Annotated in this window: 55 protein-coding genes (1 of these 55 running past the window's edge); 18 read left to right on the top strand and 37 right to left on the bottom strand. The window is 73.0% G+C overall.

Annotation, left to right across the window (positions count from 1 at the left end):
- From ABGB14_RS18180 to ABGB14_RS18165, 4 genes are all read right to left on the bottom strand, one after another.
- Positions 1-550: the 5' portion of an MFS transporter gene (locus tag ABGB14_RS18180; protein ID WP_347644850.1), read on the bottom strand. It extends 1,091 nt beyond the left edge of the window; only the first 550 of its 1,641 coding nucleotides appear in the window; its start codon is at positions 548-550; its stop codon lies off the left edge, out of view.
- 89 nt (positions 551-639) lie between these two features.
- The gene (locus ABGB14_RS18175; protein ID WP_347644849.1) at positions 640-2,040 is read right to left on the bottom strand and encodes an FAD-binding oxidoreductase; all 1,401 of its coding nucleotides are present in this window, start codon (positions 2,038-2,040) and stop codon (positions 640-642) included.
- Between the two features lie 42 nt (positions 2,041-2,082).
- Positions 2,083-2,346, bottom strand: a complete 264-nt coding sequence (locus tag ABGB14_RS18170; protein WP_347644848.1) for a hypothetical protein — start codon at positions 2,344-2,346, stop codon at positions 2,083-2,085.
- Between the two features lie 69 nt (positions 2,347-2,415).
- A complete protein-coding gene (locus tag ABGB14_RS18165; RefSeq protein WP_347619218.1) occupies positions 2,416-3,315 on the bottom strand; it encodes a hypothetical protein in 900 nt (299 codons plus the stop codon).
- 230 nt (positions 3,316-3,545) lie between these two features.
- On the opposite strand from ABGB14_RS18165, the gene ABGB14_RS18160 reads away from it, so the two are divergent.
- Positions 3,546-5,303 carry an exo-alpha-sialidase gene (locus ABGB14_RS18160; protein WP_347644847.1) on the top strand — a complete coding sequence of 586 codons (1,758 nt, stop codon included), beginning with the start codon at positions 3,546-3,548 and terminating at the stop codon, positions 5,301-5,303.
- A 146-nt stretch (positions 5,304-5,449) separates the two neighbouring features.
- Here the strand turns inward: ABGB14_RS18160 and ABGB14_RS18155 are convergent, their stop codons facing one another.
- On the bottom strand, positions 5,450-6,436 hold the full coding sequence (locus ABGB14_RS18155) for a PRC and DUF2382 domain-containing protein (RefSeq protein ID WP_347644846.1): 987 nt from the start codon (positions 6,434-6,436) through the stop codon (positions 5,450-5,452).
- 247 nt (positions 6,437-6,683) lie between these two features.
- Here ABGB14_RS18155 and ABGB14_RS18150 point away from each other — a divergent pair, with 247 nt between their 5' ends.
- Entirely contained in the window at positions 6,684-6,971 is a 288-nt protein-coding gene (locus tag ABGB14_RS18150; protein ID WP_132337477.1) for an iron-sulfur cluster biosynthesis family protein, read from the top strand.
- 54 nt (positions 6,972-7,025) lie between these two features.
- Here the strand turns inward: ABGB14_RS18150 and ABGB14_RS18145 are convergent, their stop codons facing one another.
- Positions 7,026-8,006, bottom strand: coding sequence for an acetylxylan esterase (locus ABGB14_RS18145; protein WP_347644845.1), 981 nt, complete (start codon positions 8,004-8,006; stop codon positions 7,026-7,028).
- Positions 8,007-8,125: 119 nt separating this feature from the next.
- Between ABGB14_RS18145 and ABGB14_RS18140 the strand changes: the two genes are divergently transcribed.
- On the top strand, positions 8,126-8,401 hold the full coding sequence (locus ABGB14_RS18140; protein WP_347644844.1) for a hypothetical protein: 276 nt from the start codon (positions 8,126-8,128) through the stop codon (positions 8,399-8,401).
- 84 nt (positions 8,402-8,485) lie between these two features.
- Here the strand turns inward: ABGB14_RS18140 and ABGB14_RS18135 are convergent, their stop codons facing one another.
- The 8 genes from ABGB14_RS18135 to ABGB14_RS18100 form a co-directional block, all read right to left on the bottom strand.
- On the bottom strand, positions 8,486-12,535 hold the full coding sequence (locus tag ABGB14_RS18135; protein ID WP_347644843.1) for a hypothetical protein: 4,050 nt from the start codon (positions 12,533-12,535) through the stop codon (positions 8,486-8,488).
- A 227-nt stretch (positions 12,536-12,762) separates the two neighbouring features.
- Positions 12,763-13,803, bottom strand: a complete 1,041-nt coding sequence (locus ABGB14_RS18130; protein ID WP_347644842.1) for an ABC transporter ATP-binding protein — start codon at positions 13,801-13,803, stop codon at positions 12,763-12,765.
- Positions 13,804-13,816: 13 nt separating this feature from the next.
- Positions 13,817-15,511, bottom strand: a complete 1,695-nt coding sequence (locus tag ABGB14_RS18125; protein ID WP_347644841.1) for an iron ABC transporter permease — start codon at positions 15,509-15,511, stop codon at positions 13,817-13,819.
- Entirely contained in the window at positions 15,511-16,521 is a 1,011-nt protein-coding gene (locus ABGB14_RS18120) for an extracellular solute-binding protein (RefSeq protein ID WP_347644840.1), read from the bottom strand. The genes ABGB14_RS18125 and ABGB14_RS18120 overlap by 1 nt, the downstream gene beginning before the upstream one ends.
- Before the next feature lie 27 nt (positions 16,522-16,548).
- On the bottom strand, positions 16,549-18,117 hold the full coding sequence (locus tag ABGB14_RS18115) for a CehA/McbA family metallohydrolase (RefSeq protein WP_347644839.1): 1,569 nt from the start codon (positions 18,115-18,117) through the stop codon (positions 16,549-16,551).
- A 98-nt stretch (positions 18,118-18,215) separates the two neighbouring features.
- Positions 18,216-19,178, bottom strand: coding sequence for an alpha/beta hydrolase (locus ABGB14_RS18110; RefSeq protein ID WP_347644838.1), 963 nt, complete (start codon positions 19,176-19,178; stop codon positions 18,216-18,218).
- 76 nt (positions 19,179-19,254) lie between these two features.
- Entirely contained in the window at positions 19,255-20,157 is a 903-nt protein-coding gene (locus ABGB14_RS18105; protein ID WP_347644837.1) for an alpha/beta hydrolase, read from the bottom strand.
- A 222-nt stretch (positions 20,158-20,379) separates the two neighbouring features.
- Positions 20,380-21,042 (bottom strand): TetR/AcrR family transcriptional regulator, encoded by a 663-nt coding sequence (locus tag ABGB14_RS18100; RefSeq protein ID WP_347644836.1) that lies wholly within the window; start codon positions 21,040-21,042, stop codon positions 20,380-20,382.
- Between the two features lie 62 nt (positions 21,043-21,104).
- Between ABGB14_RS18100 and ABGB14_RS18095 the strand changes: the two genes are divergently transcribed.
- Both ABGB14_RS18095 and ABGB14_RS18090 read left to right on the top strand, forming a co-directional pair.
- Positions 21,105-21,971, top strand: coding sequence for an NAD(P)-binding domain-containing protein (locus ABGB14_RS18095; RefSeq protein ID WP_347644835.1), 867 nt, complete (start codon positions 21,105-21,107; stop codon positions 21,969-21,971).
- A gap of 91 nt (positions 21,972-22,062) precedes the next feature.
- Entirely contained in the window at positions 22,063-22,245 is a 183-nt protein-coding gene (locus tag ABGB14_RS18090) for a DUF1918 domain-containing protein (RefSeq protein ID WP_347644834.1), read from the top strand.
- Here the strand turns inward: ABGB14_RS18090 and ABGB14_RS18085 are convergent, their stop codons facing one another.
- On the bottom strand, positions 22,246-22,773 hold the full coding sequence (locus tag ABGB14_RS18085; RefSeq protein ID WP_347644833.1) for a type II toxin-antitoxin system prevent-host-death family antitoxin: 528 nt from the start codon (positions 22,771-22,773) through the stop codon (positions 22,246-22,248).
- Between the two features lie 112 nt (positions 22,774-22,885).
- Entirely contained in the window at positions 22,886-23,734 is an 849-nt protein-coding gene (locus tag ABGB14_RS18080; protein WP_347644832.1) for an aldo/keto reductase, read from the bottom strand.
- Positions 23,735-23,949: 215 nt separating this feature from the next.
- On the opposite strand from ABGB14_RS18080, the gene ABGB14_RS18075 reads away from it, so the two are divergent.
- From ABGB14_RS18075 to ABGB14_RS18065, 3 genes are all read left to right on the top strand, one after another.
- Positions 23,950-24,483: a GNAT family N-acetyltransferase gene (locus ABGB14_RS18075; RefSeq protein ID WP_347644831.1), complete on the top strand. Its 534-nt coding sequence runs from the start codon at positions 23,950-23,952 to the stop codon at positions 24,481-24,483.
- 63 nt (positions 24,484-24,546) lie between these two features.
- Positions 24,547-25,308 (top strand): SDR family NAD(P)-dependent oxidoreductase, encoded by a 762-nt coding sequence (locus ABGB14_RS18070; protein ID WP_347644830.1) that lies wholly within the window; start codon positions 24,547-24,549, stop codon positions 25,306-25,308.
- Between the two features lie 394 nt (positions 25,309-25,702).
- On the top strand, positions 25,703-26,116 hold the full coding sequence (locus tag ABGB14_RS18065; protein ID WP_347644829.1) for an aminotransferase class I/II-fold pyridoxal phosphate-dependent enzyme: 414 nt from the start codon (positions 25,703-25,705) through the stop codon (positions 26,114-26,116).
- Between the two features lie 354 nt (positions 26,117-26,470).
- Here ABGB14_RS18065 and ABGB14_RS18060 read toward each other — a convergent pair whose 3' ends face one another.
- Both ABGB14_RS18060 and ABGB14_RS18055 read right to left on the bottom strand, forming a co-directional pair.
- Positions 26,471-27,094 (bottom strand): response regulator transcription factor, encoded by a 624-nt coding sequence (locus ABGB14_RS18060; RefSeq protein ID WP_347644828.1) that lies wholly within the window; start codon positions 27,092-27,094, stop codon positions 26,471-26,473.
- Positions 27,091-28,368 carry a sensor histidine kinase gene (locus tag ABGB14_RS18055; protein WP_347644827.1) on the bottom strand — a complete coding sequence of 426 codons (1,278 nt, stop codon included), beginning with the start codon at positions 28,366-28,368 and terminating at the stop codon, positions 27,091-27,093. Before ABGB14_RS18055 ends, ABGB14_RS18060 begins: the two co-directional genes overlap by 4 nt.
- Before the next feature lie 137 nt (positions 28,369-28,505).
- Between ABGB14_RS18055 and ABGB14_RS18050 the strand changes: the two genes are divergently transcribed.
- On the top strand, positions 28,506-29,462 hold the full coding sequence (locus ABGB14_RS18050) for a CPBP family intramembrane glutamic endopeptidase (protein ID WP_347644826.1): 957 nt from the start codon (positions 28,506-28,508) through the stop codon (positions 29,460-29,462).
- Here the strand turns inward: ABGB14_RS18050 and ABGB14_RS18045 are convergent.
- The 8 genes from ABGB14_RS18045 to ABGB14_RS18010 are packed head-to-tail and all read right to left on the bottom strand — an operon-like array spanning position 29,443 to position 38,130.
- Positions 29,443-30,876 carry an aldehyde dehydrogenase family protein gene (locus tag ABGB14_RS18045; protein WP_347644825.1) on the bottom strand — a complete coding sequence of 478 codons (1,434 nt, stop codon included), beginning with the start codon at positions 30,874-30,876 and terminating at the stop codon, positions 29,443-29,445. The genes ABGB14_RS18050 and ABGB14_RS18045 overlap by 20 nt on opposite strands.
- The gene (locus ABGB14_RS18040) at positions 30,873-32,003 is read right to left on the bottom strand and encodes a P1 family peptidase (RefSeq protein ID WP_347644824.1); all 1,131 of its coding nucleotides are present in this window, start codon (positions 32,001-32,003) and stop codon (positions 30,873-30,875) included. Before ABGB14_RS18040 ends, ABGB14_RS18045 begins: the two co-directional genes overlap by 4 nt.
- Positions 32,003-33,181, bottom strand: coding sequence for a M20 family metallopeptidase (locus tag ABGB14_RS18035; RefSeq protein WP_347644823.1), 1,179 nt, complete (start codon positions 33,179-33,181; stop codon positions 32,003-32,005). Before ABGB14_RS18035 ends, ABGB14_RS18040 begins: the two co-directional genes overlap by 1 nt.
- Positions 33,178-33,978: an ATP-binding cassette domain-containing protein gene (locus ABGB14_RS18030; RefSeq protein WP_347644822.1), complete on the bottom strand. Its 801-nt coding sequence runs from the start codon at positions 33,976-33,978 to the stop codon at positions 33,178-33,180. Before ABGB14_RS18030 ends, ABGB14_RS18035 begins: the two co-directional genes overlap by 4 nt.
- Positions 33,947-34,867: an ABC transporter ATP-binding protein gene (locus ABGB14_RS18025; protein WP_347644821.1), complete on the bottom strand. Its 921-nt coding sequence runs from the start codon at positions 34,865-34,867 to the stop codon at positions 33,947-33,949. The genes ABGB14_RS18030 and ABGB14_RS18025 overlap by 32 nt, the downstream gene beginning before the upstream one ends.
- Complete coding sequence (locus ABGB14_RS18020; protein WP_347644820.1) at positions 34,864-35,688, bottom strand: ABC transporter permease; 825 nt, start codon at positions 35,686-35,688, stop codon at positions 34,864-34,866. Before ABGB14_RS18020 ends, ABGB14_RS18025 begins: the two co-directional genes overlap by 4 nt.
- A gap of 13 nt (positions 35,689-35,701) precedes the next feature.
- Entirely contained in the window at positions 35,702-36,640 is a 939-nt protein-coding gene (locus ABGB14_RS18015; protein WP_347644819.1) for an ABC transporter permease, read from the bottom strand.
- A complete protein-coding gene (locus ABGB14_RS18010) occupies positions 36,637-38,130 on the bottom strand; it encodes an ABC transporter substrate-binding protein (RefSeq protein WP_347644818.1) in 1,494 nt (497 codons plus the stop codon). Before ABGB14_RS18010 ends, ABGB14_RS18015 begins: the two co-directional genes overlap by 4 nt.
- A gap of 85 nt (positions 38,131-38,215) precedes the next feature.
- On the opposite strand from ABGB14_RS18010, the gene ABGB14_RS18005 reads away from it, so the two are divergent.
- From ABGB14_RS18005 to ABGB14_RS17990, 4 genes are all read left to right on the top strand, one after another.
- Positions 38,216-38,962, top strand: a complete 747-nt coding sequence (locus ABGB14_RS18005) for a FadR/GntR family transcriptional regulator (protein WP_347644817.1) — start codon at positions 38,216-38,218, stop codon at positions 38,960-38,962.
- Between the two features lie 57 nt (positions 38,963-39,019).
- Complete coding sequence (locus ABGB14_RS18000) at positions 39,020-39,985, top strand: adenylate/guanylate cyclase domain-containing protein (RefSeq protein WP_347644816.1); 966 nt, start codon at positions 39,020-39,022, stop codon at positions 39,983-39,985.
- Between the two features lie 61 nt (positions 39,986-40,046).
- Positions 40,047-40,571 carry a SigE family RNA polymerase sigma factor gene (locus ABGB14_RS17995; RefSeq protein WP_347644815.1) on the top strand — a complete coding sequence of 175 codons (525 nt, stop codon included), beginning with the start codon at positions 40,047-40,049 and terminating at the stop codon, positions 40,569-40,571.
- Complete coding sequence (locus ABGB14_RS17990; RefSeq protein ID WP_347644814.1) at positions 40,568-41,575, top strand: hypothetical protein; 1,008 nt, start codon at positions 40,568-40,570, stop codon at positions 41,573-41,575. The genes ABGB14_RS17995 and ABGB14_RS17990 overlap by 4 nt, the downstream gene beginning before the upstream one ends.
- A 30-nt stretch (positions 41,576-41,605) precedes the next feature.
- Here ABGB14_RS17990 and ABGB14_RS17985 read toward each other — a convergent pair whose 3' ends face one another.
- Entirely contained in the window at positions 41,606-43,123 is a 1,518-nt protein-coding gene (locus tag ABGB14_RS17985; RefSeq protein ID WP_347644813.1) for an acyl-CoA synthetase, read from the bottom strand.
- A gap of 197 nt (positions 43,124-43,320) precedes the next feature.
- Between ABGB14_RS17985 and ABGB14_RS17980 the strand changes: the two genes are divergently transcribed.
- The gene (locus ABGB14_RS17980; protein ID WP_347644812.1) at positions 43,321-43,977 is read left to right on the top strand and encodes a class I SAM-dependent methyltransferase; all 657 of its coding nucleotides are present in this window, start codon (positions 43,321-43,323) and stop codon (positions 43,975-43,977) included.
- Between the two features lie 63 nt (positions 43,978-44,040).
- Here the strand turns inward: ABGB14_RS17980 and ABGB14_RS17975 are convergent, their stop codons facing one another.
- Positions 44,041-44,433, bottom strand: a complete 393-nt coding sequence (locus tag ABGB14_RS17975; RefSeq protein WP_347644811.1) for a hypothetical protein — start codon at positions 44,431-44,433, stop codon at positions 44,041-44,043.
- 39 nt (positions 44,434-44,472) lie between these two features.
- The gene (locus ABGB14_RS17970) at positions 44,473-45,423 is read right to left on the bottom strand and encodes a LysR substrate-binding domain-containing protein (RefSeq protein ID WP_347645168.1); all 951 of its coding nucleotides are present in this window, start codon (positions 45,421-45,423) and stop codon (positions 44,473-44,475) included.
- 66 nt (positions 45,424-45,489) lie between these two features.
- On the opposite strand from ABGB14_RS17970, the gene ABGB14_RS17965 reads away from it, so the two are divergent.
- Complete coding sequence (locus ABGB14_RS17965) at positions 45,490-46,743, top strand: MFS transporter (RefSeq protein ID WP_347644810.1); 1,254 nt, start codon at positions 45,490-45,492, stop codon at positions 46,741-46,743.
- 34 nt (positions 46,744-46,777) lie between these two features.
- Here the strand turns inward: ABGB14_RS17965 and ABGB14_RS17960 are convergent, their stop codons facing one another.
- Positions 46,778-47,692 carry a MerR family transcriptional regulator gene (locus ABGB14_RS17960; RefSeq protein ID WP_347644809.1) on the bottom strand — a complete coding sequence of 305 codons (915 nt, stop codon included), beginning with the start codon at positions 47,690-47,692 and terminating at the stop codon, positions 46,778-46,780.
- Between the two features lie 64 nt (positions 47,693-47,756).
- On the opposite strand from ABGB14_RS17960, the gene ABGB14_RS17955 reads away from it, so the two are divergent.
- On the top strand, positions 47,757-48,503 hold the full coding sequence (locus tag ABGB14_RS17955; RefSeq protein WP_347644808.1) for a maleylpyruvate isomerase family mycothiol-dependent enzyme: 747 nt from the start codon (positions 47,757-47,759) through the stop codon (positions 48,501-48,503).
- Here ABGB14_RS17955 and ABGB14_RS17950 read toward each other — a convergent pair.
- The 6 genes from ABGB14_RS17950 to ABGB14_RS17925 form a co-directional block, all read right to left on the bottom strand.
- Complete coding sequence (locus ABGB14_RS17950; protein WP_347644807.1) at positions 48,500-49,699, bottom strand: sigma-70 family RNA polymerase sigma factor; 1,200 nt, start codon at positions 49,697-49,699, stop codon at positions 48,500-48,502. The two genes, ABGB14_RS17955 and ABGB14_RS17950, sit on opposite strands and share 4 nt — an antisense overlap.
- A gap of 95 nt (positions 49,700-49,794) precedes the next feature.
- Positions 49,795-50,616 carry an aldo/keto reductase gene (locus tag ABGB14_RS17945; protein ID WP_347644806.1) on the bottom strand — a complete coding sequence of 274 codons (822 nt, stop codon included), beginning with the start codon at positions 50,614-50,616 and terminating at the stop codon, positions 49,795-49,797.
- A 74-nt stretch (positions 50,617-50,690) separates the two neighbouring features.
- Positions 50,691-51,335, bottom strand: coding sequence for a response regulator transcription factor (locus ABGB14_RS17940; RefSeq protein WP_347644805.1), 645 nt, complete (start codon positions 51,333-51,335; stop codon positions 50,691-50,693).
- Positions 51,326-52,474, bottom strand: coding sequence for a histidine kinase (locus tag ABGB14_RS17935; protein ID WP_347644804.1), 1,149 nt, complete (start codon positions 52,472-52,474; stop codon positions 51,326-51,328). The genes ABGB14_RS17940 and ABGB14_RS17935 overlap by 10 nt, the downstream gene beginning before the upstream one ends.
- Positions 52,475-52,484: 10 nt before the next feature.
- Complete coding sequence (locus tag ABGB14_RS17930; protein ID WP_347644803.1) at positions 52,485-53,276, bottom strand: ABC transporter permease; 792 nt, start codon at positions 53,274-53,276, stop codon at positions 52,485-52,487.
- The gene (locus tag ABGB14_RS17925; RefSeq protein WP_347644802.1) at positions 53,273-54,187 is read right to left on the bottom strand and encodes an ATP-binding cassette domain-containing protein; all 915 of its coding nucleotides are present in this window, start codon (positions 54,185-54,187) and stop codon (positions 53,273-53,275) included. Before ABGB14_RS17925 ends, ABGB14_RS17930 begins: the two co-directional genes overlap by 4 nt.
- Before the next feature lie 205 nt (positions 54,188-54,392).
- On the opposite strand from ABGB14_RS17925, the gene ABGB14_RS17920 reads away from it, so the two are divergent.
- Positions 54,393-55,445: a DUF5685 family protein gene (locus ABGB14_RS17920; protein WP_347644801.1), complete on the top strand. Its 1,053-nt coding sequence runs from the start codon at positions 54,393-54,395 to the stop codon at positions 55,443-55,445.
- A 9-nt stretch (positions 55,446-55,454) separates the two neighbouring features.
- Here the strand turns inward: ABGB14_RS17920 and ABGB14_RS17915 are convergent, their stop codons facing one another.
- Positions 55,455-55,766, bottom strand: coding sequence for a YbaB/EbfC family nucleoid-associated protein (locus ABGB14_RS17915; RefSeq protein WP_347644800.1), 312 nt, complete (start codon positions 55,764-55,766; stop codon positions 55,455-55,457).
- Between the two features lie 116 nt (positions 55,767-55,882).
- On the opposite strand from ABGB14_RS17915, the gene ABGB14_RS17910 reads away from it, so the two are divergent.
- A partial coding sequence (locus ABGB14_RS17910) for a transposase (RefSeq protein ID WP_347644799.1) occupies positions 55,883-56,189 on the top strand: 307 nt, incomplete at its 3' end.

Here is a 56,189-nt window from a genome sequence, read left to right as displayed (position 1 = left end):
TGAACAGCGCCCGCCATCCGACGGAGGCGGCCAGCCAGCCGCCGCCCGCCTGCATGAGCAGGCAGCCGAGGCCGGACGCGGAGCTCCACAAGGCGATCGCGCCGCGCCGTTCCGACTCCGGCAGCTCTCCCAGCAGCAGGCCGAGGCTGGCCGGGATCATCGCGGCCGCTCCCGCGCCCTGGACCGCCCGCGCCGCCAGCACGTACGACCAGGGCTCCACGGCGACGGCGGCGATCCCGCCGAGCACGAACACCACGAGGCCGACGGCCAGCACCCGCCGGCGGCCGAACAGGTCGGCCCACCGGCCCGCGGTGGCCAGCAGCGCCGCGATCGGGATGAACGCCGCGCTGGTCAGCCAGACGAGGTCACCGAGCGGCATGCCCGCGCCGGCGGGCGTGTACCGCAGCACTCCGACTGCCAGGGTGGTGGCCGTGGTGTCGGCCATCACCGTCAACATGACACCCGCACCGACCAGCCGCAGCATCACGCCGTGTCGGCGGTCTGCGCCGGCCGTGCTCGTTCCCCGGACGGCCGCTGGTGACGAACGCACGTGGTCCCTCCATCTTCGCTGTCGATCTCAGGTCGCCCCGCCGCCTGGCACACTCCGGCTGTGCGGACGGCGGAGCCGGACGGGTGGGGTCAGGCGCCGTACCGGCCGGGCGAGAGCAGGCCGTCCGGGTCGAGCGCCGTCTTGAGCCGGTGCAGCATGCCGAGGCTGGCGGTGCTGGTCTCGGACCAGACGTCGGCGGCCGCGTGGTCGATGTCGGAGCGGTAGATGGCGCAGCCGTTGGCGCGCAGGACGCAGCTGCCGTCGTTGCGGAGCTGGTGCGCCCGGTGGGCGGCGTCGGGCGCCCCGCGGTCGAAGAAGATCTGCATGACGCCGTTGGCCATGTGCCTGCTGACCAGGTTCCACTCGACCATGAGGGCGGTGGTGTGCGCGTCGACGGCCGTCTGCAGGGCGGCCAGGACGTGCTCGGTCTTCCGCGCGTGCATGGGCATCAGCGGCAGCAGCGCGAGGAAGCCCATCGGGCCCTCGTCGATCTGGTCGCACGAGGTCACGCCGAGCGCGTTGTGCACGCCCATGCAGGTGGGGATGCCCTGCGACATGAGCGCTCTGGGGTAGAGCGGGTCGCCGGCGTCGACCTCGGCGGCGTCGACCACGCGCAGCGCCTCGGCGCCCTCGACCTCGATCAGCGCCTTGCGGAGCAGTTCCTCGGCCAGCTCGACCGTGGCGTCGCTGCCCATGAGCGGCCCGAGGATGGTGAACAGCGAGGGGTCGACCCCGGCGGGCAGCACCCAGTCGCCGTGGCCGGGCGTGAGCGACAGCTCGCGCACCCGCATCAGCCCTTCCGCCGGGTTGCCGCGGCGCAGGAACCCGGTCATCGCGCCGACGGCGACGCCGGCCTGGTCGCGCGGGATGCGGCCGTGCACCAGGGCGACGGTCTGCGGGCGCGGCACGAGGGAGACGGCCATGGCGGTGACGATGCCCAGGTTGTGCTGGACGAACGAGGACGTCAGGTCCGGGCCGGCGACCCGCCCGTGGTAACGCCCCGCGGGGTCGAGCCCGCCCGTGGTGACGACGCTGCCGTCGGCCAGCACGGCCTCGATCCCGGCGACGTCGTGGACGCGGGAGCGGATGCAGCCGTCGCCCCGGTCGAGCGCGTTGCCGATGACGGAGGTGTCGGCGCACGAGGCGGTGACGTTCAGCATCCAGGGGGTGCCGCGCAGCACCTCGGCGAGCTGTGCCTGGGTCACTCCCGGCTCGATGACCGCGAAGCCGGCCTCGAGGTCGAGGCTGCGTACGCGGTTCATGCCGCCGAGGTCGACGACCAGGTTGTCGTCGGTGACCGGCATGGCCGAGCCCATGCCCCAGTTCCTGCCGGTGCTGATCGGGTAGAGGCGGCGCCTGGCCGTCATGGCCTGGCGGACGAGCGCGCGTACCTCGTCGAGCGTGCGCGGCGTCTCGATGCCCGCCAGGGAGCGTGGCTGGTGTCCCCCGACGTCACGCGACCTCAGCTCCGGTCGCGACAGATCCTGCATGACTCTCCTCAAAGATCAGATATCGCTCGATGGGGGCACACTTCAGGCAGTGTGCTGGAGCAGGTCGTCGATGGAGCCGATGGCCTGGTTGGACATCTCCCTGATCTCGAGCAGCCGCTGCTCGACGTACTCGTCGGGCTCGTCGGAGGGGAGGGTGTCGGGGAGGGCGAGCGTGTCGCGCGGCCCGGCCTGCGCGGGGATCTCGTGCAGGCCGTAGGGGTGACGCCGGACGTGCCCGGCGTCTCGGTGCTCGGTGTCTCGGTGCTCGCGCCTGGCGCGGGCGGGCAGGTGCGGGGGGGTTCGCATGACGGGAGCTCTCCTACCGGACTCGGATGGGGTTTTCCGGGTGACCGCTCGCCCTTGAGCGGATCGGGGTCAGCGTGCGTCCTCCGTACGGCCGAGGTGTTCGGCCCGCGGGGCGGCGGCCGCGCGGGTCACGCGTGGCACGCCGTGGTTGATGACGCTCGCGGCGATGCGGCGTTCGGCCAGCCCCATGTGCGGACGGCCGATGCCTGGAGCGCTCGGCCGGGCGCCGGCCGAGCCACGGATCATGGTGCTGGCGTGCACCCAGCGGCGCGACTCCGCCAGCACGTCCCGCTGCGCGCGGGGCAGGTCGCGGTGCCGCGCGTACTGCTCGCAGACGGCCCGGGCGAGCACCCGCGCCATGACGAGGTGCTCCTCGCAGGCCCGGGCGACCTTCGCCTCCAGGCCGGCGACCTGCGCGAGGAGCAGCTGCAGGTGCGGCAGCTCGGAGCTGCGCTCGTACCCGGCGAGCTCGGCCAGCCGCTCCGGCCAGCGCAGCCGCCGCTCGATCGAGGCGCAGACGGTCGTGGCCACCAGCGCGGGCGGCTCGCCGTCCGGGTCCTGCCCGTCGAGCTGCACGGCCCGCTGCGCGGTGTGCTCGAAGTCGGCCAGGCGGCGCAGCCCGCTCTGCAGCAGGCGTACGCGGTTGTGCAGGCAGGCGGCGCTCCAGCCGAGGACCAGCAGGCGGTCGGCGTCCGCCTCGCAGTGCCAGCCGACCAGCGCCACTTCGCGGGCCATGCGGTGGTGCAGCACCCACGGCTCCGGCGCGGCGCCGGCGTCCACCGTTGTCTCGATCCACACCTGCAGCCCGCCGGGCGGCAGATCGCCGACGCCGATCTCCATGCCCTCGGGGGCCACCCTGGCGCAGATCCGCTGGACCACGCGCTGCTGCGCGGCCGCCTCCGGCGCCACGGGCACCGGGCCTGGCAGCACGCGCTCTGGGGCCACTTGCGCCCTGGGCTCGATGCTCATCTGGGGCCACCTCCCGACCCGCGGTCTTTCGACCTACGTAAATTCACACTTAATGGTGCCGCCTCGATCGTCGTCAGACAGCGGTTCTATGTCAACTGTCAGTTTACGAATGGCATGAATCATCAGCCGCCCGAACGTGTACCCGCGACTCCCCGCAGGTGAATGCCGGGTTGGCGGCGCTGGGTGATCTAGAGTCCGTACCGTCGGCGTACGGGGGAAAGGCGGGGCCGGTGCTGGTGCACGCAACCGTGGTCACGGCCCTGTCGGTGACCTTGACGCTGCCCGCCGTGCCCGCGCCGGCACGGGCGCCGGCCGGCTACTGCCTGCTGCCCGACCAGCCCGCCGCGGGCGAGGGTTACCTGATCGCCAGTGCTTCCTCACCCGATCTCGTCCATCCCTTCCCGCGGCCGCCCGCGCGGGAGCCGACGGCCTCCGAGCGGCTCGACTTCGCCGGCTTCCCGAACGTGTCGGTGCTCGACGTGACCGGGCGCGGGGGCGCTCCGGAGCGGAAGGTGATCGTCACCTACACCACGAACGTCGACGAGGTCGTCACCCTCACCAACGCGGCCGCGGTCTCGGACGACGGCGGCGCCACATTCGGCCCGCCGAGCCGGACGCCGCTGCGCGAGTCGCCCGTCGAGCTGCACGACGGGCGCTTCTTCGCCACCGAGTACTACCCGGCCAGGACGGGCCCGCACACGGCCGCTCTCGGCGTGCTCACCTCGTCCTCGCTGGACGACGCCGAGAGCTGGCTGCGTTCCGAGGCGACCCTGACCACGCCGGACGACCTGCTGCCGGGCGGGGCCGTGCACGGGACGCCGATCCAGCTGGCCGGCGGCACGATCCTGATCACGCTCTACGCCCGTTACAGCGGCACGGGGGCGTACCAGGCCGAGGTGTACGCCAGCGAGGACGGCGGGACGACGTTCTCGCGGCGCGGCGTGATCGCCACGCCGGCCGAGGGGTTCGCCTACACCGAAGCGGCCCTCGCGCAGACCGTGGACGGCAGCCTGCTGGCCGTGCTGCGCCACGACGGCGGGAAATACTCCACGCTGCGCCAGAGCCGCTCGGTGGACGGCGGCCGCACCTGGTCGCCGGCGCGCGAGCTGCGCTTCACCGGCTCTTTCGCCGGCCCGTCCACTGAAGGTGGCTGCGTGGTACGCGGAGTGGCGCCGAGACTGCTGCTGACCCCGGCGGGCGTCCTCGTGCTGAGCGCGGGGCGGCCGGACAACTGGCTGGCCGTCTCCCCCGACGGGCGTGGCGAGGCGTGGCAGGAGCCGCGGGTGACCTACCACAACCGCGACGGCATCTGGGACACGCACGGATCGTCCGGCTACACCGGCCTGGCCGCCGTCGGCCCGCACCGGCTGATCCAGGTCTTCGACAACTGCAAGCTCCCGGGCGTGCGGCCCGACGGGCTGCTCAACGAGACGGCGTGCCCGGCGCACGGCCGGTTCGAGCACGGCGGCTGGTACGCGATCAAGCGCCGCCTGTTCACCGTGGCCCCGCCCGGCCCCGGCCTGCTGGACCTGGCGGCGATGCGCCGGCGCGGCGACCTCACGATCGACACCACCATGACGTGGACCGGCCGCTACCGCCCCAGGACCCGGCCCGCCGCGGCCTTCGACGGCAGCACGTCCTACTGGTCGGGCGCGGTCGCCGCCGGCCGCGGCCGCTACGTCCTGCGTCTGGACCGGCCGTACGCCTTCACCCGGATCGGCCTCAGCCTGCGCCCCGGGCATCCGGCCGGAGCCCGCGTGTACATCTCACGGGACGGCCGCTCCTGGGGCGAGCCGGCGCTCACCGTCACCGGCAGGACCGACTACGCGATGCGCTACTCGGAGGTCGAGCGCACGGGACGGCACGTCAAGATCGTCCTCACGCCCACGCGTGACTGCGACCCCGAGATCGGCCGTTCCTGCAGCATGCTGAACGAGATCGAGCTGTACGCGGGGGCCGGGCCTGGACGGCGCGCGCCCGGCCGCTGAGGGCCGCCACCGGCAGCGCGGAGAGCCCGGGCGCCGAGGCCCGCCACGCGGCACGGCAAAGCCCGGGCGCTGATGCCTCTCACCAGCGACCGGGGCTTTTGCCTGCGAGGTCCGCAGCGGCGCGTCCGGCGCCACTGCCCCGTATGTCACCGCTCGGGGGGAAGGGCACTCCCGCCGCGGCCGAACATGCCGTCGTCGTCCCTGCCGATGGTCACCCCGTCCTCGTCGATCTCCAGCCGCTCCTTCCGGATCTGGCCCTCGACGGTCTCCTCGTGCTGCACGTCCCGCTTGCGGACGTGGATCCGCTCGACCGGCCTGCTCTCCTTGCCGACGACCGGACGCTCCTCGTGCAGGATCATCTCGCGATCTTCCTCGCCGATCTCCTGCACCGCCGTCGCGTCCCCTTCGCTGATGGGCTCGCGCTCGATCACGACCTCCTCGCGCGAGAGCGGCACCGTCTCGTGGACGGTCTCGGTGTCGACGTACTTGTGGAGGCGGACGCGGCCGGTCTCCCTCGTCTCCTTGCCGATGCGCAGCCGCTCTTCCGACCTGGTCATGGAGATGTCGTCGACGTCGGCGAGGTCGCCGGTGACACCGTGACCGGCCGTCCTGCCGGCGAAGTCCCGGCGGCCCGTCTCGCCCGCGGCGCCTTCTCCGGCCATCCCCTTGCCCGCTGGGCCACCCGCTGGGCCACCCGCTGGGCCACCCGCCGTGCCTCCTGTGATGAGGTCGTCGCGGGGTGCGCCCGCGGGCCTGTCGGGCCGCTCCCCCGTCACGGGGGTCTTCTCCGTACGCGGTTCGCCGGCGCGCTGCTGCGGGACACTCGTCGGCCGCATGCCGTAGTAGCGGTAGAGGTTGGTCTCCTCGTCGATCGTGAGGCGGTCGTCGACGTCGATGTTCGGCGCGCCCTTGATCATCTCCTTGTCGAAGGGGACCCGGATCTCCTCTCCCGAGCGACGGGCGTTGGCCAGAGGCACGAAGGTCTGCTTCATACCGAAGAGCCCCGTGCGTACGGTCACCCACTCCGGCTCGCCCGAGCGATCATTGAGGTAGACCTGGCCCACCTTGCCGATCGACTGGCCGTCCGACCCCACCACGTGGCAGTCGAGCAGGTTGCGGATCTCTGTTTCCATTGCCACGACGATCCCCCAATGCGCTCGTCCTGGTGTCAAACAGGACAAATACCCCATATCGCCATAAATCCACGTTCTTTCCGGCAGTTTCTGGCCTGGTCCGGGCAGCACGCACGCTGTCCAGGGGACGGCGCGCCACCCGCGCACTCCCTGAGAATTCGGTAAAGAAAGGGTCACGAAGGGTTGAGCCCGAGCGAGGAGGGAAGGGCAGGCAACTCGTGAACGTCGAACGTGAGGAGGAGCCGTAGTGCTCACCCTGACAGCCAACGCAGCCCAGGCGATCCGCGACCTGACCGCGGCCGCGCCCGAGCCCTCCCAGAGCGGGATCCGCATCTCGTCTCAGGGCGAGGGCGCGAGCTCGCTCACCCTTTCCCTGGCCACCGCCCCCGAACCGGCGGACGCGGTGGTCGAGTCGGAAGGAGCTCGGGTCTACCTCGACCCTGTGGCTGCCACTGTGCTGGAGGACAAGTCTCTGGACGCCGGTGCCGACGACCAGGGGAGCGTGTCCTTCCTGGTCACCGAGCAGAGCGCCTGACGCGGCCTCCGCCGTGCCGGACCCGATCGGCGGTCCGGCACGGCGGGCGTCCGCTCAGCCGTCGCCGAGCAGCTTGTCCAGATAGCGCAACTGCTCCTCGGACTGGAAGCCGCCGCCGCCCTCGTGGTTGTTCCAGGGCCACACCGTGATCTCCTTGGGCCCCTGCCAGTGGTTGTAGGCGGCGAACACCGTGGACGGCGGGCACACGTCGTCCATCAGCGCCACCGAGTACAACGCCGGGACCCGCCCGCGCGCCGCGAAGTTGAGGCCGTCGAAGTACGACAGCGTGCGGAACACCTGGTCCGCCGTGTCGCGCCGGGTGGCGAGGAAGCGCACCAGCTCCTGGTACGGGTCGCGCCCGGTGATCTCCACCGCGCGCCTGAAGTGGGTCAGGAACGGCACGTCGATGAGCGCGGCCTTGACCGACGGGTGCAGCGCGGCGGTGGCCTGCGCGATGCCGCCGCCCTGGCTGCCGCCCGAGACGACGATGCGCGCGGCGTCGACCGCCGGGTGCTCGATCGCCGCGTCCACGGCCCTGACGGCATCGGTGAAGACGCGCCGGTAGTAGTAGTCGTCGGGGTCGAGGATGCCGCGGGTCATCATGCCGGGCGCCTGCGGTCCCGCGCTGCCGTGCGGGTCTCCGGTGGCGCCGGGACTGCCCACGTTGGCGCCGCCGTGGCCGCGTGTCTCCATCACGAACACCGCGTACCCGGCGGCCGGCCACATCAGATGGTCCTTGGGAAACCCGCGCCCGCCGCTGTAGCCGATGTAGTGCATCACGCACGGCACCGGGCCGTCCGTGCCCTTCGACAGCAGGAACCAGCCGTTGATCCGGTGACCGCCCCAGCCGGCGAACGAGACGTCGAACACGTCCACGGCGGCGAAGGGCAGGTCGTACGGGACGTACTCGGCGGCCGGGCCGGACTCCCTGGCCTCGGCCAGGGTGCGGGACCAGAACGCGTCGAAGTCGGCGGGCTCGTCGCGGTCGGGAAGGTAGCCGCGGAGTTGCTCAAGGGGCATGTCGAACAGGGGCACGAGGTCTCCAACCTGTAGCGGGAACAATGACATTTCATCGCATAGCACTGGAAAGCGCTATCCCGCCCCTGGATCGGACCGGCCGTTCGAACCCGTCCCCGCCGGGTAGGCGATCACCCGTGACTGAACACGTTGTCGAGGTTCCCTACTCGCACCTCTATCCCGGCCTGGTCCTGGACGCCCCCGCGGGCGCCTTCGACTTCCTCGTGCTGTTCGGCGACGACTCCGAGTCGCGGGCGCAACTGGTGAGCGACGACACCGGGCGCCCGGTGCTCAGGATGGGCGGCTACATGACGGCCAGGGGCACCGTCATCGACGAGCGCGTGTGGACCGTGCGCGAGAGCGTGCGGCACGGGGACCGCGTCCGGCTGCGCCTGGGCCGCTCCCTCCCCTGACCGCCCGCTCCTGACAGCAGCAGCCTCCGGCAGCGCCGTCCTGGCAGCGCCGCTCCGTGACCGGGCCGCCGCGCGACCCCGCCGTCAGCGGGATTCCGGTCGCGAGGAGTCGCCGCCGGCGTCGCAGGCGCCCGCCTGGGTGTTCGCCACCTTCCACTCCGCGCCCGGGAACGGGCTCATGAAGTGCGTCAGCAGGTCCACCGCGTAGTCCGGCACCTGGCCGCCGGGGTCGAGCAGCGAGACCATCTGGGGCCCGTCGGCGCCGCGCAGGGTGATGGAGTTCTTGGCGCCCCCCGCGACGAATCCCGGCTTGGCGTCCACCGTCAGGCAGGCCACGCTGAACCCGGCGGCCTTGATCTCCTGCTTGGCCCCGATGCGCCTCATCCGCTGGTCGTAGCGGCGCATGGCGAGCGACTTGGTGCCGCCGATCCGTACCGACTCGTGGAAGAGGTCGTTGCCGATGTCCCTGCTCAGCCTGACGTCCAGGGAGACGTCCGGCCGCAGGTCGACACCGTCGGCGGACAGCTTCAGCCGTCCGTAGTTCCCCTCGAAGGAGGGCGCCACGTAGCCGAGGGCGGGCGGCGCCTTCATGCCGAACGGGATCTTGCCCGGCCTGATCCGCAACCACGACATGCCCTGCACCGACAGCCCGACGTCCTCGACCGAGCTCTTGCCGAGCCCGAACTGGCCGGCCACCTGGTAGGTGAGGAAGCCCTTGGTGTGCGGGACCTCCTTGCTCACCGCGATGCGCTGCTTGGCGACCGGGTCCATCCGCAGCCCGGCGCGCAGCGTGATGCGGCCGGTGGCGACGGGTTTCGAGACGAGGTTGAGCGACCGGTCGGGATTCATCCGGATGGTGGTGTCCGAGGCCAGGTTCCTGACCGCGACCGCCACGTCCCCGAGGCGGCCCTTCGGGTCGATCAGACCGCCTTCCACGCCCAGATAGCCGTCGAGGGTGTTGACGCCGCCCAGCGCCTTGTACGTGACGGCCGGCACGCTGAACCCGGCGCCCGAGGCGTCGGCGTCCACCCCGAACCGGGCGGGCACGTCGGAGAAACGCAGCTCGCCGGTGCCCTTGCCGGGCAGGGTGACCTTGGCGCTGAGGCGCTTGACGGCGGCGGAGTTCGTCACGCGGATGCGGGTCTTGGCGCCGTACGTGCCCTGGACGGCCACGGCGGCGGGGACCGGATCGACCGCGACCCTGCCGCGCGCCCCTCCCGACTCCGCGTGCACGTCGAGGCTGCCCAGGGTGGCGGCGGGCTCGATGCGGTAGCCGGCGTTCACGGCGTTGCCCTTGGTCACGTCGAACGGCCCCAGCGACATGCTGGTGATCTTGGAGGGCAGCCCGGTCAGGGTGGCCCTGGCCTTGATCGGGACGGGCGCCAGCACGCTGCTGGCCAGGTAGACGCCCAGGCTCTCGCGCTTGGGGTTGAACCCGGAGAACCCGAACGTCTTGCCCGCCGGGTCGACCGAGACCCGCTGGGGCAGGCCGGTCACGTCCAGGAAGCCCTGGAGCCCGTAGCAGCCGCGCTGCGGCGTGCAGAAGGGCCCTGGCGAGCAGCCCTTCGACCCGGCGGCGCAGCCTCCGTCCACCAGGGACACGCCGCCGCCGGGCAGGGCGGGGGCGGCGCGCATGCGGTCGAGCGCCGCGACCTTGCCCAGCCAGGCGCGGGCGCGCACGTCGAGCCGGGAGCCCTCGTACGTGAGCTTGCCGCCGGCCGAGGTGACGGCCAGGCGGCCGGGCGCGGGGCCGAGCGTGCCGATCAGGCCGAAGCGGGTGTCGCCCCGGGTGACGTCGGCGTCCACGGCGAGGGTCTGCTCGGCCGAGCGGAAGTCGGCGGTGAAGCCTTCGGCGGCCGGGGTGAACTCGACGTGTTCGAGCCCGTTGACCAGCACGCTGCCGTCCATGTCGCCGGAGGCCTCGTCGTAGTGCGCGGCCAGGTGGGGGCCGGTGGGCGACTTGGCGCCGTCGTGGTTGGTGAAGGCCAGCTCGGCCGTCCCGACGGGGCCCGACTGGCCGCGGAAGCGGGAGGACGTGGCGTTCCACGAGGCGTCGAAGCGGGCCGGCACGTCGCGCACGTCGGCGGCGGCCCTGACGTAGCGGTCGCCGAGCTTGACCCTGGCCAGCGCCGTCACCTTGTCGATCGGGCCGGCGGCGGTCCAGGCGAGGGTTCCCGCCTTGGTGTCGGCGACGAGCTCGGCCTGCTTGCTCAGGCCCTTGGCGGTCACCTGCAGGTCCTCGCCGGTCGGCTGCTTCACGTACGCTTTATTGGCATAAATCCGCACTTCGTCGAGCTTTCTGGGCGCGGCGATCCGCATCGTGGACCGCTCGCCCAGCTCCCATGACGCCTTCACGTCGTCGCGCACGCCCATGAGCGTCCCGTCCACGGTGGGCCCGGACTTCAGGTTGGCGTAGGCGGCGTGGATGCGCTTGATCTCGCCGCTGGCCCGGAAGGCCGCCTTCCTGGCGGCGGGGTCGAGCGTGACGTCGACGGTGGCGGGCGTGTTCGAGATCTCCATCCTGGCCACGTGGGTGCCGTCGAGGCTGGCCGCGCCGGTGAACGAGCGGCCGCTGGAGTCGACCTCCAGGTGGGCGTGCGGCTTGCCGCCGTACGTGACGTCGAACTCGGACAGGCCCGACAGCAGCGCGGAGACACCGACCGCGGCGCCGTTCTTGATCATGGTGACGTGGCCGCCGCGCGGGCTGGCGATGGCGCCCCCGTTACGCTGCAGCACCGCCTCGAACGTGCCGACCGGCGAGCTCGTCCTGTGCGTGACGCGATGCTTGGTCAGGTCGTTGACCAGGCGCAGCTTGGCCGGCAGGGCGCTCAGCTCCGTCCTGACCACGGTCTGGGACGCGTTCCTGTCGTAATAGAGCAGGCTGGCGGCGCCGGCCCGCGACCGGCCCGAGCCGGCGTTGACCGACACGGTCTGCTTGCTCTTGCCGGAGCCGTACTTCGCCACGAAGGAGCGCGGTACGCGTTCGAGCTCGGCGCTGACCACCTTCGACAGCCGCCCGTCGCGGTAGGTGAAGGAGTTCAGGCGGGCGCGCGGGACGCTCGACGAGCTGGTGAAGCGGATCTGGCCGCCGGACAGGCGCACCTCGGCGCGGGCGGCCATCTTGTCGAGCACCGCGTGGACGAAGCGGTGGCCGTTCACGGCGAGCGCGTCCAGCGTGGCGGGCGAGGAGGCGGCGACGTCCAGCGTGGGCGTGTCGAGCGCGGCGTTGACGGTCAGCTTCTCGGTGGCGGGCGTCTGGCGCAGGCTCACCGCGCTGCGCCCGGTCATTCCGGCGATCATGGCCGCGGACTCGCCGGGCTCCTTGCGGGTGATGCTCGCCTTGACCCGCCTGCCCTCCATGTCGACGGTGAAGTTCCCCCAGTCGCTGGCCGAGAGGGAGGATCCGCGCTTCAACCCGTCGAACCCGACCGACACCTTGCCGTCGTACTCGGCCCAGACGCGGGCCCTGAGGTTCTCCTGCGACAGCCGCTTGACGGCGAACCCGAGCCCGACGGAGCCGCCCGCGGGGCTGGCGGTGGGTACGAGGTCGGCGGCCAGGTCGGGCTTGACGTCCCCCGTGACGTCGGCGGCGACCGGCACGCCGACGGGCTTGGAGATCGAGCAGGACACCGGCACGCTCTCGCTCTCGACGCAGAGCCGGTACGTCAGCCCCGGCACGGCCTTGCCGAGATTGCCGAACGTCTTGAGCACGGACGCCAGCGGCTTGATGAGCGTGAGCGTCTCGGCCTGGGAGGTGTCGGGCAGCACGTCACGCGTGTCGGGCGCCTTGGCGCCGAGACCCTGCTCCTTCTGGACGGCCGCGGCCTCGGCGGTGATCTCCTGGACGAGCCCGGGGCCGGCGGAGGTGGTCACCTCGGGCGCCTGAGGCCCCACCTTGTCGTCGCCGGCGGGCCGGAGCGCCAGCGACTCGCGGGTGGGCAGGGTGACCGTGGCGGGCGCCGGCTCCTCCACGGCGGGCACGGGACGGACCTTCGCCGCTTCCCTCTGGACTGCGGCTGATGCGACCCCAGCTGGGGTGATCTCGGCTTCTGCGACGGCCGGCGGCGCGGCCACCAGGGCCGCGGCACTTGCGATGGACGTCGAGACGAGCACGCGCAGGAAGGCGTGCGGCATGTAGCGTTCTCCCCGTACCGGTCTAATTCATCCCATCAGAAACATAGGTCACGAGCCGACCACATCCCCTCACTGGCCGTCAAACTGGTTCCAACATTGGAACTCCAGTTTTCTTATGCGGACGATCACTCACGGTCATCGCCGCAGCGCCAGGGAAGGCGTGTCCGCGCTGGTGGGGGGTGGAACCGCGGCCACCGCCGGGACGATGCGAACGGTGACGGGCGCCTTCAGGCGACGCCGGTGTCCCTGCCGACGACGGTGAACCTCTCGGCCACCAGGCCAACGGTGGCGCCGGTGGACAGGGGGCGGCGGTGCTCGAAGGCGAGCCGCTCCCCTCCGGGCAGCTCGGCGACCGACTCCCTGGTGCCGCCCTGGAAGCTGCTGCGCACGACCTTGCCGGTGAACTGGGCCTGACCGCTCTCGACGATGCGCAGGTCCTCGGGACGCAGTGCCACGTGCACGGCGGCCCCGGCCGGGCCGAGCGGCCGGCCGAAGCCGACCTTGCCGCCGCTGCCTAGCGCGAGCTCGCCGTCGTCGGTGACCTGGCCGCGCAGCAGGGTGACGCTGCCGACGAACGAGGCCACGAACGTGGTCTCCGGCCGTTCGTAGACGTCCTCGGGGGCGCCGATCTGCTCGACCCGGCCGCCGTTCATGACGGCGACCAGGTCGGAGATCTCCAGGGCCTCGTCCTGGTCGTGGGTGACGTAGACCGCGGTGATGCCGGTCTCCTGCTGGATGCGGCGGATCTCCCTGCGCATCTCGACGCGGAGCTTGGCGTCGAGGTTGGACAGGGGCTCGTCCATGAGCAGCACGTCCGGTTCGAGGGCGAGCGCCCTGGCCAGGGCCACGCGCTGCTGCTGGCCGCCGGAGAGCTGGCCGGGCCGGCGCTGTTCCCTGCCGGTGAGCCCGACCATGGCCAGGCCCGTGGCCACCTTGTCCGCGACGGCCTCCTTGGGCAGCTTGCGCAGGCGCAGCCCGTACGCGACGTTCTCGGCGACCGTCATGTGCGGCCAGAGCGCGTAGTTCTGGAAGACGAACCCGATGCGGCGCTTCCAGACGGGAACCTTGGCGATGTCGCGCTCGCCGAAGCGGATGGCGCCGGTGTCGGCGGTCTCGAACCCGGCGATGATCCGCAGCAGCGTGGTCTTGCCGCAGCCGGACGCGCCGAGCAGGGTGGCCAGCCGCCCCGACGGCACGGAAAGGTCGACCGACTCGAGCGCGGTGGTCTCCCCGAACGTCTTGGAGATCCCTTCGATGCTGATGTCCATGGTGAGCTCCGGATCACAGGGAGACCGTCTTGTAGCGACGGCGCAGCAGGTAGAGCGGGACGTAGACCGAGACCAGCAGCACCGTGGTCATGGCCGAGGCGACGCCGAACGGGCTGCCCGGCTGCATCGCGTTGGTGAAGATGACCACGGTCATGGTCACCCAGGGCACCGCGTACAGCATGACGGTGGCCGACAGCTCGGTGATCATCTGCAGGAATCCGACGGTGCCGCCGGAGATGACGGCGGGCCTGATGATCGGCACGACGATGTCGCGGAAGCTGCGCCGCGGCGGCGCGCCCACGCTCATCGCGGCCTCCTCCAGCGACGGGTGCACCTGCCCGAGCGCGGTCTCGATCGACTTCATCACGTACGGCAGCCGCCGGATGAAGTACGCCACCACGATGATCAGCGCGGTGCCGGTGAGGATGACGGGCAGGTGGTTGAAGGCCAGGATGAACCCGATCGCGAAGACCGTGCCCGGCAGGATGTACGGCACCATGACGAGGTTGTTGAGCAGCGGCCCTGAGATCATGAACCGCTTGCGCGCCACGATGTAGGCCACCACGACGCCCATCACGAGCGCGATCAGGCAGGCGATGCCGGCGAAGACGAAGCTCAGCACGATGGGCTGCAACGACTCCTCGAACAGCCGCCGGTAGTTCTCCAGCGTCGGCTCCCACTGCAGGATGCCCGACTGCCAGCGCAGGAAGCTGGTGAGCACCACCACCATGTGCGGCACGAACCCGAGCAGCAGCGCCGTCCAGATGCCGGTCAGCACCAGCGCCTTGGGGCCGCGGCGCAGCTCGCGCAGCGGCTGGTCCCTGCCTCCCGTCACGGCGAACGACCGCCTGGCCACGATCCTGCGCTGGGCCACCAGCGCCAGCCCGGAGACGAGCACCATCATGAGGCTGGCCGTGGCGGCCACGCCCGGGCTGGCGGCGACCTCGGACATGAAGTTCTGGTACACCACGACCGGCAACATCGAGTAGCCGCCGCCGATCAGCATGGGCGTGCCGAAGTCGGCGAAGATCCGCATCGCGGCCAGGTAGCAGCCGGTGGCGATGGCGGGCACGGCGAGGGGCAGCGTCACCTTCGCGTGGGTGCGCCACGGCGTCGACCCGACGGACGCCGCGGCCTCCTCCAGGGCCGGGTCCACCGCCCTGAACGCGTCGTACACCATGAGGAAGATCAGCGCGAAGGTGAACCACACGCCGACCCAGATGATGCCGCCGACGCCGAGAATCGACTCGAACGGCAGGGGCAGGCCGGCCTCCCTGGCGGCCTTGGTGATCATGCCGCCGCTGCCGAGCAGCAGCAGCCACGCGTACGCGCCGAGGAACGGCGGCGAGGTGGTGGCCATCGTGAGCATGGTGAGCACGCCCTGCCGGCCGGGGATGCGGTAACGCGCCACGACGAACGCGAGCGGCACCGCCACCAGCGCCGCGCCCGCGCCCACCGCCAGGCTGACGACGACGCTGTGCAGCAGCGGCTCGGTGAACCGCTCGTCGGTGACGAACGCGCCGAACCTGGCCAGCGTGAACGCGCCCGCGTCGTCGGTGAACGCCGCCCTGACGATCCACAACTGCGGGTAGACGATGAAGATCAGCAGGATGAGCAGCGCGATCAGTCCGGCGAGCCGCCACGGGTCGCGCCAGCTCGACCGGGACCGCCGGCCCGGCCGTCCCCGCGCGGTCGTGGAGGCCGCCATCAGCCCGCGCTCTTGACGGCGTCGTCGAACTTGGCGAGGATCTCGTCCTTCTTCTCCGCCGCCCACTTCTCGTCGACGTCGGCCCGCTTGAACCCCTCGACCGCCGGCAGGCCCTTGGGCGCGGGCACGTCGCCCCGCGACGAGCGGCGCTGGACCTGGTCGACCATGATCTGCTGGGCCTCCTTCGACATGAGGAAGTCCACGAGGGTCTTGGCGGCCGCCTCGTGCTGGGCGCCCTTGATGATGCCGGCGGAGCCGATCTGGCCGGACACGCCGTCCTCGGGGTAGATCAGCTTGATCTTCACGCCGGCGTCGATCCACTTGGCGCCCAGGTCCTCGTTGATGAACGACGTGCCGACCTCGCCGTCCTTGACCATGTTGAACATCGCGGTCGAGCCGTCGAGCATGCGGGCGTTCTTGACGAAGCGGTCGACGTAGTCCCAGTCGTGCAGGGTGACCATGGTGGTGAGCAGGCTGTAGGAGGTGCCCGACGACTTGGGCGTGGCGAAGGCCACCTTCCCACCCGCGTACCCCGGCTCCGCCAGGTCCTCGAACGTCTTCGGGTGCTTGGCCGCGTCGGGGAACTTGTCGGTGTTCACGGCGATCGCCTGGAAGAGCAGGTCGGTGGCGTGCCAGATGTGGGCGGGGTCCTTGGCCACGGTGGCGGCGTCGTTCGGCAGCTCGACGGGGGCGATGAGGTCGGCGTTGGCGGTGTAGAGCTCCGACGAGCCACCCCAGATCGCGTCGCCGAGTGGCCGGTCCTTCTCGGCCCGCACCCGGGCGAACGCCTCGCCGGTGCCGGGCAGGCCGATCTTGTTGACCTTGATGTCGGGGTGCTTGGCCTTGAACGCGGCGAGGATCGGGTCGGTCACCTCGGGGCCGCTCACCGAGTAGAGCGTCACCGTCTTGTCATCGCTCTTGCCCGCGGTGGCGTTGTTGGTCAGCACGCCCGAGCAGCCCGTGAGGACCAGCGCGAGCACGCCGGCGCCCAGCGTGGTGGCATACCGCATGAACTCTCTCCTGACACGAGGGGGGTTTCAACCGCCGGGGCGCACCCAGACGGGGTTGCCCGCGGCCCGCAGCGAGCTGTGGTCCCGCAGGGAGCTCGCCCAGAACTGGGGGTCGTTCCTGCCGGGGTCGGCGTGGACCTCCGCCCGGTAGTAGGCCCGGTGATGAGCCCGGTGATCGGCCCGGTGATCGGCCCGGTGATGGTCGCCGGGTGCGGCGAGCCGGTCCTCGACGGTGATCCGCTGCCACTCCCCCGGCTTGTCCGCGGCGGGGACGACGTTGATCAGCAGCCCGTCGCGCAGCACGAACACCACGACGGGCTCGTCCGCCCGCACGTCCACGTCGACCTGGACCCGCCCGCCGGGCGCGGCGGCGGTCGCGCCCATGGGGGCGCCGTTGACGTGCATGTCGACGTCCGCGCCCCGCCAGACGTGCACGCGTCCCCGCCGCAGGCCCTCGACGATGCCGCGCTCGCTGCCCTCGTCCGCGTGCACGACGGTGACCACCTGGCCGAGCGCCTGACCGGGGTCGGCCGGGTCGTGGCAGTCGCTGCCCGCCACGCCGATCACCCGGTGGCCCGAGGTGAGCAGGCGGTCCCACAGGCCGATCTGGGCGTCGTTGTTGGCGCCCTGCTGGAGGTGGGCGATCTCGATGAGATCGACGGCGTCCCAGGGGGTGTCGAAGCGCCGCCAGGCCTGGTCGCCGCTGAAGGCGTGGTTGACGCAGACCAGGCCGCCCTGCTCGTGCACGTCGGCCGCGACGTCGACCATGGTGTGGTCCGGGCGGTCGACGTAGGTGTCCACCCAGCGGGTCAGGCCGTGCAGGTTGGCGTGGCCGCGGTGGCTGGTCAGCTCCATGGAGTGCAGCAGCACGATGCCGTCATGGGCGTCGAGATCGGGCCAGTGGGCGGCGGTGAAGTGGTCGGTGACGGCCAGGAAGCCGAGGCCCGCCTCCTTGGCGGCGCGCACCAGGTCGGCGACCGGCCGGCGGCCGTCGGAGTGCGTGGAGTGGCTGTGCAGCTCGCCGCGGTACCAGCCGGGGCCTCCGGCGGCCGTCCGCCGCCGCGCCTCACGGTCTCCCGGCCCGGTCGCCACACCGCGCGCCCCTCCCGTCGCGGCGGCGCGCGCCGGTTCGGGCGCCGCGCCGGCGGCGGGTCCGGGCGCCGTGTCGCGCGCCGGTCCGGGCGCCGTGTCGGCCGGGGGGCCGGCGGGAGGTCCGGCGGGGGTCTGTGCCGCGCGTACGGTCAGCGTGTACGGCGCCGCCGCCTTGTGGCGGTCGAGGTCGAGCCGCACCGTCCAGCGGCCGGCCGGGACGGGCCCCGCGACGCAGCCGGGACCGGCGCCGTCCGCGCCCACCCTGATCACCAGCCGGCGGGGGCCGGGACCTCCCGGGCACTGGACGTGGCCGCGAAAGGTGCCGTCGGGCTCCAGCAGAACGGCGTAGATCTGCACGACGTCGACGATCTTGTCGTACTCCAGCACCAGCTCCAGCTCGCTCACCCCGTCGGGGACGTCGAGCGGATAGTGCAGGTAGTGCAGGTCGAACGCCGGCTCCGGCAGGGTGGTCGCCACCGAGAGCAGCTCGGTCCCCCCGATCATGCGGTGCCCGCCTCCGTCCTGTCTGGATGGTTAATGCTTTCTATCCAGCAGATGAACGGCATGTCAACATTTGTTAAGACATAAGGGCAATCTGTTGTCTACCTGTGAGCCGGGCGCGCACCAGAAGGGCGCCGGCCGTTCAGGAGGTGGGTGCGGACGAGCTCGCCCACCGCGGCGGGCGCCTGGAGGTGCAGCAGGTGTCCGGCCCCGGCCACACGTTCCAGCCGAGGGCCCCGCAGGGCGGCGAGCTCGCGCCCGACTCCGGCGATGAGAGCCTCGCCCAGCTCGCGGAACTCGGCCGGCAGCCCGGCGAGCGGGGGTGCCTGGCCGCCCTGGACGAGCAGCACCGGGCAGCGGGTCCGCCGGAGCACGTCGAAGACGCTCCAGCCGTCCAGCGGCGCCAGCAGCGCGGCCTGGGCGTCGGGCCCCGGCCTGCGCCGCCACGCCGACGGGCCGTCGGAGGCCAGGCAGCGGCGGGCGCCCGCCTCCTCCAGGTCCGCGTCGATGCCCATGGCCTGGGCGCGCAGCCGTACGTGCTCGATCATCGTCTCCACGTGGTCGTCGGTGAGCACGGCCGGCGCCGCGGCCAGCATGGCGGTCTGCGCGGCCCGGAGGCGGGCGACCTCTTCCGCGGGCAGCCCGGGGTAGAGCTCGGGCCGTCCGCCGCCGAACCCGTCGAGGTCCGCCACTCCGGGGCAGTCCGGCCGCCGCGCGCCATGGCAGACGGCGATCATGCCGCCCAGGGAGTGGCCGATGACGTACGGGTCGGTCAGCCGCAGGGCGTCGACGACCGCGTCGAGGTCGGCGAGGTGCGCGTCCCAGCCGTAACCGGCGCCGGCGGGAGTCTCGGCCGGGGCTTCTGAACGGCCGTGGCCCCGCAGGTCGTAGGCGACCAGCCGGGCTCCCGGCAGGTGGCGGCGCAGCGGCTCCCAGTCGAGCAAGGAGCGGTTGGCTCCGTGGATCAGCACCACGTCGGGGCCGTGCCCTCCGTGGTCGGCCACGGCGATGCGGCCGGACGGGCCGTCGATGACGGTCGTGGCCGGGTCGGGAAGATCTCTCACGGTGTGTGCCTCTCGGATCGGTGCGGGTGAGGTCGTCGGCCTTGCGGCGGGCCGCCGCCGGGGTTGCACGCGGTGTTCAGGCGCGCAGGGTCTTGAGAAGGAGCTCGCCGAACTCGGCGGGGTGCGTGGTCAGGCCGGTGTGCCCGCCGGGGAAGTGCACGAGCTCGATGCCGAGCCGCTCGGCCAGGAACGCGGCCGGGCGGTAGGGCAGTTCGCCGCGCGAGTCGTGGCCGCACGCGAGCACGAGCCGGTCCTGCAGCGCCGCCAGCCGGTCGACGTCCGGGGTGTAGGACATGAAGCCGGGCACGATGCGCCCGATGAAGTACGGCAGGCCGGCCATCGTCTGCTCGGCCCGGGCCGCCGCCTGCGGCGGGAGCTCGATCCCGCCCGGCGGTTCGACCGGCGGTTCGGCCGGTGCTTCGGCCGGTGCTTCGGCCGGTGCTTCGACTCCGGCCGGCGGCTCGGTGGCGGCGCCGCCCTTCTTCAGCCCTGCCGCGAACACGGCCAGGGCGGGCATGGGTCCCTCGTTTCCGAACGTCTCCCGTACGCGGGCGATCAGCGCTCGATGCTCGGCGGCGTCGGGCAGGACCTCCACCACCGGCGGCTCGTGCGCGACGACGCGCCCGACGCGTTCGGGATGGGTGGCGAGCAGGTGCAGGGAGACGATCGCGCCGGAGCTGGCGCCGAAGACGCGGGCGGGCTCGCCGGGCGACAGCAGGTCCAGCAGCCGCAGCGCGTCGTCGGCGTGCTCGGCCACCCGCTGTTCGGCCTCGGGATCGTCCAGCGCGCTGCGGGCCATGCCGCGCGGGTCGTAGGTGGCGACCGTGTGGTGGGCGGCCAGGTCGCCGGCGATGCCGTCGAAGGACGCCGCGCCACCCGTCCCTCCGGGGATGAGAAGCAGGAGCGGGCCCTCGCCGCGCACCTCGTAGTGCAGGCTCGCGCCGTCGACGCGCAGCCTGCCGGTCGTCGGGTCTGTCATGGCGAAACTCCTTCTCGGGACACGAAAGCATCCTAGGCTCCCTAGGCCAAAACCTAGGACTCCTAGGTATACCGTGGGAGCCGTACGAAGGGGAACCGGATTTCCGCCGGGATCGCCTGATTCAGGTGGCGGCCCGAGGCCGGTCGGGGAGCAGCACGGCGGAGCGGGCCCCGGATCACCGTCCGGAGCCCGCTCCGCGCGCTGAAGGCGGGAGCCGGCCGGCTACCCGTGACCGGCGTGGGTCCGCGGATCGCCCGCGACCTCGCGGCTGTGCGCGAGCAGGGCCGGGTAGTCGGTGGCGATCCCGCCCAGCACCGCCGCGACGGCGCTCTCCACCTGGTCCCCGGTGATCGGCGCGTGCCCGAACAGCGCGCGGTAGTGCACCAGCGAGCCCAGCATGTCCAGCACCAGCTCGCGGTCGATGTCGGCCCGCAGGTCGCCGCGCGCCACCGCACGCTCGATCATCTCGGCCACCGCCGCTCTCGGCGGGTCGAACAACGTCGCCATGAACGTCTCACGTGTCTCCGGCTCGGCCGCGCAGTCGGCGAACAGCGGCCCCAGCACGCCGGGCCTGATCCGCCGGAATGCCGCGACGAACACGTTGATCCCCTCGTTGAGGTCGCAGAGCGTGCAGCCGGTGTCGGGCGCGCGGGCGGTGCCGAGCCGCGTCGCCAGCGCGGCCAGGACGAGACGCCGCCGATCGGGCCAGCGGCGGTAGATCGCCGGCTTGGTCGCGCCGGCGCGCCGGGCGACCTCCTCGATGGTGAGCCGGGTGTAGCCGGCCTCGTCGAGCACCGCCAGCGTCGCGTCCAGCACGGTCCGGCCGATCTGCGGGTCGCGCGGGCGGCCCGCACGCGCCGCCCGCCCCTCCTGACGTGGTTGCACGAGCCCGAGTCTAACCCTTATGTTTCGTTTCGACCCGTAATGTAATAAGAGAGGCTTTCCCCATGAACGATCTCTCCGTGACGGTGCTCGGCCTCGGCGCCATGGGCGCCGCCCTGGCCCGCACGTTCCTGGAGCACGGGCACCCGACCACGGTCTGGAACCGCTCCCCCGCCAAAGCCGGCCCTCTCGTGGCCGGCGGAGCGCGGCACGCGGCCACGGTCGCGGACGCCATGGCGGCGAGCGACCTCGTCGTCCTCTGCCTGACCGGCCACGACGCGGTCATGGAGGTGCTGGCCGCCGGGGGCGCGGCCGCGGCCGGCCGTACCCTGGCGGACTTCTCCACCGGCATCCCCGACGAGGCCCGCGAGAGCGCCGCGTGGGCCGGCGAGCACGGCGCCGTCCACCTCGACGCGGTCGTCCAGGCGGGCCCCGCGGACATCGGCACCCCGGCCGCCACGCTGATCTACAGCGGCCCGGCGCGGGCGTTCGCGGCCTGCCGCCCGGCACTGGAGCCGCTCGGGACGGCCCACCACGTCGGCGAGGACCCCGGCCAGGCCGGGCTGTACGACCTCGCGCTGCTCGGCCTCTGGTACGACACCACGCTCGCCTACCTCAACGCCCTCGCGCTGGCCGGCGGGACCGGGGGCGTCGAGCCCGAGACGTTCGCGCCGTTCGCGGCCAAGCAGATGGGCTACGTCGTGGCGGCGGCCCAGGAGACGGCCCGCGAGGTGCGCGACCGTTCCTACCCGCGGGGCCCGGCCTCGCTGACCGAGCACGCCCCAGTGCTGGAGCACCTCGTCCGGCTACGCGCCGCCGCCAAGCTCGGCACCGCCCCGCTCGAACACCTGCTGGCCCTCGTCAACCGGCGCATCGCCGACGGCCGCGGCGACGAGGGCTTCACCGGCGTCGTGGAAGAGCTCGCACGCTGACCTCAACCCCCACGGCCAGTCGTCTTTGCGCAGCCGCCCGCCTGGTGCAGTGTGGGAGTGAGCCTCCAGAGCCGGCCGAGGGGAAGTCACCATGCAGGCGAACGTCGGCGACACGCTGATCGTCCACGGTCATGTCGTGGGCCAGGGAGACAGGAAGGGCGAGATCATCGAGATCCGCGGCCCTGACGGCACCCCGCCCTACATCGTCAGGTTCGATGACGGGAGCGAGCACCTCGTCTTCCCCGGACCCGACGCGGTGATCAGGCCGGCCTGATCAGTCGTCCTCCAGCGCGTCGAGCGCCTGGCCGATGCTGTCGCCCGAGCCGAACGCGACCTCGGCGCCCTCCTGGTCGCGCACGGTGGCGGTGGTCCGCCCGTGCGCGTCGAGGGCGAGGACGATGGTGCCGCCGCCGAGCAGCATCACGTCGGCGGTGGGCAGATGGCGGGGAGCGGGGCCGTCGATCAACCGCGCGGCCGCGACCAGGGCGGCGACGGGGCGTCGGTGCCGGGACAGCAGCACGGGCTCGTGCTCGTACGGATGGGCGACCTGGCGTACGAGGTCGCCGAGCTTGCCGCGGGCCGTCGACACCGGCACCAGCGGCAGGCCGCTCAGCAGCCCGGACACCTCGGACAGCGGCACCAGGGCGGCCCATTCCGAGCGCTCCCTGGTGATGAGCGTGATGGCGCCGCTCCTGGCCTCCCGCACGAGCGAACCCCAGCGGGCGCGGGCGTCCTCCACGCCGAGCGGCGCCCCGAGGCGGGCCACGAGCTCGTCGTACGCGGGCCGTGCCATGTTGATCATCCGCAGATCGTAAGCCTCCTGACGAAACTCCCGCAAGCCGCCCGACGGAGTCCGTGCGGAACCGGCACGCGCGGGCCGTCTCCGTGCCAGGAACGTGAACGCGCGGCGACCGTCATCCGCCGAGCCGGTCGAGGACGGCGAGATCGTCGGGGGCCAGCGAGACGTGCGCGGCGCCGAGGTTGTCCTCCAGATGGGCGAGGGAGCCCGTGCCGGGCGTGGGCAACATGACCGGCGAACGGTGCAGCAGCCACGCCAGCGCCACCTGCCCGGGTGTGGCGCCGTGCCGCCGCGCCACCTTCGCCGGTCCGGCCGCGCCCGGCCCGGCCAGCGCGCCGTTCCCCAGCGGGAACCACGGCAGGAATCCCAGCCCTCGTTCCTCGCACATCCGCAACACCGGTTCGGACTCCCGGTCGAGCAGGTTGTAGCGGTTCTGCACGGAGGCGATCTCCGTGATCTCCAGCCCTCGCGCCAGCTCCTCGGCGGTGACCGTGTCGAGGCCGATGTGCCGGATCTTGCCCTCGCGCCGCAACTCGGCCAGCGTGCCCAGCTGGTCGGCCATCGGCACCTCCGGGTCGAGCCGGTGGAGCTGGTAGAGGTCGATGGTCTCGGTCCTCAGGCGGCGCAGGCTCGCCTCGCACATGGCTCGCAGCCGCTCGGGCCGCCCGGCGACGTGCCAGACGTTCGGCGCGGTGCGGACCACGCCGCCCTTCGTCGCCAGCACCAGCCCGCCGGGGTACGGGTGCAGCGCCCGCGCGACCAGCTCCTCCGCCAGGCCGGGACCGTAGTTGTCGGCCGTGTCGATGAGCGTGACGCCGAGCTCGACGGCCCGGCGCAGCAGGGCCACCGCCTGGCCGGGCTCCATGCGCGGCCCCCAGTAGCCGGGACCGGTGAGCATGCCGGTGCCGTATCCGAGGCGTCTGACGCTCAGCACGCCCGCGATGTCGAAGCTGTCGCCGGCCAACCCGGCCCCCTCTCACGCGCGCGACGGCGTGACGCCCAGCCGGCCGAGCGCCTCCTGGGCGGCGCGCACGGCGGCGGACGGAGAATGCCGTTCTCCGGGGGAAGGCTAGCAGGGAACGCCGTTCCGCCCGTGCGGCGGCCGGCCGACGGCCGGCGCGCGGACGGCCGCGCGAAAATCTGTCGAGCCCGCACGATCCGGCTGGCTACCGTTGCCCCGTGCACGTTCACCTGGAGACCGAGCGGCTGATCCTGCGCCGCTTCACCGAGTCCGACGCCGACCTCCTCTTCCCCCTGCACAACGACCCCGACGTCATGCGCTACCTCAACGGCGGCAAGCCGACGCCACGCGAGGTGATCACCGGCGAGACGCTGCCCCGATTCATCGCCACGGGCTTCTTCGCCGCCCACGAGAAGCCCTCGGGAGAGTTCATCGGCTGGTTCCACCTGCGCGCACCCGAGGGCGGGCCGGCCGACGAGCCCGAGCTGGGCTACCGGCTGCACAAGCGGGCCTGGGGCAAGGGGTACGCGACCGAGGGTTCGCGGGCGCTGATCCGCGAGGCGTTCGAGAAGCTGGGCGCCCATCGGGTGTTCGCCAGGACGATGGCCGTCAACCTCGGCTCCCGGCGCGTCATGGAGAGATGCGGGCTGACGTTCGTCCGCACGTTCTTCGAGGACTGGCCCGACCCCATCCCGGGCTCCGACCAGGGCGAGGTGGAGTACGAACTGCTGCGCTCCGGCTGGCGGCCGTGAACGGAGCCCGCGTGGGGCGGGGGACCTGGTGCACTGGTCTGACCAGTCGTTAGGGTGCCTCGTATGAGATATGACGCGCTGTTCCGCCTGGACGGGCGGCGGGCCGTGGTGATCGGGGCGGGAAGCGGGATCGGCAGGGAGGCGGCGCTGGCGCTGGCCGCTCACGGGGCGTCCGTGGTGTGCGCCGACCGTGACCTGGCTGCGGCGGAGGAGACCGCCGGCCGGTGCGCGGGCCGTGCGCGGCTGGTCGACGTGCTCGACTCCGCCGGCGTGCGCCGGCTCGCCGACGAGGAACCCGCCGACGTCCTGGTGTTCACCGCCGCGACCAACGTGCGCAAGCGGCTGCTCGACTACACCGGCGAGGAGTTCGACCGGGTGGTGGGGCTGAACCTGCGGGGCTCGTTCGACGTGGTGCGGGCGTTCGGGGCGGGCATGGTGGAGCGGGGGCGCGGCTCGATCATCGGGTTCGCCTCGATCCGGGCGTCCGTCACCGAGCCGGGGCAGAGCGTCTACTCCGCCACCAAGGCCGGGCTGGTGCAGCTGCTGCGGACCGCCGCGGCCGAGTTCGGGCCGCACGGGGTGCGGGTCAACGCGATCGCGCCCGGCGTGGTGGAGACGCCGCTGACCGAGCAGATCAAGAAGGACCCTGGCTGGTACGACGCGTACGCCGCCAAGAGCGCGCTCGGCCGGTGGGCGGCGGCCGAGGAGATGGCCGGCGCCGTGGTCTACCTGGCGGGCGACGCGGCCAGCTTCGTCACCGGCTCGGTCCTGTACGTCGACGGCGGCTGGACCGCCGTGGACGGCCGCTTCGACCCCCCGAACTGACCGCCGGCGCGCCGACCGGGTCCGCGGCCGGGTCGGACCGGCCACGTCGGACTTCGCCGCAGGCCTGGAGAAATTTCCAACGGATATGCCTGATCTGCGACGATGCATGACTCTGCGGCTGTGGTGTCGATTCGCTTACGGAGAAGGCGTGAGCGACGACAAGCCGGAGTCTGGGTACGGCGCTGGCGGCCGGCCGCTGTGGACCGTGCGGGATCGGGACACCGAGGTCATCCGGACGGTGCTGCGCACAGCTGACCGGTTTCGGGATGTTGGGCAAGGAATTCGCGGTGATTCCACATGCCGCCGAGTTCTGGGGCGAGACAGGCGCGAGCTAGGGGGAGGAACGCTTTGCGATCGTGTTTCGCACAGCGTTCTGGCAGGGCCCCCAGGAGAGGTGCGTTCGCGACGGCTGGCAGATCGGTCAGGTTGCAGCGGGTGGCCAGGTCGGGGGCGGCGGGCCAGCTGCCGGACCGCCGCCGCGCTGGCGGCACTCCGGCTGCTGCGCCGCGACCCCGCGCGCCCGTCCAAGGCCCGCAACACCGCACGCGAGCTGCACGCCAGGCTCGCCGCAGCGGGGCTGGACACGCCACGGCCCGAGGCATGCGTCTTGTCCGTACTCGCCGAGAACGCCGACGCTGCCGTGCGCTGGGCCATCGCCTGCCGGGACGCCGGAATCGCGGTCGGCTGCTTTCGCCCGCCATCGGTCCCGGACGGGATCTCACGGCTGCGGCTGTCCGCACGAGCGGACCTCATGCCGCAGGACATCGACCGCGCTGTCAACATGATCACCCGAACAGCTCCACGATGAAACCGCAGGCCACAGCTCGAACCGTTACCCCCTTCGCACGACGATGACGATGGGCCCGCGCACGGCCACGCCCGCCCTGGCACAGGCGGTGCGGCGGTGCTCCAAGGCGGCGTTGTAGAGCGTGCGGTGGTCCTCCAGGCACGCCGCGAGCGCTGCCGACCTCCCGGGCGGTGGGGCGCAGCAGGAACGTGAACGACCTGCGCACACCCACCTCCCATCACGATCGGTAACGACACCGCCACGATGCCGGCCGGCGCCGACAAAACCAGGAAGGACATCCGTGATGCGCGGACCTGACAGGTCAGGGCACGCTCGGGCCTTGACGGCCCTCCCGCTCCCGATTCCCCCGTCGCCTCAAGGCGACGATCCCCCTCGGGAGACTCTGATGGCGAGCTGGGTGCGGTCGCGCAGGCGGAGTTTGCGCAGGATGCTGGAGATGTGGTTCTTCACCGTGCCCTCGGTGATGAACAGCCGCCTGGCGATCTCGCGGTTGGTGGCGCCCTGGCCCACCAGCACCGCCACCTCGCGTTCGCGTTCGGACAGCTCCTCGCCGAGGTCGCGGGCGGCGGGCGCCCGCCGCAGCTCGGCGACCACGCGCTCCGCCGCGACCCCGCCGAGCACCGTCTCCCCGCGGGCCGCCTTGCGGATGGCCGCCACCAGCTCGTGCGGCGGGGTGTCCTTCAGCAGGTAGCCGCGGGCGCCGGCGCGCAGGCCGCCGAAGATGTAGTCGTCGTCGTCGAACGTCGTCAGGATGATCGCGGGCACGTCGAGCCGGGCGATGAGCTCGATGCCGTCCATCCGGGGCATCCGGGCGTCGACCAGCGCCACGTCGGGCCGGGCGGCGTCGAGCAGGTCGAGCGCGGCGACGCCGTCGGCGGCCTCGCCCACCACCTCGATGCCCTCCTCGATCTCCAGCAGCTTGCGCAACCCTTCGCGCATGAGGACCTGGTCGTCCACGATCAGCACCCGCACGGTCACACGCCCACCTCCGCTCGCGCGGGCAGGCTCACGCGCACCACGAACCCGCCGCCGGGCGCGGCTCCGGCGGTGAGCGTGCCGCCCAGCGCCGCGATCCGCTGCCGCAGGCCGGCGAGCCCGCGCTCACCGCCCACCACACGCTGGGCGCGGCCCTCGCCGCCCTCTCCGCCGCCTGTCGGGTCGCCGTCGTCCCCCGCCGGGTGGCCGTCGCCGGCGGGGGCTCCGCGGCCGTCGTCGGCGATGGACAGCGTGACCTCGTCGTCCGAGGACACCAGCACGACCTCGACCTTGCGCCCGCCCGAATGGCGTGCCGCGTTCGTCAGGCCTTCCTGCAGCGTGCGGTAGAGGGCCAGCTCGGCCTCCTCGCCGAGCGTCGGCCCGGCTCCCGCCGCGCGGAACGTGACCTCGAGACCCGTCCCCTCGAACGACCTGGCCAGCTCCGCCATGGCCGCGGGCCCGGCCCGCCCTTCGAGAGCAAGCGGTTTCAGCGCGCGTACCCAGCGCCTGGTGTCGGCCAGCGCCTCCATGGTGAGCCGCTGGGCCTGGCGTACCTCCGCCCACGCGTCGTCGGGCCGGGTCTCCCGGTATCGCTGGGCGTTCTCCAGGCCGAGGTTGATCACGGTCAGGTAGTGGCCGACGGAGTCGTGCATCTCTCGGGACATGCGGGCGCGTTCCTCGGCCACGGTCAGCTCGCGCACCCTGGCGGCGTAGCGACCGAGCTCCGCGTGGGCTTCGCTGAGCTCGCCGAGCAGGCGTTCGGTCTCGCGGGCGCGCTGCCGCGCGTCGAGCAGCGTGTGCGCGGTGACCAGCGCCAGAACGACGAACGCCGCGATGATGACCGTCTCAGCGACCGCCCAGCCGGCTTCGTACGGGCCCCGCACCAGCATGCTGCCGACGAACCCGCCGGCGACCAGCACCACGCTGAACCCGGCGCCCCCGAGGACGCCGAACACGCACATGGCGTGCACGATCGTGACAGCGATCAGCGGGTAGCCCGACGCGGAGCTGCCGCTGAGCACGCCCGCGAGCGCGGCCAGCATGAACAGCAGGCTGACCGCCTTGCGGGCCGGCGAGGCGCCGCGGTTCCAGTGCAGAAAGGGCCACAGGAGCAGCAGCGCCACGGGAGGCACGGCGAACAGCCATGTCCCCTTGCCCGCCGCGGCGGCGTACAGCGCGCTCAACAACAACACCAGACTCGCGAAGGCGCACAGCGCGGTCAGCACGTAGGGGGCCCGCGTGTCGGTGCCGTGGGTCCAGCGATCACCTCCAGCCACGGCATCACGCTAACACCAGGGCCGGGCCGTTCTCCGCCCCCGGCAGGGGAACATGACCAGCGACATAGCTCAGGGTCGTACCCGGACAGGTCGCCGGCGGGATTCGCCTCGCGCGGCGTTTGCCTACCTTCGGCGGCATGACTTCTCCTGCCGTCACTTCGAGGGGGATCGGACGTGACACCCATCCCCTGCTCACCGTTCTGCTGGCGCAACTGATCTACGCGGCCGGCCTGCTCGCGGGCATGCTGCTCTTCCGGACGCTGGGTGCGCTGCTGGCGGGGACGCAGCCGTCGCCGCCGCTCATCGCCGTCTTCGCCGTGCTGCAGCCCGTGCTCGGCCACGCGCCCATCTTCCTGCTGCTCTGGGCCTGGGTGCGGTTCTACGAGCGGCGGCCGTTCGCCGCCTCGCTCGGCCTCACGTGGGACGGGCTCGCCTGGAGGCAGCACGCGGCCGGCTTCGGCCTGGGGACGGCGTTCATCGCGGGGTGGCTGGCGTTGCAGGCCGCCATCGGGAACCTGCGGGTGGACGACACGCTGGTGGCCTCCGGCACGCCGCTCGCGGCGCTGGCGTACCTGCTGCCGGCGTTCTACCTGGGCAGGATCGTGATGATCTCGATCGAGGAGATCCTCTACCGGGGCTGGATCCTGCGCAGCGCCACCACACGCTGGGGGACGACGGCGGGCATCGCGATCTCGTCGGGGGCGTTCGCGCTGTTCCACTTCGCCGGCCCGCTGATGCTGATCTCTCCCCTGCACCGGTTCACCTGGGTGCTGGCCGCCAACCTGGTGCTCTGGTCGGTGCTGGCGGCGCTGCTCACGCTGATGGGCGGCAGCCTGTGGGCGGCCATGGCCTTCCACGCGACACCGCTCTGGCTGGCGTCCCTTGTCTTCGTGGTGGCCGCACCCGGGCAGGGCCCGCCGCAGCTCGCCATGGTGCTGCTCTCCCAGCCGCAGGCGAGCCCGCTGCTGGGAGAGCCCGCCACGGCCGGCCCGTTCACGGGGCTGCCGACCACGGTGCTGCTCGCGCTCCTGTGCGGCGCCGCCTTCGCCGCCTACCGGAGGCGGGGCCGGCGCGTCACGCCTGCGGCCGGATGATGGCCATCCTGGTGACGGTCAGCTCCTCGATGGCGAACCGCGGGCCCTCGCGGCCGGCGCCCGAGTCCTTCACGCCGCCGTACGGCATGTTGTCCGCCCGGAAGCCGGGCACGTCGTTGACCACCACTCCCCCGGCCTCGATCCGCTCGACGGCGGCGAACGCCGTGGCCAGCGACCGGGTGTAGACCGCCGCGTGCAGGCCGTACCGCGAGGCGTTGACCGCGGCGAAGGCGGCGTCGAGGTCGGGCACCTGGCGCACGCACACCACGGGGCCGAAGATCTCCTCGTCCCAGGCGTCGGCGCCGTCGGGGACGTCGGCGAGCACGGTGGGCGCCAGGGCGCGTCCGACGCGGTGCCCGCCGGTGACCGGCTGCGCTCCCGAGGCGGAGATCCACGCGAGCACGCGGTCGGTGGCCGCCTCGTCGATGAGCGGGGCGACGCGGGTGCCCGGCAGGCGCGGGTCGCCGACGGTGACGCCCTTGACGCGCTCGGCCAGCAGGGCGAGGAACCTGTCGCGTACGGGCTCCTCGACCAGCACCCGCTGCACCGAGATGCACGCCTGGCCGGAGGCGTAGTAGCCGCCGCGCACGACCGCGTCGGCGGCGGCCTCCAGGTCGGCGTCGGCCGCCACCACGAGCGCCGCGTTCGAGCCGAGCTCCAGCAGCACCTTGGTGGGGGCGGCGCCGCGCGCGATGGCGTGGCCCGCCGCGGCCGAGCCGGTGAACGAGACCGCGCCGATCCGCCGGTCCTCCACCAGGGTCCTGCCGACCTCGACGTCCCCGGTGACGAGCTGCACGGCGGCCGGGGGAAGCGCGCCGGCCGAGCGCAGCAGGTGGACCAGCCAGAGGGTGGCCAGCGGGGTCGCGGGCGCCGGCTTGACGATCACGGGACAGCCGGCGGCGACGGCCGGGGCGATCTTGTGCGCGGCGAGGAGCAGCGGGTAGTTGAAGCCGGTGATGCCGACGACGACGCCGATCGGCCGGCGCGTCCAGAACCCGATCAGGCCCTCCCCCGACGGCAGCAGGTCGAGCGGCACGGTCTCCCCGTGCAGCCTGGCGACCTCCTCGGCGGCCGTGGCCAGGGTGACCAGCGTCCTCGCGACCTCGACCTTGCAGTCGGCCAGCGGTTTGCCGGTCTCCAGCACCAAGAGCCGCTCGAACTCCTCGCGGGCCGCCTCCAGCGCGTCGTGGGCGTGCGTGAGGGCGGCCCGCCGGGCGTGCGAGGGCAGGCCCGCCATGGCGGGGGCGGCGGCCAGCGCCGCGTCGAGGGCCTGCCGGGCGTGCGCCGGCGTGCCCAGCGGGGCCGCGGCGACCCGGGTGCCGTCGTAGGGGAAGATCACGTCGGTGGTTGCCGCGGTCTCCGTCCATCCGTCGCCGATGGGCAGTCCGGCGGGCCAGGCTTGCTCGATGCTCATGGCTCTTTCCGTAGGGCGCTGGGAAACACGTCGAGGTACGCGGGCGCGCCCTCGCGGCCGGTCGCGGCCAGCACGGCGTGCGCCACGGCGCGGCTGAACACGTCGGCCACCGCCGCCAGGGCGTCCTGGAGCACGTCGTGGTCGGGGGCGGGGCGGGCGCAGGTGGCCAGGGCGAAGATGGTGTCGCCGTCGGTCATGGTGTGCGCCGGCCTGATCGCCCTGGCCAGGCCGTCGTGGGCGACCGCGGCGAGCTTGCCGCACCGGGCCTTGGTGAGGGCGAGGTCGGTGGCCACCACGCCGATGGTGGTGTTGAACGACGGCGCCTTCTCCGGACGCCAGGCCGCGGCCTCCTCCGGCGTGGGAGGCTCCAAGGCGAACTCCCCGGGCAGGCCGTACCTGGCGCCGGAGAGGGTGGCGTCGGCGGGGTCGAGAACGGAGCCCGCGGCGTTCACGACGGCCAGGGCCGCCACCGTCGTGCCGTCGGGGAGCACGGCGCTGGCCGTTCCCAGGCCCCCGGCCAGTCCGCCCGCCACCGCGCCGGTCCCGGCCCCGACCGACCCGTTGGCCGTCGCCGGCGCCGTCGTGCACGACACCCCGCCGTCCTGGGTCACTGTCCCTTCACGGGGCCGGAGGGCCGGTCGTTCGTCGGAAAGGGCGGTCACCGGCGGGCGGGAAGCGGCCGGCGCGTCGCGGGTTGCCGCCGGGGAAAGGGCGGCGTCATAGGCGGCGGCGCCCAGCGCCGCGTCAGGGACGGCGCGGAAAGTGCCGCCCCGCCCGAGGTCGAAGATGACGGCCGCCGGGACGATCGGTACGGCGCCGCCCTCCACCGGATACCCGATGCCCGCGTCGGCGAGCCGGTCGACGACCCCGCACGCCGCCCCGAGCCCGAACGCGCTCCCGCCCGACAGCACCACGGCGTGCACGCGTTCCACCAGGTTGCGCGGGTCGAGCAGCTCCGTCTCACGGGTGCCGGGCGCCGCCCCGCGTACGTCGACCCCGGCCACCGCGCCCCCGGCGGGCGCCACGACCACGGTGGTGCCGGTGCGGTGGCCGCCGCCGACCCGCTGCGCGTGGCCGACGCGCAGGCCGGGGACGTCCACCAGCGCGTTGGCGGGGCCCGAGCGCATCAGTGGTCTCCGGTCAGGAACCGGCGGGCGGCCTCGGCGAACACCTCGGCGCACCGGACGATCTCGGCGATCTCGACGAACTCGTCCGCCTGGTGCGCGATCCACTTGCCGCCCGGCCCGTACACGACGGAGGGGACGCCGCCCCAGTGGGTCAGCACGGTCCCGTCGGTCGAGCCGGGCACGCCACCGTACACCGGTTCCCGCCCGGTCACGGTGCGGTGCGCGGCGGCCAGCGCCGCGACGACCGGGTCGGAGACGGGCACGTCCACCGGCGGCCGGTCCACCAGCGTCGACACCTCGGCGGTGATCCCGTCGCGGGAGGCGAGGGCCGCCACCCGCTCGGCGATGACCTTGTGCTCGACCCCGGGGACGGTCCGCACGTCGACGAAGACGGAGGCGAGCGCGGGGATGACGTTGACCTGCTCCTCGGACCCGGCCCGCAGCACGGTCGGCGTCACGTACACCTCGCCGAGGTGCTCGTGCGCCGGGTGCGACGCCTGGAGCTCGTCCTGCAGGGACCGCAGGCCGGCGAGGAGCTCGCCCACGGCCTGGATGGGGTTGCGGCCGTGCTGCGGCATCGCGCCGTGGGCCATCCTGCCGGTGAGGTCGACGCGCAGCCGCAGCGCGCCCTTGGCGACGGCGCAGATCTCGCCCGCCTCGGGCTCGGCGACGATCGCGCCGTCCACGTCGGCCGCCAGGCCTTCGGCGACGAAGTGGTGCGCGCCGAGCATGAGGCCTTCCTCGTCGGCGAGCGCGCACACCTTGACCCGGCCGGGGAACGGTCCAGCGAGCTGCAGGGCGCGGGTGGCGTAGAGGGTGGCCGCGAGACCGGACTTCATGTCGGCGCTGCCGCGGCCCCACAACCGCCCGTCGCGGATCTCGCCGCCGAACGGGTCGACGGTCCACGTGGACAGGTCGCCCTCGGTCACCACGTCGGTGTGGCCCTCGAACATCAGGGTCGGCCCGTCGCCGCCGCCGCCCTCGACGACCGCCACGACGTTGGGCCGTCCTGGCGCGGCCTCGTACACGACCGGCTCCCAGCCCCACTCGCGCATCTTCGCCGCGACGAGCTCGGCGGCGGGCCGCTCGTCGCGGCCGCGCGCCGGGTCGTTGGTGCTGGGGATCCGCACCAGCGCCCGCGTGAACTCCACCACGCCCTCGGCGTCGACCTCGATCACCACAAACCCTCCAATGTCGGTACGGCGCGCAGCAGCTCCTGCGTGTACGGGTGGGCGGGCGCCTCCCAGACGTCGTCCACGGGCCCGGTCTCCACGATCTCGCCCTCGCTCATGACCGCGACCGTCTCGCACACGTGCCGCACCACGGACAGGTCGTGCGAGACGAAGACGAGCGTGAGGCCCAGCTCGTCGACGAGGTCGGCCAGCAGGTTGAGGATCTGCCCGCGTACGGACACGTCCAGGGCGCTCACCGGCTCGTCGGCGACCAGCACCTTCGGCCGGGGCGCGAGCGCGCGGGCGATCGCGATGCGCTGCCGCTGCCCGCCGGAGAACTGGTGGGGGTAGCGGCCGGCGGCCTCGGGCGGCAGCCCGACCTCGGCCAGCAGTTCGCTCACGCGGTCGCCGGCCGGCAGGCCGAGGGCGACGAGCGGCTCGGCGACGAGGTCGCGTACGCGCATGCGGGGGTCGAGCGAGCTCATCGGGTCCTGGAAGACGATCTGGAGGTTCTCGCGCAGGAACCGCAGCCGTTTCTCCGGCCGGCCGGCGATCTCCTGCCCGTCGAAGCGGATGGAGCCGCTGGTGGGCCGGTCGAGCGCGCACAGCAGCCGCAGGAGCGTGGACTTGCCCGACCCGGACTCTCCGACGATGCCGAACCGCTCCCCGCGCCGGACGGTCAGCGACACGTCGCGCAGCGCGTGGACGGCGGCGCCCGGCCTGGCGAGCGAGGTGCGGGGCCGGTGGTAGACGCGGTTGAGGCCGCTCGCCTCAATCAGCGGGGTGCCAGCATGCGAAGGCATGTCCGTCTCCTGTCAGCGCCGGCGCCGCCTCGCACGCGGGGGTGGCGTGCGGGCAGCGGTTCCTGAACACGCAGCCGCCGGGGAACCGGCCCGCCGACGGGACGCTGCCCTGGATGGTGGGCAGCCGGGTGCCGCGCGGGGGGAGCTTGGAGGCGGCCAGCAGCCCTTCGGTGTAGCGGTGGCGGGGGCGGGCGAAGACCTCGCGGATGGGGCCGCTCTCGACGACGCGGCCGCCGTACATGACGAGGACCCGCTCGCAGACGGAGGCGACGACGGCGAGGTCGTGGGTGATGAACAGCAGCGCGGGCGCGACCTCGGCGATCAGCTCGAGCATCTGCTTCTGCACGGTGACGTCGAGCGCGGTGGTGGGCTCGTCGCAGATGAGCAGGCCTGGTCCGTTGGCCAGGGCGATGGCGAGCATGACGCGCTGCCGCTGGCCGCCGGAGAGCTGGTGGGGGTAGGCGCGGGCGACCTGGGCCGGTTCGGGAAGGCGTACGCGTTCCAGCATCGCGACGGCGCGTTCGCGGGCCTCCTGACGCGGCGTGCCGTGCAGCGTCATGACCTCGGCCACCTGGGCGCCGACGCGCATGAGCGGGTTGAGCGCGGTCATGGGCTCCTGGAAGACCATGGACACCTCGCGCCCGCGCAGGTCCTTGACCCGGCTCTCCGGCACGCCGGCCAGGTCGCGGTCGCCCAGCCTGGCGGTGCCCGAGGCGGTGACGCCCTCGGGGAGCAGGCCCATGAGCGACAGCGCGGTCAGCGACTTGCCCGACCCCGACTCCCCGATGAGGCCGACCCGCTCGCCGGGCGCGATCGTGAAGGAGACCTCGCGCACGAGCTCCAGCGATCCGGCCCTGACGGTCAGCTTCTCGACCCTCAGCGTGCTCACCGGATCCTCCTGAGCTTCGGGTCCAGATAGTCGCGCAGGCCGTCGCCGAGGAGGTTGAAGCCGAGCACCGCCAGCGCGATCGCCAGGCCTGGCCAGAGCGCCAGGCGCGGGGTGGAGAACAACAACTCCTGCGACTCCTGCAACATCCGGCCCCACGAGGGCGTGGGCGGGCGGGTGCCGAAGCCGAGGAACGACAGCGCCGCCTCGGCCAGGATCGCGATCGCGAACGACACCGACGCCTGCACGATCAGCATCGAGCCGATGTTCGGCAGCACGTGCCGCACGGCGATGGCGGGCCGCCGGCGCCCCGCGGCCCTGGCGGCCATGACGTAGTCGGTCACCATGACCTGCAGGGTGGCGGCGCGGGCCACCCTGGCGAACGCGGGCACGGTGGCCACCCCGATCGCGATCATGGCGGTGAGCGTGCCGGCCCCGTAGACCGCGCCGAACATCACGGCGAGCAGCAGAGCGGGGAAGGCGAACACCAGGTCGTTGACCCGCATGATCAGCTCGGAGAGCCAGCCGCGCGGCGTCATCCCGGCGATCATGCCGAGCGGGACGCCGAGCGCGGCGGCGATGCCGACGGCCACGATGCCGACGTAGAGGGTGGTACGCGCGCCGACCATGAGCTGGCTGAAGGTGTCGCGGCCGAACTTGTCGGCGCCGAGCGGGTAGCCGCCGCCCGGCTCGCGCAGCTTCTGCGCGGCGTCCACGAGCGTCGGGTCGTGCGGCGTCCAGAAGAAGGACGCCACGGCCGTCAGCACCACGAGCCCGACGAGCGTGCCGCCCGCGACCAGCCCGGCGTTCGTCCTGCCCCTCATCGCACCCTCCGGTTCACCGCAGCCTCGGGTCGAGCAGGTGGTAGGCGACGTCCACCACGAAGTTGATCAGCAGGACGGCCGCCACCAGCACCATCACCACGCCCTGGACGAGCAGCAGGTCGCGCCCCGCGACGCCGTTCAGCAGCAGGTCGCCGAGCCCGGGGATGACGAAGACCCGCTCGACCACGACCGCGCCGATCAGCAGCGTGGCCAGTTGCAGGCCGAGCACGGTGACCACGGGGACGGAGGCGTTGCGCAGCCCGTGGCGCCACAGCGCGCCGGTGCTGCCGCGGCCCTTGGCGCGGGCGGTGCGCAGGTAGTCCTCCCGCATGACGTCGAGCACGGCGCTGCGCACGTAGCGGGTGAGCACCGCGCCCTGGACGAGCCCGAGCGACGCCCACGGCAGCAGGAGGCCGCGCAGCCACTCCCCCGGGTCCTCCGTGAAGGGGACGTAGCCGCCGGACGGCAGCACCTGGGCCTGCACCGCGAACACGAAGACCAGCAGGATGCCGGCCAGGAACGCCGGGATCGCGATGCCGACCTGGCTGGCCGCGCTGATCGCCGCGCCGAGCGGGTCGCGGTGGTGCACGGCGGCGTACGTGCCCAGCGGCACCGCGACGGCCAGCGCCACGGCCATGCCGCCGAGCACGAGCACGGCCGTCACGCCGAGCCGCTCGCCGATCTGCGGCCCGATGGGCGAGCTGGTCACGTAGGAGGTGCCGAAGTCGCCCTGGAGGAGACCTCCGGACCAGTCGAGGAACTGCACGACGGGCGGCCGGTCGGTGCCGAACTGCTCGCGCAGCGCGGCCACCGCCTCGGGCGTGGCGTTGACGCCGAGCGCGATCTCGGCCGGGTCGCCGGGCAGCAGCGCCATGAACGCGAACACCACGACGGCGGCCACGGCGGTGCTGGCGAGCAGCACCGCCAGGCGTTTGAGCAGGTAGAGGGTCACTGTTTGGCGAGTGCGGTGAAGTCGAAGGATTCCGAGATGGCGTTCTTCGGCAGGCCGGTGACGCCCTTCTTCGCCACGATCAGGTTGGGGAAGAGGAAGAGCCAGTCGGCGGCGGCGTCGTCGGACAGGAGCTTGGCGGCCTGCTTGAGGTCGTCGGCCTGCTCCTGCTCGGTGCCCTGGTCGGCGGAGGCGAGGAGCTTGCCGAACTCGGGATTGTCATAACCGAAGTAATAGGACTTGTCAGCGAAGATCCCCATGTCTCGGGGTTCGACGTGGTTGATGATCGACAGGTCGTAGTCGCCCTTCGTGAACACCTGGTCCAGCCAGCGGGCGGGGAACTCCAGCGGCTCGATCTCGGCCGTGATGCCCACCTGGGCCAGCTGCGACTTGACGACCTGGGCGCTGGCCACCGCGTACGGCAGGTTGGGGATGCGCATCTTGACGTCGTACGTCTTGCCGCCAAGGAGCTGCTTGGCCTTGGCCGGGTCGTAGGGGTAGTCGCCGGTGCGGTCCTCGTACCAGGGGTCGGTGGGCGGCACCATCGAGCCGATCAGCTCGCCGCGCCCGGCCCAGGCGGTGTCGAGCAGCGCCTTGTGGTCGATGGCGTGCCGGACGGCCTGCCTGACCTTCTTGTCGTCGAACGGCGGGCGGCCGTTGTTCATCGACAACACGACCTCGCCGTTGGTGGTGCCCTCGATGACCTCGAAGCGGCCGGGGTCGGCGAACTGCTGCAGCGACTCGGGCGCCTGCACGCTGGAGATGACGTCGATGCCGCCGGTGAGCAGCGCGTTGTTCATCGCCGTCGCGTCCTTGAAGTATTTCAGCGTGATCGACGACAGCGGCGGCTTCGTGCCCCAGTAGGAGGGGTTGGCGTCGAGTTCGATCGAGTCGCCACGGCGCCACGAGCCGAGCACGTACGGGCCGGTGCCGACGGGCTTGCCGGCCAGGTCGGACACTCCCGTGCGGCTGAACATCGCGCCCAGCCTGGTGGCCATCGAGTAGAGGAAGCCGTTGCTCGGCTGCTTGAGCGTGACCACGGCGGTGGAGTCGTCCTTCTTCTCCACCTTGTCGACGACGTCGAGCTGCGACTTGATCTTGAGCTTCCAGTCGGACTTCACCCGGTCGAGCGAGAACACCACGTCGTCGGCGGTGAAGGGCGCACCGCTGGAGAACTTCACGTTCTCGCGGAGCGTGAACGTGTAGGTCTTCCGGTCGTCGGAGACCTCCCACTTCTCGGCCAGCAGCGGCACGATCTCGCCGGCCTGGTCGAGCTTGACCAGGCCCTCGTAGACGTTGACGAGCAGCGCCTGCGGGATCGCGGCGCCCTCGGTGGAGGTGAAGTCGAGGTTGGCCGGCTCGGCCACGAACCCGACGGCCAGCGACTTGGCCTCGGGGGTGCCGGACGCGGATTCACCGCCGTCGCCGCCGCCGCAGGCGGCCGTGGCCAGCAGGAGACCGCCGACGGCGATCCAGATGCCGATGCGCCTCATATCTTCAGCCTCCTGGCTAGTGCACTGGTCGGACCAGTAGGCTGCACATTGCCAGTCGTCGGCGGCTCGGGTCAAGGGGGATTGCATGGGTGGTCCGCGGTTCGAGCCGGTGCGTGCCGTACGCGCCTACGAGCGGGTCGTGGAGCAGGTCGAGGAGGCCATCGAGAGCGGCGCGCTCAGCCCCGGCGAGCGGCTGCCCAGCGAACGCGACCTGATGGTGCAGTTCTCGGTCAGCCGGTCCACCGTGCGCGAGGCGCTGCGGGTGCTGCAGGCGCGCGGCCTGGTCCGGTCGCGTCCCGGCGATCCCCACGGGGCGGAGGTGCTGCCGTTCACGCCCGCCGCCCTGCACAAGTCGATGACCACGCTGGCCAGGGTGGAGGAGCTGTCGCTGGCCGAGCTGGTGCAGTTCAGGATGGTGCTCGACTCGTCGGCCAGCCTGCTGGCCGCCCGGCTGCGCACCGACGGGCAGCTCGACGAGATGGGCGCGGCCGTCGCGCGCATGCGCGCCGCGACGGACCACGACGCGTTCGTGGCCGAGGACGTCTCCTTCCACGACGTGGTGGCGCGGGCCAGCGGCAACAAGCTGATCCAGATCTGCACCGACGTCGTCCGCTCGATCGTGCTCGGGCTGATCTCGGAGAAGCTCGCCGCCGCCCCCGACCGGCCGGCGCTGATGCGGCAGACGATCAAGCACCACGAGGAGGTGCTGGCGGCGGTGCGCGCGGGCGACGGGCCGCTGGCCGCCCGGCTGACCCGCAGGGCGATGTACGACTATTACGCGGACTACGTGCCGGACGGTGAACGTCCGGCCCTGCGAGCCCTGCTGGAGTGATCGCGCTGACTCCGCACTGGTCACCTGACCCGGGGCCCCGAATGTTATCTTGCCCACGTGCCGCTCGATGATGGGGACGCGTTGCGCGAGGCGTTCCTGCGCGAGCCGCGCCGCTACACCAGCCACCAGGTCGCCGACATGGCGGGGGTGCCGGTCTACCGCGCGCGGCGGCTCTGGCGCGCCCTCGGGTTCCCCAACGTGGCCGACGACGCGGTCGAGTTCACCGACTCCGACGTCGAGGCGCTCAAGACGATGTTGCGCATGGTCGGCTCCGGCGCCTACGACGAGGAGCACATGCTGCTGATCGCCCGCTCCATCGGCCGGGCCACGACCAGGCTGGCCGAGTCGCAGGCCGAGGTGGGCGTGGAGTCGCTCGACCAGGCGGGCGTGCCGCTGGAGGAGCGGTCGCGGGCGTGGCGCAGGCGGGCGGAGCTCGTGGTGCCCGACCTGGCGCGGCTGCTGGTCTACGCCTGGCAACGCCAGCTCGCCGCCGCCGCGGGGCGCATCGCGGGCCAGGACATGAGCGCCGTACGGCTGTCCGTCGGGTTCGCCGACCTGGTCGCGTTCACCCGGCTGAGCCGGCAGATCACCCTCGGCCAGCTGGCCCGGCTGGTCGACAGGTTCGAGGGACGCTCGGCCGACATCGTGACCTCGTCCGGCGGGCGGGTGATCAAGACGCTGGGCGACTCGGTGTTGTTCGTGGCCGATGAGGCGCACGTGGCGGCGGACATCGCGGTGCGGCTGGTGGAGACGCACGCGCGCGGCAAGGACATGCCGGAACTGCGGGTGGGGCTGGCGGCGGGGCCGGTGATGTGGCGCATGGGCGACGTGTTCGGCACCACGGTCAACCTGGCCAGCCGGCTCACCGCGCTGTCGTTGCCCGGCACGATCCTGGCCGATCCGCAGCTGGCGGAGGAGCTCGAGGGCGACCGGGAGTTCCGGCTGCGGGCGGTCGACCGGCTGTCGGTGCGCGGGCTGGGCGAGCTGGTGCCGTTCACGGTCACGCGCGCCGAGACCCCCTGACGCCGGTTCCCCCCGGCCGGCGGCGCCGGTTGCGCGCGGGGGCAACCTGACGCCACGCTCGATGCGTCACTACCGTCAGCAAGCTTCGAGGAGGCATCTCACGTTGGCGGATAGGGCGATATTTCATGACTTTGTGGCGACCAGGTCCGATCGGCTGCTGCGCACCGCGTACCTGCTGACCCGCGACTGGGGGGTCGCCGAGGACCTGCTGCAGGAGTCACTGGCCAAGGCCTGGTTCGCCTGGCCGGGCATCGACGAGCCCGAGGCGTACGTGCGCAGGGTCCTGGTGACCACGTACACGTCCTGGTGGCGGCGCAGGTGGCGCAGGGAGCTGCCCAGCGACGACCTGCCCCACGCCGTGGCGCACGATCCTCCCGGCGGCGAGCGGGAGGAGTTGTGGCAGGCGGTCGGCCGCCTGCCCGCCCGGCAGCGCGCGGTCGTCGTGCTGCGGTTCTACGAGGACCTGCCGGTGGCCGAGGTGGCCAGGATCCTGGGCTGCCAGGAGGGCACGGTCAAGAGCCAGTGCGCCAAGGCGCTGGCCAAGCTGCGAGTGGACGAATCGATCGTGAAGGAGCTGCACCGATGAGCGCGCACGACCTGCGTGACGTCCTGCGGGAGCGGGCCGGGGCCCCGGCGCCCCCGAACCCGCACCGGCACGACCAGATCCGCTCCCGCATCCGCAGGACCCGCGTCCGGCGGGGCGCGATGGCCGGCGCGGCGGTGGCGGCGGCCGTGGTGCTCGGCGTCTCCCTCCTCCCCGGCGCGGCCGAGCCCTCCGCCCAGGAGATCACCGCGGCGGCCAGGCCCGCGGCCGAGCTGCCCGAGACGTTCACCTCCGGTGACGGCACCGAGTACCGGCGGGTGGCCACGGCCGAGCTGGCGGCCAAGGGCGGTCAGAAGGCGTCGGTCACCGTCCCCGTCACCGGCAGGCCGCTGGACCTGGCCGGGTTGTGCCAGGGCAGGCCAGGGAGCCAGCCGCCGCACGTCGCCGTGAACGGCAGGCCCCACCGGGCCAGCTTCCTGAGATGTGGGAAGGACATGGAGCTCAGACCGCTGGTCGTACCGGAGGGCGCCACAGAGGTCACCGTCACCTTCGACACCGAAATAACCGGGTACGGCTGCGTACGCGAGAAGAAGGGCGGAAAGTGCGAGCCGGTCAAGCCGCACTGGGCCGCCTGGAGCCTGGCCGTCTACGAGTGGACGCCGCCCGCCGAGCCGGTCGAGCCCGGCGAGCTGCGCTCCCCGCCTGCCAAGCTGGCCGGTATGAGACTTGCCGCCGGGACGGGCGGCACGTGGACGAAGGAGCGCTCGTTCGAGCTGGTGGTCAGGAGCCCCGGCGGGAAGCTGGGCCTGGAACAGCTCTGCACGGGCGACCTGGCCCGCCGCATCTGGTTCACCTACCGGATCAACGGCAAGGACACCGGCTCGACCGCTGACTGCGGCACCTGGAAGAGCGGCCCCTTCCCGATGGCGATGGCCGAGCACAGGGTGCCCAAGGGCGAGAAGGTGACGATCACCGGGAAGGTGGGCCTGTGGGGTGAGGCCACCAACCGGCCGGTCCGCTGGGTCGTGGCGGCGTACGTGAATTGACCACCGCTGACCGGCCGCCGGGGCGGCCGGTCAGAACCGGTCGCGCAGTTCCCGCTTGAGCACCTTGCCCGAGGCGTTCTTGGGCAGGGACTCCACGAACACCACCCGCTTGGGGGTCTTGAAGGCGGCCAGCCGCTCCCGCAGGAACACGATCAGCTCGTCGGCCGTCACCCCGGCGCCCTCGCGCAGCACCACGGCGGCCGTCACCGCCTCGATCCACCGCTCGTCCCGCACGCCGAAGACGGCGGCTTCCGCGACCTCCGGATGCTGGTAGATGGCCTCCTCGACCTCGCGGCTCGACACGTTCTCACCGCCCGACTTGATCATGTCCTTCTTCCTGTCGACCACGGACAGGTAGCCGTCGGCGTCCATGACGCCCAGGTCTCCGCTGTGGAACCAGCCGCCGCGGAACGCCTCCTCCGTCTTGGCGGGGTCGTTCCAGTAGCCGAGCATGGCGTGCGGGCTGCGGTGCACGATCTCGCCGACCACGCCGGGCGGCACCGGCCTGTCCTCGTCGTCGACGATCCTGGTCTCGACGTTCAGGGCGGGCCTGCCCGCCGAGCCCAGCCGGGTGAGCTGCTCGTCGGGCCCGAGGATCGTGGCGACGGGGGCCATCTCCGTCTGGCCGTAGAAGTTGAACAGGCGCACCTCGGGCAGGCGGGCGGCGATCTCCTTCAGCACCTCGACGGGCATGATCGAGGCGCCGTAGTAGCCCTTGCGCAACGACGACAGGTCGCGGCGGCCGAAGTCGGGGTGGCGGAGGAGGCCGATCCAGACGGTGGGCGGGCAGAAGAGCTTCGTCGCGCGCTCGCCCTCGATCGTGGCCAGGATCACCGCGGGGGTGGCTCCTGGCAGGATGATGTTGGTGGCGCCCAGGTAGATGCCGGGCGTGAGGAAACAGTGCAGTTGCGCGCAGTGGTAGAGGGGCAGCGCGTGCACCTCGACGTCGCCGGGACTCATCTCGCCGTCGGCCACGCACGTGACGTACTGGGAGATCAGGCTGCGGCTCGACAGCGTGGCGCCCTTGGGGCGCGACTCGGTGCCGCTGGTGTACATGAGCTGGATCGGGTCGTCGTCGGCGATGTCCACCTGCGGCTCCGACGCGTCGTCGCAGGCCGCCCAGGTCGCGAACGGCTCCCAGCCGTCCGCCGCCGCGCCGATCACCCCGCGCACGGTGACCCGCGGGCCCGCCGCGGCGTCGGCCACCGGCAGCAGCCCCTCCTCCACCAGCATCCCGGTCGCGCCCGAATGCTCCAGGATGTACGCGACCTCGTCGCTCCCCAGCATGAAGTTGATCGGCACGGAGATCGCGCCCAGCCGGGCCAGCGCGAAATACGCGACCACGAACGCGTGGTTGTTGTGGCTCAGCACCGCGAACCGGTCGCCCTTGCCGACGCCCCGCGCCGCCAGCGCGTTCGCCGTGCGGTTGACCATCAGATCGAGGTCGGCGTAACTCTGGCGCAGGTCACCGTAGACGACGGCGGTCTTGGCGGGGTGGCGGGCGGCCGAGCGCCGCAGCAGGTCAGCGATGGTATGCCGGCGGATCATGGGGACATCCTTCAGTCGCGCAGAACCATGTTCGGGTGATCCTAACCGTTCGCCGTCTCCTGCGCCCGCGCGCGATCCCCTCGCCGTCGGGCGGCGGGCATAGACGGTGGTCATCCGGGAACTCGCTTCGGTGACGACGTCATCTCAGTTCACGCAGACGCTCACGCGTCTCATCCGAGAGAGGCCGCGCCACCGCCATGCCGCCCGTTCCAGAGGTCATGCACCGTACGCTGTTCCGCGCCCTGTCACTGCTCCCGCCGCAGGCCCAGGGCATGGTCCTCGGCCGTTTCTTCGACTGGCGGCACCGGGTCCCCGACCCCTGGAAGTTGTCGACCGACACCTACGAGCGGCAGAAGTACGAGGCCACGCTGAAACACGTGCCGCGGAGGCCGTACCGGCGCATCATCGAGGTCGGGTGCAGCGAGGGCGCTTTCACCCGCGGGCTGGCGGACGCCTATCCCGAGGCCGAGATCGTCGGGGTCGACGTCTCCGCACGGGCGCTGGCGCGGGCGCGCCGGCGGGTCCCCGACACCGGCCGGGTGCGCTTCGTCCAGGCCGACATCCTCACCCATGTGCCCGAGCAGCGCTTCGACCTCGTGTTCTGCTCGGAGACCCTCTACTACCTGGGCCGCCACGAGCGCCTGCGCCTGGCCAGCGCCCGCCTGGGCCGGCTGCTCGTGCCGGGCGACGGGGTGCTCGTGGCCGTGCACCCATGGCCGGAGGCCGGGCGGCTGCACCGCTACCTCGACGCCGACGCGGCGCTGTCGCGGCTGGCCGAGGAGGTCTACCTCGCGCCTCCCCGCCCGTACGCCGTCACGATCTACACCACGAGGGCCGGCCCGCCGCCCGCGTGACTCACCCGCGACATCGGCGGACAGGCCGTCCTCCCGGCGGCGGTCCGTGTCGCCCGGCTCGGCCTACCCCGCACCACCCGGGTCCCGGACCGGGGAGGTGCCGGCAGCCGTGTTCCGTGGCCGTCCGGGCGGGCGGCGGTCGAGGGCCTGGGCCCATTTGACGGCCACGGCGGCCACCTGGACGAGTTCGGCACGCAACCGGTCCGGCTCGGTCTCCGCGAACGCCTCCATCACCTCCTCCTCCAGGATGCGCCGCCACGTCAGCGTCCCGGCGCGGGCGGCCGTGTCCGTCGCGTGCCTCGCCGCGCCGGACTCGGCCGCCGCCCGCTCGCCCCCGGTGCCGTCGGGCAGGATCTGCATGCCCCAGCGCGCGTCCTGCGCCGCCCGCTCCGCCGCCACGTCGGCGAGCACCCTCGCCAGCGAGCCCGGCACGCCCGCATCGCCGTCTTCAGCCATCTCCCCAGTCTGGACCATGGGCCTCGCCGGCCTCACCGGTCACGAAGGGCCGGGCTGCTCGCCGCGGAATCCCGGCCCCAGGTCCGTCACACCGGCGCACACGTGGTCCCTGAACACCCGCGCCGCGGGGGTCAGCCGCTCGCCCGCCGGCCAGCTCACGCCGATCGTCCTGAACACCGGCGGCGACAGGGGGATCTCCATGACCCCGGCGACCGAGCCGGGCGGCCCGGAGCGGGGCAGGATCGCCACCCCCAGCCCTGCCGCCACGAGCCCGCGCACGGTCTCCGACTCCTGCCCCTCGAACACGATCCGCGGTTCGAATCCCGCCCTGGCGCACAGGTCGTCGGTGATCTGGCGCAGGCCGTACCCGGGTTCGAGCGTCACCAGCTCCTCCCCCGCCAGCTCTGCGGCCCGCACCCGCCTCCTGGCCGCGAACCGGTGCGAGCCCGGCACGGACAGCACCAGCTCCTGGTCGGCGAGCCGCCTGCTGACCAGGGCCGGGTCGTCCAGCGGCATGGGCGCGAGGAACACCAGGTCGATCTCGCCCTCGCGCGCGGCCCGCAACATGGTCTGCCGCGAACCCTGGACCAGGCTGAACCGGATGCCGGGATGGCGCGCGCGGAAATCACGGATGAGGGAGGGGACGAGCGTGCGGCCGAGCAGGTGCAGGAAGCCGAGGGCGACGCGGCCCGTGCCCGGGTCGATCTCCTCGCGCACCTCGCGGACGGCGGCGGTCACCGAGCCGAGCGCGCGGGCGGAGGCGGCGGCGAGCACGCGCCCGGCCCTGGTCAGCCGGATGCCGCGGCCCGCGGGCAGCACGAGCGGCGCGCCGACCAGGTCGGCGAGCGCGGCGAGGCGGCGGCTGGCGGTCGGCTGGGGGATGCCGAGCAGCTCGGCCGCGCGGGTCACGTGCCCGGTCTCGCCGACCGCCGCGATCAGCGCGAGGTCGGAGGCGAGGCGGGCGGCCAGCTGCTCGTCGGACTCATCCATCACGGTATGAATCATGACCTGTTTCTGCATTGGACGTATCTATGTGCCGTGCCTAGCGTGGCGCGGGTGGTGGTCACTCAGGCTCAGGCTCCGCCCGCGGACACGCGGCGGGTCAGCGCGGCCGTGGCGGCGGCCGGGCTGTCGTCGTTCGCCCTGCTGTACGCGCCCCAGCCGGTGCTGCCGCAGCTCGCCGGGGCGTTCCGGCTGGATCCGGGGAGCGCGTCGCTGGCTGTCGGCGTGGCCACGACCGCGCTCGCCGTGACGGTGCTGCCGCTGGCCTGGCTCGCCGGGGTGGCGGGGCGGCGGCGGGTGATCCTCTGGTCGGTGCTGGGGTCGGCGGTGATCGGGCTGCTGCTGCCGCTGGCTCCGTCGTTCCCCGTGCTGCTGGCGATGCGGGCGGTCCAGGGGGTGGCGGTCGCGGGGTTCGCCGGGGTGGCGGCGGCGTACCTGGCCGACCGGCTCGGCACGGCGCGGTTGCCGGGCGCGGTGGGCGCGATGATCGCGGGCAACACGATGGGCGGGATGCTCGGCCGGCTGGGCGCGGGCTTCGCCGCCGGCCCGCTGGGCTGGCACGGCGCGCTGTTCGCCGTGGCGAGCGTCGCCCTGCTGTGCGCGCTGTTCACCGCCCTGGCCCTCCCCCGCGACCGGCACCCGTCCCCTGCACGCACGCCGCGCCATCCCCAAGCCCCGCGGCCCGGACGCGCGACGACCGCGCCCCCGCACCGCCAGGTCGCGGCATCCGCGCCGCAGCGTGAGGGGCCGGGGCGGCCGGTCGCCGCCTACGCCGTCGGCGCGCTGGGCATGGGCGCGTTCGTGGCGCTGTACAACGCCGCCGGCTTCCGCCTGTCCGCGCCGCCGATCTCGCTCAGCACCGCCGCCGCGTCCCTGGTCTTTCTCGCGTACGCCATGGGCACCGCCTCGTCGGCCGCCGCCGGACGGATGGCCGCCCGCCTCGGACGCACACCCGCCCTCGTCACGGCGCTGACGGTCACGGTGGCCGGCGCCGTCATGACCGCCAGCCCGGCGCTGCCGTTCGTCGCGCTCGGCTTCGCCGTGCTGACCGCCGGGTTCTTCGCCGCACACGCCATCGCGAACGCCTGGGTCACCGCCGATGCCGAGCCGAGCGCCCGCGGCCGGGCCGCCGGGATGTACACCCTGGCCTACTACCTGGGCAGCGGCGTGGGCGGCACCGCGGGCGGCGTCGTGTACGGGCACGCGGGCTGGACCTGGCTGGTGGTCCTGACGTCGGCCTGGCTGCTGCTGGCGGGCCTGGCCGTCCTCGTGTCACGCGCGGGGAGGCGACGACGGGCCGGGCCGTGAGGGCGGCACGGTCCGGCCGCGGGGGCGCCCCAGGTCAGGCGGTGAGGGCGCGCTCGAGCGCGTCGGCGAGCCACAGGTGGGCCGAGCCGAGCGTGGCCTTCTCGTCGCTGACCTCACTCACCAGCCGCCAGTAGCGGCGGAAGCGGGGATCGCGGTCGGGAGCCAGGTTCGCCAGAAGCTCGCGCCGGAAGTCCGGGGTGTCGCCGACTCCCCGCACGGTGGCGTGCACCGCCACGAACCGGTCCAGCTCGGGCCCGGGACGCGGCGCCTCTCCCGCGATCACGAGCGGCTCGACCAGCGTGCACGCCTCGCCGACGCCGTACATCAGCTCGTCCTCGTCGTGGATCACCTGCACGTTCTCCAGCGCCCGGGAGCGCAGGAGGCGCGTCAGCGACCGGTCGGCGACCAGGGTGACCAGCTCGGCGTACGCGACGACCTGGGGCGGGGTCGGATGGGCGGGCGGGTCGGGAACGGCCATGGCCACGAACGACGCGAACATCTCGTCGGCGATGGGCGCCACCATCTGCCGCCGCCAGAATCCGACCAGCTCGTCGCGGGCGGCGGTGCCCTGCTCGGCCGCGGCCAGCAGGTCCAGCCGGGCCGCCCGCTCGGCCGGGCCCGCCTCCTCGACGGCGCGCAGGGCGGCCCGCCGCCAGGCCAGCCCGGCGAGCTGGACGTCGAGCGCCGCGCGCTCCTCCGCGACCGCCTCGGCCACGGAGCGCTCGCCGGCGAGCACGCGCGCGATGGCGGCCAGCCCCAGGCCGAGCCCGCGCAGCCGCCTGACCATGCCGAGCCGCTCGACCGCGGCGCCGTCGAACCTGCGGTGGCCGCCGGCGCTGCGCACCGACTCGATGATGCCCTCGTCGCAGTAGTAGCGGATCGTCCTCACGGGTACGCCGGTCAGCGCCGCGAGGTCGCCGATCCCCAGCGTGTCGTTGCTCACAGACACTTGAACCTCCACCCCACTGGAGTTTCTACGCTAGCGGTCCACCTGCTGAGAGGAGTTCTCACCCATGACGGCACTGGACACCGCGCGGCTCGCGGAGGGCTTGCGGGAACACACGGCGGGGTTCGCCCACGCGGTCACCGGCGGCGAGCCGGACGCCCGGGTGCCGACGTGCCCGGAGTGGCGGCTGCGCGACCTGGCCGGGCACGTCGGGCACGCCCACCGATGGACGGCCGAGCTGGTGCGCCTGGCCGCGTCCGAGCCCGTCGCCGCGCCGGCCGCCGACGACCCCGGCCCGCAGGACACCTGGGCGCGGTGGCTGACGGACGGCGCGCAGGAGGTCGTCGACGCGGTCCAGGAGGCGCCCGCAGGCGCCCGGGTCTGGTCGATGACGGGTCCGACGCCGCCGGTGTTCTGGTTGCGCAGGATGCTGGGCGACACCGTCATCCACCACTATGACGCGGCGGCCACGACCGGCGTCGCCTTCGACGTCGCCGGCGACCTGGCGGCCGATGTGATCTCCGAGGGGATGGGGCTGCTCGCGGAGCCGTCCGCGGTGGAGTTCAAGCCCGAGCTGGCCGAGCTGCGCGGCAGGGGCGAGACGATCGTGGTCCGGCCGGACTCGGGGCATGGCTGGGTGATCACCAGGACGCCGGACGGGATCCGCTGCGACCGCGGGAGCGGCGAGGGCGACGTCGTGGTGTCGGGTCCGGTGACGGAGCTCATGCTGGTGTTCACCCGGCGCGTGCCGCCGCGCGACGTCGCGGGCGACCGCGCGCTGCTCGACCACTGGCTGGCGCACACCGCGTTCTAGCCCCAGGCGATCCGCTCCTCCAGCAGCGCCTGCTGGGCGGGGTTGGCGGTCAGTGCGAGGGCGCGCTCGTCGGCCCGCCGGGCCTCCGCCCTGCGGCCGAGATCGCGCAGCAGCTCGGCGCGGGTGGCGTGGAGGAGCGGGTAGCGGCCCAGCACCTCGCCGAGGTCTTCGAGCTCGGCGAACGCCGCCTTCGGGCCGTCCACGTACCGCAGGGCGATGGCCCGGTTGAGCCGGGCCACGGGCGACGGGGCGAGGCAGAGCAGCATGTCGTAGAGCATGACGATCTGCCGCCAGTCGGTGCCCGCCCATGACGCGGCCTCGGCGTGGCAGGCCGCGATGGCCGCCTGCAGCTGGTACGGCCCGGGACGCCGATGTGTGCGGGCCGTCCGGGTCAGGAGCCGGATCGCGTCCTCGATGGCGGCGTGGTCCCACAGTGAGCGGTCCTGGTCGGCCAGCAGCACGAGCCGGCCGCCGGCGCCGAACCTGGCCGCGCCGCGGGCCCGGTGCAGCCGGATGAGGGCGAGCAGCCCGGCCGCCTCGGGCTCGTCCGGCATCAGCCCGGCCAGCAGCGAGGCCAGCCACTCGGCGTCGTCGACCAGGTCACGCGCCTGGGCCCGCTCCAGCGTGCTGGACAGGTAGCCCTCGTTGAACAGCAGGTAGATGACGGTGAGCACCTCGCGCAACCGCTCCGGCCGCTCCCCCGCCGCGGGCACGCGGTACGGGATGCCCGCCTCCGCGATCTTCCTCTTGGCGCGGGTGATGCGCTGGGCCACCGTGCTCTCCCGGGTCAGGAACGCGGCGGCGATCTGCGCGGTCGTCAGCCCGCACACCACCCGCAGCGTGAGCGCGACCTGCGCCTGCCGCGGCAGCGCGGGGTGGCAGCAGGTGAAGATCAGCCGGAGCCGGCCGTCGGGTTCGCCAGGCTCCGGCACGCACAGCAGGGCGAGCTTGTCGCGGTGGTTGCTCTCGCGGCGCAGCAGGTCGAGGCCGCGCCGCCGGGCCACGGTGTACAGCCACGCCTCTGGCCGCTCCGGCACGCCGTCCTCCGGCCAGCGCACCAGGGCCTTCTCCACCGCGTCCTGCACCAGGTCCTCGGCGGCGGAGAAGTCGCCCAGCAGCGTCACCAGCGAGGCGGCCAGCCGGCCGGCGTGCTCGCGCACCACGCGGGCCAGTGCGGCGTGGGAGACGTCCGTCATGGCCGCTCCTTGTCGTGTTCCCCGGTGTCCATCGTCCCGTCTCCTTCGATCGTCATGGGACAGACGATCGGGGGCCCGCCGTCCGCGACATCGGGTCAGAGTTCGACGTGGGTGTCGGGATCGCCGCCGAGCCGTCCACCGCCGTCGAGCTCGGCCATCCTAGCCATCTCCGCGTCCGACAGGCTGAAGTCGAACACCTCCAGGTTCTGCCGCATGCGCTCGGGGTGGGCCGACTTGGGGATCGGCACGGCGCCGAGCTGCAGGTGCCAGCGGAGCACGACCTGCGCGGGGGTGCGCGCGTGGGTGGTGGCGAGGTCGGCGACGACGGGCTCGTCGAGCAGCTTGGAGCCGCGGCCGAGCGGGCTCCACGACTCGGTGACGATGTCGCGCTCGGCGTGCCAGGCGCGCAGCTCGCGCTGCGCCAGGCCGGGGTGGAGCTCGACCTGGTTGACGGCCGGCAGGACGCCGGTCGCCTCGGCCAGCCGCTCGATATGCGCGGGGGTGAAGTTGGAGACGCCGATCGAGCGCGCCAGGCCCTGCTCGCGCAGCTCGACGAAGGCGCGCCAGGTGTCGACGTAGAGGTCGCGGCCCGGCAGCGGCCAGTGGATCAGGTACAGGTCGACGTAGTCGAGGCCGAGCCTGGCCCGGCTCTCCTCGAAGCCGCGCATGGCGGCGTCGTAGCCGTGGTGGGATCCGCGCAGCTTCGTGGTGATGAACAGGTCGTCGCGGGCCACGCCCGCCTCGGCCACGGCGGCTCCCACGCCGGTCTCGTTGCCGTAGCTGGCGGCGGTGTCGATCAGCCGGTAGCCGAGCGATATGGCGTGTCTCACGGCCTGATGTGCTCCGTCGTCGTTCATGGGCCACGTGCCCAGACCGAGACGCGGCATCGGGCGGCCGTCGCAAAGCATGATGGTCATGGCCACTTCCTTGCCCGATGCCCACCCGGAACAACCACTTTTGTCGCATTCGTCCCCGCGGTGCTCCGAGCTGGTCAGCCTTCGAGGTAGCGCAGGACGGCCAGCACGCGACGGCTGTAGTCAGGGTCACGGGGGAGGTCGAGCTTGTCCATGATGGCGTTGACGTGCTTCTCCACGGTGCTGAGCGAGACGTGCAGGCGCTCGGCGATGGCGGCGTTGACGAAGCCCTGCGCCAGGTGCCGCAGCACCTCGCCCTCACGCGGGCTCAGCCTGCTCACCGGGTCGGCGTGGGTGGTGCGGGCGAGCAGCTGGCGCACCACCTCGGGATCGAACGCCGTGCCGCCCGTACGCACCCGCTCCAGCGAGTCGAGGAACTCGCCCACCTCGGAGACCCGGTCCTTCAGCAGGTAGCCGAGCCCCTCGGCGGGCCCGGCCAGCAGCCTCGCCGCGTAGTGCTGCTCGACGTACTGCGAAAGGACGAGGACGCCTACGCCGGGCAGGCGCCCGCGGATCTCCAGCGCCGCCCGCAGCCCTTCGTCCTTGTGCGTCGGCGGCATCCGCACGTCGACCACCGCCACGTCGGGCCGGTGGCGCTCGACGGCGTCGAGCAGCGCGGGCGCGTCGCCGACGGCGGCGACCACCTCGTGGCCCGCGTCGTCGAGCAGCCGGGTCAGGCCCTCGCGCAGCAGCACGGAGTCGTCGGCCAGGATCACCCGCACGGCGGAGCCTTCGGCAGCGACGCGGCGATCCTGGTGGGGCCGCCGGGCGGGCTGTCGACGGTGAACGCGCCGTCGAGGGCCATGACCCGCCGGGCCAGACCGGACAGTCCGCCGCCCGAGGGGTCGGCGCCGCCCTCGCCGTCGTCTGAGATCGCCACGCTCACCACCTGATCGTCCTCGTCCAGCACCACCAGGATGTCACGGGCGCCGGCGTGCTTGATCGCGTTCGTGATCGCCTCGCGGGCCACGAAGTAGAGCGCGGTCTCCACCTCGGAGACGGGCCGCCCGGCCAGCCCGTAGTGCACGGTCACCGGCACGCTCGACCGTTCGGCGACGCCCGCCAGCGCGGCCCGCAGCCCCAGTTCGTCGAGGGCGGTCGGGTAGATCCGCCAGGCGACGCTGCGCAGCTCGTCCAGCAGGCGGCGCGACTCGGTGTAGGCCTGGCCGACCAGCTCGGCGGTCCTGTCGTGGTCGCGCGTGTGCCGGGCGCGGCCGAGCAGCATGGCCAGGGCCACGCCTCGCTGCTGCACGCCGTCGTGCAGGTCGCGCTCGATCCTGCGCCGCTCGTCGTCGACGGCCCTGACGATGCCCGAGCGGGTGGCGGTCAGCTCGGCGATCCGCCTGCGCATCAGCTCCTCGCCTCCCGGGCCGAGGAAGCGGGCGGCCAGCCGCCGTTCCAGCGCCGCGACCCCCACCACGAGCAGGGCGGTCACCGCCAGCAGCACGGTCCCGCCGGTCAGCCCCAGCGTCCAGCCGCTGGTGACGAGCCGCACGCCGGGCAGGTTGAGCGGCACCGTCTCCGACCCGCCCGCGATCAGCTCCCACATCCCGCCGGCCAGCAGCAGCCCGCCGACGAACAGGATCGCCGCGCAGGCGTAGCCGCTCAGGACGCCCAGCGCGGCGCGGGCGGCGAGGAACGCGTAGCCGCCGTCCGGCCGGGCCGTCTCGTGGCCGAGCCACCGGGACAGCCTGGCCCGATCGGCGGCCACCAGCCGGTCCCGCCCCCGCGCCGCGAGCGGCCGGGCCGCCGGGATCAGGGCCGCGGGCCACGCCACCACGAGGAACGCCAGCTCGGCGAGGCCGAGGACCATCCCCAGGAGGACCCCGGCCAGCGAACGAACGACCACGGTTCCCGGCACGGGCGCGAGTCTAGGCGTCACGGCGGCGCAGCACGGCATATCCGGCCGCCAGCGCCACCGCCGTCCAGGCGAGCAGCCAGGCCAGCCCCTCCCCCGCGGAGTACGGGATCGGCCCGCCGGTCAGGTTGTCCGTGCTGCCCATGAAGGCCAGCCCGGCGAACGTCGGAAGGCGCATGGAGGCGTCCAGGGCCACCGGAGCGCCGGTCATCAGCAGGAGCAGCGGCAGGCCCATGAGCAGCATGAACACCACGGTCAGCGTGCCGGCCGCGCTGCGCATCACGGCCCCCGCTCCCACGGTCATCACCGACACGAGCGCCAGGTACGCCCCCGCTCCGAGCAGGTCGGGCACGACCTCGCCGATCGGCGCCACGACCAGGCCCCCGAACACGTCCGCCGACAACACCACGTGAACGGACGCCGCCGCCACGGCACCGGACACCACCCCGGCCGCGAACATCACGGGCCCCACGACCAGCGCCTTGGCGGCCAGCACCACGCCGCGGGCGGGAGTGGCCTGCAACGTGACCCGGATGCTTCCCGAGGCGTACTCCGACGTGATCACCAGCATCGCCGCCGCCACCATCGCGAACTGGACGAACGACGTCGCCGACACCACCGGCTCGCCGGCCGTCATCCGCACGCCCGCGCCGCCCTCGCGCAGCGCCTCGGTGGCCGTCGCGCCCCCCAGCGTGATCGCGCTCAGCACCATGAGCGCCAGCGCGCCGGCCAGGCACCACCACGTGGACCGCACCGACCACAACTTGCCCCACTCGGCCCCGACGGCCTGCCACAGCGTGCTCATGCCCCGGCCCTCCCCGCGCCGTACTCGACGCTCTGCGACGTCAGCTCCTGGTAGGCCTGCTCCAGCGACGCCTCTCGGGTGCGCAGCTCGTGCAGGCGGATGCCGGCCTCATAAGCCAGGTCGCCGACCCGCTCGACGGCGGCGCCGGTGGCCTCCAGTTCGTTCTCGCCGAGCCGGTCCACCGCGATCCCGGCGGCACGCAGGCGTGCGGCCAGGTCTCCCGCGTGCGGCGTGCGTACGAGCACGGCCGTGAGGGAGCTGCCCGCGATGACGTCGGCCAGCGGCGCGTCCATGATGAGCCGGCCCTTGCCGATCACCACGAGGTGGTCCGCGGTGAGCTGCATCTCGCTCATCAGATGGCTGGAGACGAACACCGTGCGCCCCTCGCCGGCCAGCGACCGCATGAGCCCGCGCACCCACCGCACGCCGTCCGGGTCGAGCCCGTTGACGGGCTCGTCGAACATCAGCACCTCGGGATCCCCGAGCAGTGCCGCCGCGATGCCGAGCCGCTGGCTCATGCCCAGCGACAGCGCTCCCGCGGGCCTGCGCGCCGCGCCCGCCATGCCGACCGCCTCCAGCACCTCCGCGACCCGCCGCCGCGCGATGCCGTTGGCGCGCGCCAGCGCCGTCAGGTGCGCGTGACCGCTGCGCCCCGGGTGCAGGGCGCGCGCGTCGAGCAGCGCGCCGACCGTGCGCAGCGGGTTCCTGATCTTCTGGTAGGGGACGCCGCCGATCAGCGCCGTGCCGGTGGTGGGCCGGTCGAGGCCGAGGACCAGGCGCATGGTGGTCGATTTGCCGGCGCCGTTGGGGCCCAGGAAGCCGGTCACCGCGCCCGGTTTCAGGTCCAGCGACAGGTCGTCGACCGCGAGCCGGTCGCCGTACCGTTTGCTCAGGTTCTTGAGGCTGATCACGCCGCCTCACGCTAGGCGGCCACCGCTGCGGCCACCATGGGGGCGATCCGCCGACCTCGATGGAGGAAAGCCGTAAACCAGTCATGACCATGCAGGCCGGTTGAAAGCCTCGGGCCCTACCCTGTTCCCTTTGATCGTGCCTGAACGTCTGTGAGGTCGTGTGTTCGGAATCATCCGCCCCTGCGGTGACCATGGGTGCCCGTCGTTGCGTGCCGCGTGGCGGGCGCACCTGTGCGGGTTGTGCCTGACGTTGCGGGACGGGCCCGGGCAATCGGCACGGCTGACCACCAACTACGACACGCTGCTCCTCTCGGTGCTCACCGAGGCCCAGCTCCAGGAGGGCGCGCCGCGCCGCACGGCCGGGCCGTGCGCGTTGCGGGGATTCCGCGCGGCCGAGGTGGTGGACGCGCGGGCGCGCGGCGCGCGGCTGGCGGCCTCGGTCTCGCTCGTGCTCGCCGCGGGCAGGCTGCGCGACCATGTGGCCGACGGGGACGCCGCCTTCGGCACCGCAGCCGCCCGCCGCCGGCTGGCCGCCCGCTGGGAGGCGGGCGGCGCGCGGCTGGGCGCCGGGGTCGGCTTCGACACCGCCGTGCTGGCCGCGACCGTGGACCGCCAGCTCGGCCTGGAACGCCTGGCCACCGCCCCGGACACCACCGGGCCGGACACCACCGGGCCGGACACCACCGGGCCGGACCACCGCGGCGCCGGTCCCGCGCCCGGGTTGAGCGTGCTCGATCTCACCGCACCCGCGGAGGACGCCGTCGCGGCGGCGTTCGCGCACACGGCCGTGCTCGCCGGGCGGCCGGGCAACGCCCCCGCCCTCGCGGAGGCGGGCCGGTTCTTCGGCCGGCTCGCGCACCTGCTGGACGCGGCCGAGGACCAGCGCGACGACCAGGCGCGCGGAGCGTTCAACCCGCTGACCGCCACCGCCACCACGGCGGCCGAGGCACGCCGGTTGTGCGACGACGCCGCGCACGGGCTCGCCCTGGCACTCGGGGACGTCGAGCTGGCCGAGCGGCACCTGGTGGACGTCCTGCTCGGCACCGAGGTACGCCGGGCGGTGGCCCGCACGTTCGGCTCCGCCACCGCCTCGTACGAGCGGCCCGGCTGGATCCGCAGGTCGGCGGCCGGCGTCGCGACGTTCCTGACGTGCGGGATGTGGCGGCCCCGGTGGAGCAGCCGGCGCGGCCGCCCGTGCGACGAGCGCTGCTACCTGCGCGAGTGCGCTGACTGCTGCGAGTGCTGCGACTGCTCCTGAGCGCGGCCGTCAGGAATCGGCGACGGTACTCGCGATGTCGAACGACTGGCCCGTCACGTCCTCCTCGGCCAGACGGTACGCCTCCACGATGGCTTCGCTCAGCGCCTTCGAGCCCAGCCGCATGGCGCGGGGGTCGATGTGCAGCGCGGCCAGCGACCCGGCGGTCGTGACCTCGACGGCGACCTGCCCTCCCGCGCTCTCGCCGCGTCCCCTGGTCTCCTGCAGCCGGCGGGTGACCTCCTCGAACCCGGCCGTCCGGGCCGCCATGTCGGCGAGGACGCGGTCGAGCTCGGGGTCGCCGGTGGGCGGTGGTGTGGTCATCGAATCTCCTTAAGCGTGGAGACCCCAGGCTTCAGCCCTGGGGAGGAAACGCGGCACAGCGCCGCATACCGAACACATGCACGATGCTTAGCTGATCGCGTGGTACCATGTGACGCGTGGCGCAGATCGTGAAGCGGGCCTACAAATACCGCTTCTACCCGACCCCCGGCCAGGCCGAAGAGCTTGCCCGGACGTTCGGCTGCGTCCGCCTCGTCTACAACAAAGCCCTCGAAGAGCGCACCCGCGCCTACACCATGGAAGGCCGTCGCGTCTCCTACGTGGAGTCGTCGGCCGCTCTGACCGAGTGGAAACGCAGCGGCGATTACGACTTCCTGTTCGAGGTGTCGTCCGTGCCGCTGCAGCAGGCGCTGCGCCACCTTCAGGCGGCGTTCGCGAACTTCTTCGCCAAGCGCGCCCGATATC

The organism is Nonomuraea sp. B10E15 (assembly GCF_039871615.1).
In the GTDB taxonomy this organism is placed as follows: Bacteria; Actinomycetota; Actinomycetes; order Streptosporangiales; family Streptosporangiaceae; genus Nonomuraea.
Note: the sequence above shows the minus strand (reverse complement) of the source record. Positions and strands in the feature narration are given on the sequence as shown.

Bases quoted from the DNA above. Each gene is read 5' to 3' on its own strand.
- ABGB14_RS18175 (WP_347644849.1), bottom strand. From the start codon at position 2,040: ATGCAGGATCTGTCGCGACCGGAGCTGAGGTCGCGTGACGTCGGGGGA.
- ABGB14_RS18170 (WP_347644848.1), bottom strand. From the start codon at position 2,346: ATGCGAACCCCCCCGCACCTGCCCGCCCGCGCCAGGCGCGAGCACCGA.
- ABGB14_RS18165 (WP_347619218.1), bottom strand. From the start codon at position 3,315: ATGAGCATCGAGCCCAGGGCGCAAGTGGCCCCAGAGCGCGTGCTGCCA.
- ABGB14_RS18155 (WP_347644846.1), bottom strand. From the start codon at position 6,436: ATGGAAACAGAGATCCGCAACCTGCTCGACTGCCACGTGGTGGGGTCG.
- ABGB14_RS18135 (WP_347644843.1), bottom strand. From the start codon at position 12,535: ATGCCGCACGCCTTCCTGCGCGTGCTCGTCTCGACGTCCATCGCAAGT.
- ABGB14_RS18130 (WP_347644842.1), bottom strand. From the start codon at position 13,803: ATGGACATCAGCATCGAAGGGATCTCCAAGACGTTCGGGGAGACCACC.
- ABGB14_RS18125 (WP_347644841.1), bottom strand. From the start codon at position 15,511: ATGGCGGCCTCCACGACCGCGCGGGGACGGCCGGGCCGGCGGTCCCGG.
- ABGB14_RS18120 (WP_347644840.1), bottom strand. From the start codon at position 16,521: ATGCGGTATGCCACCACGCTGGGCGCCGGCGTGCTCGCGCTGGTCCTC.
- ABGB14_RS18115 (WP_347644839.1), bottom strand. From the start codon at position 18,117: ATGATCGGGGGGACCGAGCTGCTCTCGGTGGCGACCACCCTGCCGGAG.
- ABGB14_RS18105 (WP_347644837.1), bottom strand. From the start codon at position 20,157: ATGACAGACCCGACGACCGGCAGGCTGCGCGTCGACGGCGCGAGCCTG.
- ABGB14_RS18095 (WP_347644835.1), top strand. From the start codon at position 21,105: ATGAACGATCTCTCCGTGACGGTGCTCGGCCTCGGCGCCATGGGCGCC.
- ABGB14_RS18090 (WP_347644834.1), top strand. From the start codon at position 22,063: ATGCAGGCGAACGTCGGCGACACGCTGATCGTCCACGGTCATGTCGTG.
- ABGB14_RS18085 (WP_347644833.1), bottom strand. From the start codon at position 22,773: ATGATCAACATGGCACGGCCCGCGTACGACGAGCTCGTGGCCCGCCTC.
- ABGB14_RS18070 (WP_347644830.1), top strand. From the start codon at position 24,547: ATGAGATATGACGCGCTGTTCCGCCTGGACGGGCGGCGGGCCGTGGTG.
- ABGB14_RS18050 (WP_347644826.1), top strand. From the start codon at position 28,506: ATGACTTCTCCTGCCGTCACTTCGAGGGGGATCGGACGTGACACCCAT.
- ABGB14_RS18045 (WP_347644825.1), bottom strand. From the start codon at position 30,876: ATGAGCATCGAGCAAGCCTGGCCCGCCGGACTGCCCATCGGCGACGGA.
- ABGB14_RS18040 (WP_347644824.1), bottom strand. From the start codon at position 32,003: ATGCGCTCGGGCCCCGCCAACGCGCTGGTGGACGTCCCCGGCCTGCGC.
- ABGB14_RS18030 (WP_347644822.1), bottom strand. From the start codon at position 33,978: ATGCCTTCGCATGCTGGCACCCCGCTGATTGAGGCGAGCGGCCTCAAC.
- ABGB14_RS18020 (WP_347644820.1), bottom strand. From the start codon at position 35,688: ATGAGGGGCAGGACGAACGCCGGGCTGGTCGCGGGCGGCACGCTCGTC.
- ABGB14_RS18010 (WP_347644818.1), bottom strand. From the start codon at position 38,130: ATGAGGCGCATCGGCATCTGGATCGCCGTCGGCGGTCTCCTGCTGGCC.
- ABGB14_RS18005 (WP_347644817.1), top strand. From the start codon at position 38,216: ATGGGTGGTCCGCGGTTCGAGCCGGTGCGTGCCGTACGCGCCTACGAG.
- ABGB14_RS17995 (WP_347644815.1), top strand. From the start codon at position 40,047: ATGCGTCACTACCGTCAGCAAGCTTCGAGGAGGCATCTCACGTTGGCG.
- ABGB14_RS17990 (WP_347644814.1), top strand. From the start codon at position 40,568: ATGAGCGCGCACGACCTGCGTGACGTCCTGCGGGAGCGGGCCGGGGCC.
- ABGB14_RS17985 (WP_347644813.1), bottom strand. From the start codon at position 43,123: ATGATCCGCCGGCATACCATCGCTGACCTGCTGCGGCGCTCGGCCGCC.
- ABGB14_RS17980 (WP_347644812.1), top strand. From the start codon at position 43,321: ATGCCGCCCGTTCCAGAGGTCATGCACCGTACGCTGTTCCGCGCCCTG.
- ABGB14_RS17975 (WP_347644811.1), bottom strand. From the start codon at position 44,433: ATGGCTGAAGACGGCGATGCGGGCGTGCCGGGCTCGCTGGCGAGGGTG.
- ABGB14_RS17970 (WP_347645168.1), bottom strand. From the start codon at position 45,423: ATGGATGAGTCCGACGAGCAGCTGGCCGCCCGCCTCGCCTCCGACCTC.
- ABGB14_RS17955 (WP_347644808.1), top strand. From the start codon at position 47,757: ATGACGGCACTGGACACCGCGCGGCTCGCGGAGGGCTTGCGGGAACAC.
- ABGB14_RS17950 (WP_347644807.1), bottom strand. From the start codon at position 49,699: ATGACGGACGTCTCCCACGCCGCACTGGCCCGCGTGGTGCGCGAGCAC.
- ABGB14_RS17945 (WP_347644806.1), bottom strand. From the start codon at position 50,616: ATGACCATCATGCTTTGCGACGGCCGCCCGATGCCGCGTCTCGGTCTG.
- ABGB14_RS17930 (WP_347644803.1), bottom strand. From the start codon at position 53,276: ATGAGCACGCTGTGGCAGGCCGTCGGGGCCGAGTGGGGCAAGTTGTGG.
- ABGB14_RS17915 (WP_347644800.1), bottom strand. From the start codon at position 55,766: ATGACCACACCACCGCCCACCGGCGACCCCGAGCTCGACCGCGTCCTC.